Source organism: Kurthia massiliensis, assembly GCF_000285555.1.
Taxonomy (GTDB): domain Bacteria; phylum Bacillota; class Bacilli; order Bacillales_A; family Planococcaceae; genus Kurthia; species Kurthia massiliensis.
This window is the reverse complement of sequence record NZ_HE610997.1, coordinates 109,440-161,554: the sequence shown is the minus strand read 5'-3', so window position 1 is coordinate 161,554 and position 52,115 is coordinate 109,440. Positions and strand designations below refer to the sequence as shown.

The 52,115-nt window shown below is 38.4% G+C and carries 49 protein-coding genes, 1 riboswitch and 1 other annotated feature (1 of these 51 only partly in view); of the genes, 31 read left to right on the top strand and 18 right to left on the bottom strand.

Features of this window, described 5'->3' with window-relative positions; translation table 11 throughout:
• Positions 1–87: 87 nt before the first annotated feature.
• Both KMHG_RS05125 and plsY read right to left on the bottom strand, forming a co-directional pair.
• Positions 88–378 carry a HesB/YadR/YfhF family protein gene (locus KMHG_RS05125; RefSeq protein WP_010287592.1) on the bottom strand — a complete coding sequence of 97 codons (291 nt, stop codon included), beginning with the start codon at positions 376–378 and terminating at the stop codon, positions 88–90.
• A gap of 18 nt (positions 379–396) precedes the next feature.
• Positions 397–999 carry a glycerol-3-phosphate 1-O-acyltransferase PlsY gene (plsY, locus tag KMHG_RS05120; protein ID WP_010287590.1) on the bottom strand — a complete coding sequence of 201 codons (603 nt, stop codon included), beginning with the start codon at positions 997–999 and terminating at the stop codon, positions 397–399.
• A gap of 243 nt (positions 1,000–1,242) precedes the next feature.
• Here plsY and parE point away from each other — a divergent pair, with 243 nt between their 5' ends.
• Both parE and parC read left to right on the top strand, forming a co-directional pair.
• Positions 1,243–3,213: a DNA topoisomerase IV subunit B gene (gene parE / locus KMHG_RS05115; RefSeq protein ID WP_010287587.1), complete on the top strand. Its 1,971-nt coding sequence runs from the start codon at positions 1,243–1,245 to the stop codon at positions 3,211–3,213.
• The gene (gene parC / locus KMHG_RS05110) at positions 3,213–5,636 is read left to right on the top strand and encodes a DNA topoisomerase IV subunit A (RefSeq protein WP_010287585.1); all 2,424 of its coding nucleotides are present in this window, start codon (positions 3,213–3,215) and stop codon (positions 5,634–5,636) included. Before parE ends, parC begins: the two co-directional genes overlap by 1 nt.
• Positions 5,637–5,716: 80 nt before the next feature.
• Here the strand turns inward: parC and KMHG_RS05105 are convergent, their stop codons facing one another.
• A complete protein-coding gene (locus KMHG_RS05105; RefSeq protein ID WP_010287582.1) occupies positions 5,717–6,517 on the bottom strand; it encodes an alpha/beta hydrolase in 801 nt (266 codons plus the stop codon).
• Between the two features lie 262 nt (positions 6,518–6,779).
• Between KMHG_RS05105 and KMHG_RS05100 the strand changes: the two genes are divergently transcribed.
• Positions 6,780–8,120, top strand: a complete 1,341-nt coding sequence (locus KMHG_RS05100; RefSeq protein ID WP_010287579.1) for a GntT/GntP/DsdX family permease — start codon at positions 6,780–6,782, stop codon at positions 8,118–8,120.
• 117 nt (positions 8,121–8,237) lie between these two features.
• Here the strand turns inward: KMHG_RS05100 and KMHG_RS05095 are convergent, their stop codons facing one another.
• Positions 8,238–9,083, bottom strand: coding sequence for a MurR/RpiR family transcriptional regulator (locus tag KMHG_RS05095; RefSeq protein ID WP_010287578.1), 846 nt, complete (start codon positions 9,081–9,083; stop codon positions 8,238–8,240).
• Positions 9,084–9,221: 138 nt separating this feature from the next.
• On the opposite strand from KMHG_RS05095, the gene gnd reads away from it, so the two are divergent.
• The 9 genes from gnd to KMHG_RS05050 all read left to right on the top strand — a co-directional run bounded on the left by gnd (position 9,222) and on the right by KMHG_RS05050 (position 18,982).
• Entirely contained in the window at positions 9,222–10,118 is an 897-nt protein-coding gene (gene gnd / locus KMHG_RS05090; protein ID WP_010287577.1) for a phosphogluconate dehydrogenase (NAD(+)-dependent, decarboxylating), read from the top strand.
• A gap of 277 nt (positions 10,119–10,395) precedes the next feature.
• The gene (locus KMHG_RS18320; RefSeq protein WP_010287576.1) at positions 10,396–11,184 is read left to right on the top strand and encodes a transglutaminase domain-containing protein; all 789 of its coding nucleotides are present in this window, start codon (positions 10,396–10,398) and stop codon (positions 11,182–11,184) included.
• Between the two features lie 82 nt (positions 11,185–11,266).
• Complete coding sequence (locus KMHG_RS05080) at positions 11,267–12,007, top strand: arylamine N-acetyltransferase family protein (RefSeq protein ID WP_010287575.1); 741 nt, start codon at positions 11,267–11,269, stop codon at positions 12,005–12,007.
• Positions 12,008–12,251: 244 nt separating this feature from the next.
• Entirely contained in the window at positions 12,252–16,460 is a 4,209-nt protein-coding gene (locus KMHG_RS17405; RefSeq protein WP_238984676.1) for a lamin tail domain-containing protein, read from the top strand.
• Entirely contained in the window at positions 16,388–16,882 is a 495-nt protein-coding gene (locus KMHG_RS05070) for a fibronectin type III domain-containing protein (protein WP_010287572.1), read from the top strand. Before KMHG_RS17405 ends, KMHG_RS05070 begins: the two co-directional genes overlap by 73 nt.
• A gap of 203 nt (positions 16,883–17,085) precedes the next feature.
• Positions 17,086–17,478: a response regulator gene (locus tag KMHG_RS18315; protein ID WP_010287570.1), complete on the top strand. Its 393-nt coding sequence runs from the start codon at positions 17,086–17,088 to the stop codon at positions 17,476–17,478.
• A gap of 63 nt (positions 17,479–17,541) precedes the next feature.
• The gene (locus tag KMHG_RS05060) at positions 17,542–18,294 is read left to right on the top strand and encodes a tyrosine-protein phosphatase (RefSeq protein ID WP_010287568.1); all 753 of its coding nucleotides are present in this window, start codon (positions 17,542–17,544) and stop codon (positions 18,292–18,294) included.
• Between the two features lie 59 nt (positions 18,295–18,353).
• Complete coding sequence (locus KMHG_RS05055; protein ID WP_010287566.1) at positions 18,354–18,611, top strand: hypothetical protein; 258 nt, start codon at positions 18,354–18,356, stop codon at positions 18,609–18,611.
• A 146-nt stretch (positions 18,612–18,757) separates the two neighbouring features.
• Positions 18,758–18,982, top strand: coding sequence for a hypothetical protein (locus KMHG_RS05050; protein ID WP_010287565.1), 225 nt, complete (start codon positions 18,758–18,760; stop codon positions 18,980–18,982).
• Positions 18,983–18,994: 12 nt separating this feature from the next.
• Here KMHG_RS05050 and KMHG_RS05045 read toward each other — a convergent pair whose 3' ends face one another.
• Positions 18,995–21,058, bottom strand: coding sequence for a sigma-54-dependent Fis family transcriptional regulator (locus tag KMHG_RS05045; RefSeq protein WP_010287564.1), 2,064 nt, complete (start codon positions 21,056–21,058; stop codon positions 18,995–18,997).
• 152 nt (positions 21,059–21,210) lie between these two features.
• On the opposite strand from KMHG_RS05045, the gene KMHG_RS05040 reads away from it, so the two are divergent.
• The 11 genes from KMHG_RS05040 to KMHG_RS04990 all read left to right on the top strand — a co-directional run bounded on the left by KMHG_RS05040 (position 21,211) and on the right by KMHG_RS04990 (position 31,038).
• Positions 21,211–22,377, top strand: a complete 1,167-nt coding sequence (locus tag KMHG_RS05040; RefSeq protein ID WP_010287563.1) for an acyl-CoA dehydrogenase family protein — start codon at positions 21,211–21,213, stop codon at positions 22,375–22,377.
• Between the two features lie 7 nt (positions 22,378–22,384).
• Complete coding sequence (locus tag KMHG_RS05035; RefSeq protein ID WP_010287562.1) at positions 22,385–23,419, top strand: CaiB/BaiF CoA transferase family protein; 1,035 nt, start codon at positions 22,385–22,387, stop codon at positions 23,417–23,419.
• Positions 23,419–24,189 (top strand): SDR family NAD(P)-dependent oxidoreductase, encoded by a 771-nt coding sequence (locus KMHG_RS05030; RefSeq protein WP_010287560.1) that lies wholly within the window; start codon positions 23,419–23,421, stop codon positions 24,187–24,189. Before KMHG_RS05035 ends, KMHG_RS05030 begins: the two co-directional genes overlap by 1 nt.
• 85 nt (positions 24,190–24,274) lie before the next feature.
• Positions 24,275–25,021 (top strand): threonine/serine exporter family protein, encoded by a 747-nt coding sequence (locus tag KMHG_RS05025; RefSeq protein WP_010287559.1) that lies wholly within the window; start codon positions 24,275–24,277, stop codon positions 25,019–25,021.
• Between the two features lie 12 nt (positions 25,022–25,033).
• Complete coding sequence (locus tag KMHG_RS05020; RefSeq protein ID WP_010287558.1) at positions 25,034–25,492, top strand: threonine/serine exporter family protein; 459 nt, start codon at positions 25,034–25,036, stop codon at positions 25,490–25,492.
• Between the two features lie 136 nt (positions 25,493–25,628).
• Positions 25,629–25,796 carry a hypothetical protein gene (locus KMHG_RS05015; RefSeq protein WP_010287555.1) on the top strand — a complete coding sequence of 56 codons (168 nt, stop codon included), beginning with the start codon at positions 25,629–25,631 and terminating at the stop codon, positions 25,794–25,796.
• Between the two features lie 186 nt (positions 25,797–25,982).
• Entirely contained in the window at positions 25,983–27,461 is a 1,479-nt protein-coding gene (locus KMHG_RS05010; RefSeq protein ID WP_010287553.1) for a S8 family peptidase, read from the top strand.
• 11 nt (positions 27,462–27,472) lie between these two features.
• On the top strand, positions 27,473–28,237 hold the full coding sequence (locus KMHG_RS05005) for a hypothetical protein (protein WP_010287551.1): 765 nt from the start codon (positions 27,473–27,475) through the stop codon (positions 28,235–28,237).
• 41 nt (positions 28,238–28,278) lie between these two features.
• Positions 28,279–28,486: a binding site (T-box leader), on the top strand.
• Between the two features lie 72 nt (positions 28,487–28,558).
• Positions 28,559–29,956, top strand: coding sequence for an anthranilate synthase component I (trpE, locus tag KMHG_RS05000; protein ID WP_010287550.1), 1,398 nt, complete (start codon positions 28,559–28,561; stop codon positions 29,954–29,956).
• Positions 29,953–30,537 (top strand): anthranilate synthase component II, encoded by a 585-nt coding sequence (locus KMHG_RS04995; RefSeq protein WP_010287549.1) that lies wholly within the window; start codon positions 29,953–29,955, stop codon positions 30,535–30,537. The genes trpE and KMHG_RS04995 overlap by 4 nt, the downstream gene beginning before the upstream one ends.
• 75 nt (positions 30,538–30,612) lie before the next feature.
• Positions 30,613–31,038: a GatB/YqeY domain-containing protein gene (locus tag KMHG_RS04990; protein WP_010287547.1), complete on the top strand. Its 426-nt coding sequence runs from the start codon at positions 30,613–30,615 to the stop codon at positions 31,036–31,038.
• A 159-nt stretch (positions 31,039–31,197) separates the two neighbouring features.
• Here KMHG_RS04990 and KMHG_RS04985 read toward each other — a convergent pair whose 3' ends face one another.
• The 5 genes from KMHG_RS04985 to KMHG_RS04965 form a co-directional block, all read right to left on the bottom strand.
• The gene (locus KMHG_RS04985) at positions 31,198–32,382 is read right to left on the bottom strand and encodes a hypothetical protein (protein ID WP_010287546.1); all 1,185 of its coding nucleotides are present in this window, start codon (positions 32,380–32,382) and stop codon (positions 31,198–31,200) included.
• Positions 32,383–32,482: 100 nt separating this feature from the next.
• Entirely contained in the window at positions 32,483–33,277 is a 795-nt protein-coding gene (locus KMHG_RS04980; RefSeq protein WP_010287545.1) for an ABC transporter ATP-binding protein, read from the bottom strand.
• Position 33,278: 1 nt separating this feature from the next.
• On the bottom strand, positions 33,279–34,307 hold the full coding sequence (locus KMHG_RS04975) for a FecCD family ABC transporter permease (RefSeq protein WP_010287544.1): 1,029 nt from the start codon (positions 34,305–34,307) through the stop codon (positions 33,279–33,281).
• A complete protein-coding gene (locus KMHG_RS04970) occupies positions 34,304–35,335 on the bottom strand; it encodes a FecCD family ABC transporter permease (protein WP_010287536.1) in 1,032 nt (343 codons plus the stop codon). Before KMHG_RS04970 ends, KMHG_RS04975 begins: the two co-directional genes overlap by 4 nt.
• Positions 35,335–36,387, bottom strand: coding sequence for an iron-siderophore ABC transporter substrate-binding protein (locus KMHG_RS04965; RefSeq protein ID WP_010287534.1), 1,053 nt, complete (start codon positions 36,385–36,387; stop codon positions 35,335–35,337). Before KMHG_RS04965 ends, KMHG_RS04970 begins: the two co-directional genes overlap by 1 nt.
• A gap of 209 nt (positions 36,388–36,596) precedes the next feature.
• Here KMHG_RS04965 and KMHG_RS04960 point away from each other — a divergent pair, with 209 nt between their 5' ends.
• The gene (locus KMHG_RS04960) at positions 36,597–37,040 is read left to right on the top strand and encodes a GNAT family N-acetyltransferase (RefSeq protein WP_010287531.1); all 444 of its coding nucleotides are present in this window, start codon (positions 36,597–36,599) and stop codon (positions 37,038–37,040) included.
• 36 nt (positions 37,041–37,076) lie between these two features.
• On the opposite strand, the gene KMHG_RS04955 is transcribed toward KMHG_RS04960, so the two are convergent.
• Entirely contained in the window at positions 37,077–38,546 is a 1,470-nt protein-coding gene (locus tag KMHG_RS04955; protein WP_010287529.1) for a hypothetical protein, read from the bottom strand.
• A 317-nt stretch (positions 38,547–38,863) separates the two neighbouring features.
• Between KMHG_RS04955 and KMHG_RS04945 the strand changes: the two genes are divergently transcribed.
• Entirely contained in the window at positions 38,864–39,229 is a 366-nt protein-coding gene (locus KMHG_RS04945) for a hypothetical protein (protein WP_010287528.1), read from the top strand.
• Between the two features lie 212 nt (positions 39,230–39,441).
• On the top strand, positions 39,442–40,176 hold the full coding sequence (locus KMHG_RS04940) for an MBL fold metallo-hydrolase (protein WP_010287526.1): 735 nt from the start codon (positions 39,442–39,444) through the stop codon (positions 40,174–40,176).
• Positions 40,177–40,293: 117 nt separating this feature from the next.
• Here the strand turns inward: KMHG_RS04940 and KMHG_RS04935 are convergent, their stop codons facing one another.
• Positions 40,294–40,965, bottom strand: coding sequence for a response regulator (locus KMHG_RS04935; protein ID WP_010287524.1), 672 nt, complete (start codon positions 40,963–40,965; stop codon positions 40,294–40,296).
• Between the two features lie 4 nt (positions 40,966–40,969).
• The gene (locus KMHG_RS04930; protein ID WP_010287515.1) at positions 40,970–42,574 is read right to left on the bottom strand and encodes an ATP-binding protein; all 1,605 of its coding nucleotides are present in this window, start codon (positions 42,572–42,574) and stop codon (positions 40,970–40,972) included.
• A gap of 83 nt (positions 42,575–42,657) precedes the next feature.
• On the opposite strand from KMHG_RS04930, the gene KMHG_RS04925 reads away from it, so the two are divergent.
• Positions 42,658–43,698, top strand: a complete 1,041-nt coding sequence (locus KMHG_RS04925; RefSeq protein ID WP_010287514.1) for a DctP family TRAP transporter solute-binding subunit — start codon at positions 42,658–42,660, stop codon at positions 43,696–43,698.
• On the opposite strand, the gene KMHG_RS04920 is transcribed toward KMHG_RS04925, so the two are convergent.
• The 3 genes from KMHG_RS04920 to KMHG_RS04910 all read right to left on the bottom strand — a co-directional run bounded on the left by KMHG_RS04920 (position 43,643) and on the right by KMHG_RS04910 (position 46,276).
• Positions 43,643–44,305, bottom strand: a complete 663-nt coding sequence (locus tag KMHG_RS04920; protein ID WP_010287512.1) for a hypothetical protein — start codon at positions 44,303–44,305, stop codon at positions 43,643–43,645. The two genes, KMHG_RS04925 and KMHG_RS04920, sit on opposite strands and share 56 nt — an antisense overlap.
• Positions 44,306–44,447: 142 nt before the next feature.
• Complete coding sequence (gene phaC / locus KMHG_RS04915; RefSeq protein WP_010287509.1) at positions 44,448–45,557, bottom strand: class III poly(R)-hydroxyalkanoic acid synthase subunit PhaC; 1,110 nt, start codon at positions 45,555–45,557, stop codon at positions 44,448–44,450.
• A gap of 212 nt (positions 45,558–45,769) precedes the next feature.
• Positions 45,770–46,276: a PhaR gene (locus KMHG_RS04910; protein WP_010287504.1), complete on the bottom strand. Its 507-nt coding sequence runs from the start codon at positions 46,274–46,276 to the stop codon at positions 45,770–45,772.
• A gap of 169 nt (positions 46,277–46,445) precedes the next feature.
• Here KMHG_RS04910 and phaQ point away from each other — a divergent pair, with 169 nt between their 5' ends.
• From phaQ to KMHG_RS04895, 3 genes are all read left to right on the top strand, one after another.
• Positions 46,446–46,841 carry a poly-beta-hydroxybutyrate-responsive repressor gene (phaQ, locus tag KMHG_RS04905; protein WP_010287502.1) on the top strand — a complete coding sequence of 132 codons (396 nt, stop codon included), beginning with the start codon at positions 46,446–46,448 and terminating at the stop codon, positions 46,839–46,841.
• Positions 46,842–46,904: 63 nt separating this feature from the next.
• Positions 46,905–47,426: a polyhydroxyalkanoic acid inclusion protein PhaP gene (gene phaP / locus KMHG_RS04900; protein ID WP_010287501.1), complete on the top strand. Its 522-nt coding sequence runs from the start codon at positions 46,905–46,907 to the stop codon at positions 47,424–47,426.
• A gap of 151 nt (positions 47,427–47,577) precedes the next feature.
• Complete coding sequence (locus tag KMHG_RS04895) at positions 47,578–48,870, top strand: dicarboxylate/amino acid:cation symporter (protein ID WP_010287500.1); 1,293 nt, start codon at positions 47,578–47,580, stop codon at positions 48,868–48,870.
• Positions 48,871–49,123: 253 nt separating this feature from the next.
• Positions 49,124–49,226: riboswitch (SAM riboswitch) on the bottom strand.
• Between the two features lie 57 nt (positions 49,227–49,283).
• Here KMHG_RS04895 and KMHG_RS04890 read toward each other — a convergent pair.
• Complete coding sequence (locus KMHG_RS04890; protein WP_010287494.1) at positions 49,284–50,243, bottom strand: NAD(P)H-dependent flavin oxidoreductase; 960 nt, start codon at positions 50,241–50,243, stop codon at positions 49,284–49,286.
• Between the two features lie 390 nt (positions 50,244–50,633).
• Between KMHG_RS04890 and KMHG_RS04885 the strand changes: the two genes are divergently transcribed.
• Positions 50,634–51,668 carry a PTS sugar transporter subunit IIC gene (locus tag KMHG_RS04885; RefSeq protein ID WP_010287493.1) on the top strand — a complete coding sequence of 345 codons (1,035 nt, stop codon included), beginning with the start codon at positions 50,634–50,636 and terminating at the stop codon, positions 51,666–51,668.
• A gap of 43 nt (positions 51,669–51,711) precedes the next feature.
• Here KMHG_RS04885 and KMHG_RS04880 read toward each other — a convergent pair whose 3' ends face one another.
• Positions 51,712–52,115, bottom strand: the 3' portion of a protein-coding gene (locus tag KMHG_RS04880; RefSeq protein ID WP_010287492.1) for a hypothetical protein. The gene runs 25 nt beyond the window's last position; 404 of the gene's 429 nt are visible here — the last part of the coding sequence; its start codon lies beyond the right edge, outside the window; the stop codon is at positions 51,712–51,714.

Sequence of the window (52,115 nt, the reverse complement as noted above, 5' to 3'; positions counted from 1 at the left end):
CCGCGCAAAAGCGCGATTCCGGTTTTTCTTATGCTCATTTGAGATCGTGTTTTTACACTTATGTCCCAGCCTCTTTTTGCTATTTACTTATTGAACGTACTCGTACGTCAATTCTTCTGTGTCGCTATTGACATCGACATGTAAATCGTGTCCGTTGAAAAACCATAAATCATCTTGTTCGATAAAGAAATGTAAGCCATCTTGTTCTAATGTTACTGCTGCTTCAATCGGTTCATCGACAGACATGCCGATTGAATAACTTTCATGAAACGGGTTAGAACCGCCGTATCGTGCAAAAAAACGAACAGCTTGATTTGATGAGACATCCATTTCTTCTTTAAACCATTTAATTGCTTCAGTTGAGATCACTAATTTCATGTACAATGCACTCCTTTGTTATAGCCATGATACTTTAGGCTCTGTACCATCTTTAATGCGCTTAATATTCGCACGGTGACGATAAAAAATAAAGAAAACAAATGCGGCAATAATTAATAATAATAACCAGTCACCTGTTGCGAAGAAGTAGATCAGTACGTAGATTAATGCGACTAGTGCCGCAGCCATAGAAGATAAGCTAACCATTTTACATAGTTTTAAGCATATCAGGAAAGCAACAATAATGATAACGAAAAGTGGCCATTGATAGCCTAATACGACACCTGCTGAAGTTGCGACTGCTTTCCCACCACGAAATTTCGCGAAAATTGGGAACATATGACCAACGACCGCGACCATACCTGCGACAAGTGGATGTACCCCGCTACCAGCAAAAATGGCAAACGTCGGTAATAATGTTGCGAGTGTCCCTTTTAAAATATCAATCACAAGTGTGACAATACCAGCTTTCTTGCCGAGCACACGGAATGAATTTGTTGAGCCGAGGTTACCACTACCGTAGTCACGGATATCCTTGTTGAAAAATGCTTTCCCAATCCATAAACCTGGGGGAATTGAACCGAGTAAATAAGCAACTATAAGGACAAATATTAAGTTCATGAAAGAGCTCCCTTACAATTTAGTAGTAGGTACTAATAACATATGATTATTATTTTAACATATTGCACTAGCCCTACACAATTGAACAATTGTCTCTTATAATTCTATTCTTATTTTGCTTTCAATTCAATATTTGTAGTACAATAATGCCTGAGTCAATTCGTGACGCAAGCAGTTGACAGTGATATAATGAGTGTTACACTTAGGAAATACGAACGGGTGTTTGCGCTAGGGGGAATTTTTTTGACAACAAAACAAACAACGACATCTTATAATGAAGATGCAATTCAAGTATTAGAAGGATTAGAGGCAGTTCGTAAACGTCCTGGTATGTATATCGGTTCAACAGACGGACGCGGCCTTCATCACCTTGTTTATGAAATCGTCGATAATGCAGTCGATGAAGCATTAGCAGGGTATGGTGATCATATCATCGTAAAAATTCACGAAGATCAATCTATCACTGTAATTGACCATGGTCGAGGTTTACCAACCGGTATGCATAAAACAGGCAAACCAACACCCGAAGTAATTTTCACTGTGCTTCATGCCGGTGGTAAATTCGGCCAAGGTGGTTATAAAACGAGTGGTGGTTTACACGGTGTAGGTTCATCTGTTGTAAACGCACTTTCTATATTATTAGAGTTAGAAATTCAGCGTGACGGCGAGAAATATTATATGCGCTTTGAAGATGGTGGTAAGCCAGCAACGAGCTTAGAGCTTGTCGGTAAAACGAAGCAAACTGGGACATCTGTTCACTTTAAGCCAGATCCATCGATTTTCTCAACGACGAAATTTAACTTTGATATTTTAGCAGAACGTCTGCGTGAGTCTGCTTTCCTGTTAAAAGGATTGAAAATTGAGCTTATTGAAGAAGCGACTGAAAAACACGAAGTATATCACTACGAAAATGGGATCGAAGCGTTCGTATCCTACTTAAATGAAGATAAAGATGTATTACACCCCGTTCAATATATTGAAGGTATTCAAGATGAAATCGAAGTGGAATTTGCGTTTCAATTTAACGATGGCTATTCAGAAACGATTCTGTCATTCGTCAACAACGTACGTACACGCGATGGTGGTACGCATGAGACCGGTGCAAAAACAGCGATGACACGTGTCTTTAATGATTATGCGCGCAAAATTGGTTTACTAAAAGAAAAAGATAAAAATTTAGATGGCTCGGATATTCGTGAAGGTTTAGCGGCCATCATTTCAGTGCGTATTCCGGAGCAATTGCTACAGTTTGAAGGGCAAACGAAAGGGAAGTTAGGTACGAGTGAAGCTCGTGGTGCCGTTGATGGTGTCATTCAGCAAAAACTGATGTACATTTTAGAAGAAAATGCAGACCTTTCAGCTTCTCTTGTGCGTAAAGCAATCCGTGCGCAACAAGTGCGTGAAGCGGCACGTAAAGCGCGTGAGGATGCACGTAATGGCAAGAAAAATAAAAAACAGTCAAACTTATTATCAGGTAAGTTAACGCCAGCACAATCGAAAAATGCGGCGAAAAATGAGCTTTATTTAGTCGAAGGGGACTCTGCGGGGGGTTCTGCAAAACAAGGACGTGACCGTACGTTCCAAGCGATTTTGCCGCTGCGTGGTAAGGTTGTAAATACAGAAAAAGCGAAGCTACAAGACATCTTGAAAAATGAAGAAATTGCGACGATTATTCACGCGGTAGGTGCGGGTATCGGTGCAGATTTCAAAGTTGAAGATTCGGCATACGATAAAGTCATTATTATGACCGATGCCGATACCGATGGTGCACACATTCAAGTGTTATTATTAACATTCTTCTTCCGCTATATGCGTCCGTTAATTGAAGCGGGTAAAGTATATATCGCATTGCCACCACTTTACAAAGTGTCAAAAGGTTCAGGTCGTAAAGAAGTAATCGAATATGCATGGACCGATGAAGATTTAGATGCAGCGATTAAAAAAGTTGGTAAAGGCTACATTTTACAACGCTATAAAGGTTTAGGTGAAATGAACGCTGACCAATTATGGGATACAACAATGAATCCTGAAACACGTACGTTAATTCGCGTAACAATCAATGATTTAGAGCGCGCAGAACGCGGTGTAGCGACATTAATGGGCGATAAAGTAGAGCCACGTCGTAAATGGATTGAAGCGAATGTCGACTTTAGCATGGAGGAAGACAGCAACATTTTAGAAAATGAGTTTATTGCAGAAGGAGAGATTGACTAATGGCTGAGAGCTATCAAAATCTTCCTTTAGAAGATGTCATTGGTGACCGTTTTGGTCGTTACAGTAAATATATTATTCAAGATCGTGCATTACCAGATGCACGTGACGGTTTAAAACCGGTACAACGCCGTATTTTATATGCGATGTTTAATGAAGGAAATACAGCTGAGAAGCCATTCCGTAAATCCGCGAAAACAGTCGGTAACGTAATTGGTAACTACCACCCACATGGTGATACGAGTGTGTATGAAGCAATGGTTCGTATGAGTCAAGATTGGAAATCAAGCATGCCATTAATCGAAATGCACGGTAACAACGGTTCGCTCGATGGTGACCCACCAGCAGCAATGCGTTATACAGAAGCGCGTTTATCTAAAATTTCTGCGGAGTTATTGCGTGATCTTCAAAAAGAAACGGTTGAATTTATTCCGAACTTTGATGATCAAGATTTAGAACCGACTGTATTACCAGCACGTTTCCCGAACTTACTCGTAAATGGTGCAACAGGTATTTCAGCAGGTTATGCGACAGATATTCCACCACATGCATTACATGAAGTAATCGATGCGGCATTACTATACTTGAAAAAACCAACGGCGACAGTTGATGAATTGATGGAAGTATTGCCAGGGCCGGACTTCCCGACAGGTGGTATCATTCAAGGTGCAGACGGTATTAAAAAAGCATACGAAACAGGTCGCGGTAAAATTATCGTGCGTTCTAAAACAGAGATTGAAAAATTAAAAGGCTCTAAAGAACAAATCGTGATTACTGAAATTCCTTTCGATGTGAATAAAGCGCATCTTGTGAAAAAAATGGACGATTTACGTGTTGATAAGCGCTTAGATGGTATTGCAGAAGTACGCGATGAATCTGACCGTCAAGGCTTGCGTATCGTTGTTGAAATGAAAAAAGATATGCCGGCAGCGCCATTATTACCATTTTTATTTAAAAACACAGATTTACAAGTGACGTACAACTTCAATATGATTGCGATTCATAACCGTCGTCCAACGATGATGACATTACCGTTATTATTAGAATCATACGTAGAACATCAAAAAGAAGTCATTACACGTCGTTCTCAATTTGATTTAAGAAAAGCAAAAGCACGTCTACATATCGTCGAAGGCTTAATGAAAGCATTGTCGATTTTAGACAAAGTCATTGCTGCGATTCGTGCATCAAAAGATAAAAAAGATGCGAAACATAATTTAGTGACACAATTTGCATTCTCTGAAGAACAAGCAGAGGCAATCGTTTCATTACAACTGTATCGTTTAACGAATACAGACATTACTGATCTTCAAGAAGAACAAAAAGAATTAAATGAGTTCGTTGCGGAGTTAGAAGCTATTTTAGCAGATCCAAAAAAATTAGTGGCGGTATTACGTAAAGAGCTAAATGCAATTAAAAAAGCGTTTAAAACGGAACGTAAATCAGTCATTGAAGCAGAAGTTCAAGAAATTAAAGTCGATATGGACGTATTAATTCCGAGCGAAGAAGTCGTCGTATCTGTTACGAAAGACGGCTATATTAAACGTACGAGTCCACGTTCATATAAATCGTCAAACGGTAAAGACTTAGCGATGAAAGAATCCGATCATTTATTCTATAAAGCCTTTATTAATACACAACAACACGTCATGTTGTTTACGAACAAAGGACATTACATTTTACAACTCGTTCATGAACTGCCGGATATTCGCTGGAAAGATCTCGGACAGCACATTTCGAGTATCGTACCACTTGACCCAGACGAGCAATTAATCGCTGTTGAAGGTATTACGGACTTTAACGCAGATCGTTATGTCGTAACTGTCACGAAAAATGGTCAAATTAAACGTACAGCATTACAAGAATATTTAATTACACGTTTTAATAAATCGTATAAAGCGATGAATGTAAAAAAAGGCGATGAGCTTGTATTTGCGCAAGTTGTCGATGCAAAAGATAAAGATATTATTTTAGTAACACGCGATGGCTACGGTTTACGATTCCCAATGGAAGAAGTGGCACCGACGAGCACGCGTACTGCAGGTATTAAAGCTGCAAACTTAAAAGATGATGATTATATCGTATCGGTCGTTGTTGCTGATACAAACGATGAAGGCGACGTATTGATCGTAACGCACCGCGGTGCAGTAAAACGTATGCATATTCATGATTTTGAACTAACAGGTCGTGCAAAACGCGGCTTAACCATTTTACGCGAATTGAAAACAAAACCACATAAAATTCGCGACGTACGACGTGTATTAAGTACCGATACCGTCGTAATTGAAACAGAAAAAGGTGTACCAGAAACATTACTCGTGTCTAAATATCGTCATGCAGAACGTTATTCAAATGGTCAGTTTGTCATTGATTGCGATGCAGATGGAGACATTACGTATATAGAAGTCGTCCCACAAGAGTCATAAAATGAAAAAGGCATTACCGTAAAAGGTAGTGTCTTTTTTGTATAGAAAAAAGGCTGAAATATTATTTCAGCCTTTCCTACTTAACGACGTTTTTTCTTTTTACGATCTTTTTGATCGATTTCTTGCACGTAACGGTCTGGATCGATTCCTTTAACGAAATAAATAGATTGTTCGATAATGCGCGGACCATCATAGTCGATTAACGCATAATGATAGCTATCTTTTAATGTAATGAGATGCTTTTCTTTAGAAGAAGCGATCGTAATTAAGCGGTCTACCGTATTTGGTGGTAATACGTGATCGTCCTCTGAATGCATGACGAGAAGCGGTGCTTGAATACGATTTGCTTGTTCGGCGACATCTTTTGTGAAATCAATGATTTCGCGTGCAAGCGCAATCGGATAACGATCATAGCGATGAACTGTTATGCGAGGATTTTTAATATCTGCAGTTCCGATAGGGCCTTCTGTTTCGTTTGTAGCAATTAAGCGATCCACACTTTTTAACAGTTTGGCTGGAAGTTGATACGCTGCATTTAATAACAACAAACCGTCAATATGATATTGTTGCGCCAAATGTTGGGCAATCGTACCACCAAAATCGAAGCCGCAAATGACTTGATAGTCCGTATGTGCTTGTAACCACTCTAGTGCCGCTGTAGCACTGTGTACAATTTGTTCTAATGTCGTAGCGGATAAATCATCTGCTGTCGTACCATGACCGGCTAAGACAGGCATTTTAACAGTATAACCGTGTTCTTGAAAAGCTTCTGCCCATGGTGCGACCGTATCTGTCGTACAGCCAAAGCCATGTAACACTAAAATACCTACATGATTGCCGATATGTTCAATCGGCGTTGAATATTGTGCTAAAGACGTCATTTTCCTCACTCCTTCTTCTATTAGTTCTATCATATCGCTTTTTCAGAATTGAGTAAAATTTGTTACATTTATGTTTTTTTGCATAGATGCCCTTCGAAAGGGAATGACATAAAATAAAGAATGTGCATTTTTAATAGAAAAAAGATGATTAATGATAAATTTTTTTTATTTGATATTATTGAAAAAAGAAAATTTTTTTCGTATAATAACGTTAATGAAAATGCTTACATTTTTAAAATTGAATATCAAGGGGATGAAGTAATTGGACGCTTATTTATTAGCCATTACATTTTTAGCAATCGTCATCGTCATTGTCGGTGTGTCAGTCTTTAAATGGCATGCGTTTATTAGCTTACTTATTGCAAGTTTATTTTTAGCGATTTTCTCTGGTATGTCCTTCGATAAAATTGTAACTGCTTACGAAACAGGTGTAGGTGGTTCTTTAGGACATTTAGTCGGTATTATCGCATTAGGTACCATTTTAGGGAAGATGCTTGCAGAATCAGGCGGCGGTTTACAAATCGCGAACTTCTTTATTAAAATTTTTGGTGAGAAATTATTGCCATGGGCGATGTTCTTATCAGGTTTTATTATCGGTATTCCTGTATTCTTCGAAGTAGGTCTTTTAATTGTTTTACCATTAATTATTTCAATCGCAAAAGCTTCTAAGAAAAACTTATTACTCATTGCATTGCCTGCAATCGCTGGTTTATCAATTGTTCACGGTTTAGTACCACCACACCCAGGCGCGGTCGCTGCAATTGGTATTTATGAAGCAGACATGGGTAAAGTATTACTATATGCATTAATTATTGCAATCCCAACTGGTATTATTGGTGGTCCGCTATTTGCAAGTTTCATTAGCAAACGCGTGAAACCAGAAGGCGAACCAAAAACAATCGTTGTTGAAGAAAAAGATCCTTCACAATTACCTTCTACAGGTATTTCATTCTTAATCGTATTATTACCAGTTATTTTAATGGTATTCGGTACGATGGCAGAATATTTAACGAACCTAATGGATCTTAGCAAAGGTACAGAGCACGTATTTGCATTTATCGGTAGCCCATTAATCGCGTTACTTATTTCTACATTTGTGGCTTATTACTTCCTAGGTATTCGCTTAGGTACGACGAAAAAACAAATTAAAGAATTTACAGAAGAAAGTATTCTTCCAGTAGGTTCAATCGTACTAATTATCGGTGCGGGTGCAGGTTTTAAACAAATTTTAATCGAGTCTGGTGTAGCGGAAACAATCGGTACATTAGCTGAAAACTTCAACTTATCACCACTTGTATTAGCATTTGTTATTTCAGGTCTTATCCGTATCGCAACAGGTTCTGCAACAGTCGCTTTAACAACTGCTGCTGGGATCGTTGCACCAATTATCGAAACAATGACAGGCGTTAACAAAGAGTTACTTGTAATCGTGACAGGTGCGGGTTCATTAATGTTCTCACACGTCAATGATGCAGGTTTCTGGATGGTAAAAGAATACTTAGGTCTATCTATTAAAGAAACATTTAAAACATGGACAGTCCTTGAAACAATTCTTGCATTCGTCGCGTTCATTCTAGCTTTAATTGTCAACGCATTTGTTTAAGTATATTAAATGGAATCGCACGAGCGGTTCCATTTTTATTTGAACGAAAAAAAGAGGCTACGTCAAAACGTAACACTCTTTTTTGCAATATGAATAAACCGCTTACATTTTGAAATGTTAAATTCGGGTATTAAGTATAGCGTGACGCACTTTTTTCATAGCTTCTGTTGATGTATCTTTACGGATGACCATTATGTTGACGTAAAGAGCATCGATCAAGCTTAATTGCGCAATACGGCTTGAGAGCGCTTCAGAACGGTATTCTGTTTCTTCAGAGCTCGTCACAAGCGATACTTCAGCTAATTGCGCTAAATTGGATTTTGGGAAGCCAGTGATTGCAATAAATTTCGCACCACTTTCTTGTACGACGCGTGCGATGTTCAACGTATCTCGGTTTTTACCAGAATGTGAAACGATAAGGGCTACATCGGTCGGTTTCATTTGACTCGCGGCCATTAATTGGAAGTGTGAATCGATAAATGAGTAACATTTAATACCTGTACGCACAAATTTATGATAAGCATCCATCGCAATGACCATCGAGCCACCAGTACCGAAGAAATAAACTTCCGTCGCATTTTCAAGCATATCGACAGCATGTGCTAACGCATCAGCATTTAAAATGTTTTGCGTATTTTCAAGTGTTTGAATATTAGATTTAAAGATTTTAGATGTAATCGTTTCCTCTGAGTCACCTTCTTGAATTTCTTCATGAATTTGTTGGAAAGGTGTCATCACTTCTTGTGCAAGGGCAATTTTCATTGCTTGATAGCCTTTGAAGCCGAGACGTTTACAAAAGCGAAAAACCGTTGCATCGGCAACATTTAGTTGCTCTGCGACACCATTGATTGTGTTTTGAATGATGTGCTCAGGATTTTCTAATACGAAATCAGCAATCTTTTTTTCCTTGTCACTAAGACGAGGATACATCGATTGAATTTTGCGTAATGTATTTTGCGTCATACGAAAACTCCTTTATATGAAAGTACATTTATTATAGCATATTCAATATTAGAAAAAAATTTTCTTGTTAATAGTTTGAAAGTGAAAAAAAATTCGGTATAATAGAAGAAAATAACGAACAATAAAGGAGCATGCCTTATGAATATCGGTTTAGTCGGCCTTGGTAAAATGGGCTTTAACTTAGCAGAAAACTTAATGGATCACCAACACACTGTCACAGCATTTGATGTTAATGAAGAAGCAGGTCAAAAATTTAATGAAATCGGTGGTACGTATGTACAATCTTTAGAAGCATTAGTGCAATCTTTAGAAGCACCACGCGTAATTTGGTTAATGGTACCAGCAGGTAAAATTACAATCCAAACAATCGAAACATTAAAAGGTTTATTATCAGCAGATGATATTTTAATCGACGGTGGTAACTCACACTACAAAGAAGCGATTGAATTTGCGGAGGAGTTAAAACAACAAGGCGTTCACTTCATGGATGTTGGTACATCAGGCGGTACATCAGGCGCTCGTAACGGTGCTTGCATGATGATCGGTGGTAATAAAGATGCATTCGCTCGCATTGAGCCATTCATTAAAGATATTTGTGTAGAAGGCGGTTACTTATATACTGGCGAAGCGGGTTCAGGCCACTTTTTAAAAATGATTCATAACGGTATTGAATACGGTATGATGGCTGCAATCGCAGAAGGTTTTGAAGTACTAGAGAAATCTAACTATGATTATGATTACGAAAAAGTAGCACACGTATTTAACAACGGTTCAGTTATCCGTTCATGGCTAATGGAATTAACAGAAAACGCATTTTCTAAAGATCCTAAACTAGATACAATTAAAGGTGTTATGCATTCTTCTGGTGAAGGTAAATGGACAGTGGAAACAGCCCTTGAACTAGGTACAGCTGTTCCTGTTACAGCGTTATCATTAATGATGCGTTACCGTTCTCAAGAAGACGATACATTCACTGGTAAAGTCGTTGCAGCACTTCGTAACGAATTCGGTGGACACGCTGTAGAGCGTAAATAATAAAAACATAACATGAAAACCACTCGATTTTTCGAGTGGTTTTTTGTTATTTATATCTCTTTCATGTGAACGAATCGTCAATTAAATGTATATACTACACCTTTAATGTAATTAAAAGGAATTAAATTCATTTGATGCATACATAAAAATCTGCGGTTATGTACATAAAATGTATTAAAATATCAAAAAAATACGGATTTATGTCGAATGTGTAAAAAAAATGTCGAATCACCGATAAAATGTAATCAACTAACGGTGAAAGAGGGCATCTGGAAACATGAAACGGTTTATGATCATCATGGCGAGTTGTTTAAGTTTATTAGTAGCAGGGACTGTTCAAAATGAACCTGCGCTCGCGAAAACATCATCAACAATGCAAGAAGTGGCAAAAGATGTTGAAAATCATTTACTTCAATTAGATAAAACATTTACAGTAAATTACACAGGGAATGGCAAAAAATTTGCAAAAGAAATTACAAAAGTAATTCCGACTGCTATTGATGAAAAAGCAGAAATTGATTCCATTGTGAAAACATATACAGTGACGTACTATACGAGCCATAATGGTGGCCAAGCAACATTCCATTTGAGTTACTATACAACGAAGGCAAAACAACAGAAGGCGCTTAAGAAGATTAAAGCAGTAGCAAAAGATATTAAAAAACGACATCCAAACAGTCAATACCAGCAAGTGAAAGCCGTACACAATTACGTTATTCAACAAACAACATATGATCATACAGAAGCAGATCGTTATTCGATTTATGGAGTTGTAAAAGATGGGCGTGCAGTGTGCCAAGGTTATGCGATGACAGCGTATTATTTACTGAAAGAACTTCATATAGATGTGCAATATGTGACAGGTGTTGCAGGTGGTGAAAATCACGCATGGAATAAAGTAAAACTAGGTGGATACTGGTACAATATGGATGCGACATGGGATGACACCGCATCTAAAAAAATAAATTATCGCTATTTTTTAATAAGCGATAAAGTACTAGCTTTGAATCACCAATGGGATAAGTCTTCATTCCCATATTCTCCTAAAAAATACACATCTAATTAACTAAAAAAGCTAGCGTAAATGCTAGCTTTTTTTATTTAGTAAGGTATACTTAAACGTATAATCATTAAAAGTGGGTGAAGTTATGTTAACAGAACAATTTTTAGCACGTATTCATTTAGAAGGAACAAAAATTGATATGAAAAGGCTACCACTTCTTTTAAGACATGTAGCACAATATATTCCTTTTGAAAATTTAGATGTCATGACCGGTACGTCCAAACCACTATCTACGGCGTACATGACAGAAAAAATTTTAGTAAATGGACGAGGTGGTCTCTGTTACGAAATCAATCCATTGTTGGCTGAAGTTTTGCGTGAGAACGATCTAAATGTTAAATTGATTTCTGCAACAATTTACGATACGCTACAACAACAATTTTCAAAAACAGGTTATACACATACGTTAATTTTATTAGAGGATCATGAGGAGCGTTACCTTATAGATGCTGGCTTCGGCAATAATGTACCACTTATGCCTATACCGCTAAATGGAGATGTTGTTTCATCAACGAATGGGGAATACAAAGTCATCGGTGATGAATTATTTATGAAACGTCGCTATCGAGATGAACAGTTTATATTAGCATATCGATTTAAATTGGAACCAATTTCTTGGAAGCAGCTGCAAATATCTCAACATATTATTGAGCAAAGCGAGGCATCTGTATTTAATAAACGCCCTTTATTAACAAAATGTACAGAAGAAGGAACCATTACACTATCGCAACATGAGCTAACTATTATGAAAAATGGTCTTAAAACGACGGAAACATTGACCCCGGAACAAGCGATGAAAGCTAAAAAACAATATTTCTATCAATAATAGAAGCTACGAGGCAAAACACCTAGATGAATAATTAGGTGTTTTGCCTTTTTAGTACTTAAAATAATTTATACTATAACTCGCCAGTCTATATAAAACATAAAAAAACGAAATAATATTACAATACATTTACAAAATGATTAAAATTAATTAAAAATTGGTAAAATTACGAAGTATTTTGTTAAAAATTACTTTATAATAGAAAAGATTCATATAGAAATTAGGAGGTTTATTTGTGAAAAAAATGGTAAAAAATATGCTTGCTGCTTCTGCACTACTCGCAACTGCTACTGTAGTCGCAACGGAAGGGCATGCAACAACAGAAACAGAAACCATTCCTTATAACGTTTTAAATTTAACAGCTTTAAAAACACAGAGTGTATCTTTAAGTAATACATCTTCATTTATACATACACAACCGGAAAGTAATGGACCGCTATTACCGTTAACAATCTCTACAACATTCAAATCATCGAATGTTTCAAATGTGATTTTAAATTATCACACTGAACTAGATACCGATTATAAACAAATTCCAATGAAAAATAATAACGGGACTTATAGCGTTGAATTATCTCCTGAGTTACGTCAAGGACAGAACATTACATATTATATGACTGCTGTTATCAATGGAGACTCAGAAAGTTCAGATGAATATACAATCTTCGAAAACCAACCTGATTATAATCCACAAAAAGTACCGCCATTGCTCATTACAGAAATTGTCGCACGTTCTACAAAAATTAATAATGCAGAAGCATATGAATATGTAGAAGTGTATAACAACTCTACGAATACAATTAACTTAAAAAATTATAATATCCAATATCGTTATCCTTCAAAAGGGGCAAAAGGTGATTTAATTTGGCCTGTACAAAATAAAGGTGATCTAAACTTAGAGCCTGGAAAAACGATGGTATTTTGGATTACAAATGATGAAAACCGTCATTTAACGATTCAAGATTTTAATGCAAATTATGGTAGTCAGCTAACGGAAGGGCAAAATATCGTACGTATTGAAGGCGGTAAATTAGCAAATTCTGATTATCGTGGTATTGCAATCGCAACAAATACTCGTATTGATGTCGCAACTGCTTTTTATAACCAAGATGAAAATAAATTGGATGTCGGTTTAAATCAAGGAATTGTCTATGCGTATCCAATTAACGGCAAAAAGAAAATGCGTATTATTTCGTCAAAAGAAATGAAAGGGACACCAGGTGAGATAGAGGGCTATCAAGTACCGACACAAAAAGTCACACCAACTCAATCTTATTATCCGCCAACGATTATAGATAACACAGAAGCAGAAAGTTTTTCAACAGAAGAAGATGCGCATTTAGCATTTCACATTACGGCAGATGTCGACTTAAAGACAGCGACATTTTATTACAAACGTAACGGCGATAGCGAGTATCAAGCGATGAATATGACGAAGGGGACAGATGGTTACTATCATGCTATTATCCCGCGTGCAGATTTAATCGGTCATACGTTATTTAAATATTATGTAGAAGCTTCAGATGGTGAACAAGTATCTAAAACAGGTATTACACCACTTGAAATTACAGGTTACGAAAAAATTTCTGGACTACAATTAAATGTAGATAACGGTACGTTGATTACAGGTAAAACAAATCTTAAAGCGATTCATCCAAAATCACCGACCGCTTCTACGATGACAATTGATGGCGTCGATGTAACCAATCAAATGACGTATGAATTACCTAAAGAATCATATTTTACATTTGAAGCGAATCAAACAGCGAACTATTATAAAAATGCGGTGACGATTAACGATACTATTTTACGTACTTTTGATGATCGTTATGATGACTTTACAGCTCTAACAGTGCCTGTGGATGCATCTCATTTCCAAAAAGGCGAACCACGTAAATTCCAAATTCGCGCAGGTTCAAAAGAATCTTCATTTGATACATCAGGTGCAAATTTAAATGATATTTTAGTACGTAATATGCGTCTCGTATTACATGATGGTACAACGTTATATCCAACTAATTATACAGATCCTCAAAAACCAATTGACATTGGGGATGCATCTGGTTCACCACGATATATTGAGCCATCATTTGATATTCCAGAACAGGCATTTAGTGCGAAATCGTACACATTAGATACGACAACACTTTCAGACGGTGAACATACAATCGTTGTAAAAAATGGTAAGACGAAAAAAACAGTGAAAGTAATTGTAGATAATAGTGCACCAGAAATTAATAGCTCTATTATTAACAATCAAACATATAAAGGTAACTTCACGATTGATGCAGAAGTCATCGATGCGAATGCAGGAGATGCACCGAGCGCTACATTAGATGGCGAACCAATCGAATTGCCATATGATACGTCAAGTGCACAACTATCTGCTGGAACACATACAATCGTGTATCAAGTAGCCGATCGCCTTGGGAATACAACGAAGAAAAAGATTAAGTTTAAAACAAAAGAAGAAATGCCTTACGATCCAGAATTAATCGCACCAACTAAAAATGGTGTAACAGATACAACGGCACCTTTATTAAAAGTAAAAGTTTCTGACCCAACACATGATAACCTACACGTATCATTTAATAAAGGTTATACGTACACACCTGCAGATTCAGAAGTAACAACAGTCGAAAATAATGCAGACCAAGAACCACCAGAACAGTTATCACCAATTGGCGAAGTGACAGTGCGTGATACTGCAGCTATTGAAAAAGTAGACGGCACGTATTTGACAACGACAAGTAAGGAAAAATATCCATATCATCGCTTCCAATTGAACGTTGATAGCTCTGTAACAGCAGATGACGATATTGAAATTAACTGGGAAGGGAAATCTCTTCTTGGTCGTAAAGTAACAATGTACGTATGGAATTATGATACTTCTAAATGGGAAGCGAAAATTTGGAAAATCGCGGATAGTACGAAAAACTTTAAATTAAGCACATTAATTAAAGGTGAGCAATATATCCGACACCACCAAGTACAAGTGATGGTACAAGATGAAATTGCTGAAACGTCACAATTCGATTATTCATTTATTTGGATGGGTGATACGCAATACTACTCTAAAAGTTATCCACACATTTATAATCGCATGACATCATGGGTGGCTAATCAAAAAGCAGCATTAAATATTAAATATGTATTCCATTCAGGTGATTTAGTCGATACGTATGATAATACGAAACAATGGAAAGTAGCAGACACTGCAATGCGCACATTAGATACAGCAGGCGTTGCGTACGGTGTACTTGCTGGAAACCATGACGTTACAAGTACGACGCATAAAGATGCGGATTACACATACTACAATCAATATTTCAGCGACAAACGTTTTGCAGATAAATCGTATCGTGGTGGCTCATACAAAAATAATCGCGGTAGTTACGATTTAGTGAGTGAAAAAGGCACAAGTTACATTATGATGAATATGGGCTGGGAAATTGGTGACGAAGAAGTTGCTTGGATGAACAGCATTCTGAAAAAATATCCAGAACGTAAAGCGATTTTGAACTTCCATGAATATTTAGGCACAGACGGTCAACGTACAGATACAGGTAACTACTTATTTGAAAAAGTCGTAAAACCGAACAAAAATGTCATTGCTGTATTATCGGGTCACTTATCAGATGCTGAAACAAAAGTTGATGCGATTGACGATGATAAAGACGGTAAAACAGACCGTAAAGTGTACCAAATGTTAATGGACTATCAAAGTGGTGCTGAAGGTGGACAAGGGTTCTTACGTATTTTAAAAGTAAATCCAGTCAACAATAAAATTAAAGTAGAAACATATTCACCATATTTAGATAAATACAATTACTACGATCCACAAGATTATCCTGAAAAAGACCAATTTGAAATGGATGTTCAAGTAGCGCCAGAAGAAAAAATGGTCGCAACAGATGCAATCCACTTTAATGTTTACACGAACCAAAAAATTGGTGAATTACATGACGTTACAGATGGGGATACTGTTCAAACGAGATGGTCAGGATTAGAAACAAATCATAAATACAATTGGTATGTGAAATTATCAGATGCTTTCGGTGGGGAAAAACGTTCACCTGTATGGCAATTTACATCAGGTAAAACGGTCGATACATCAAATCATGCGAAAACAATTACGATTAAAGATAAAGATCAAAATGTGCTAGCAACGCAAAAAGCAGAAAGCGGCTATGAAATTCCTGTCCCTTCAAAAGAAAATGCGATTTTCGAAGGTTTATATACAGATGCAACGTTTAAAACAGCCGTTAAGCGTAGCGATGTCTTTACAAAAGAAACAACACTTTATGCGAAATTTGCTACTGCACCAACTGTAGTAAGTATCGCTTCAACATCGTACACATATAACTCTGCAACATTAAATTGGACACCATTAGCGGAAGCGAATGGCTACGAAGTGTATCGCTCAACGAAAAAAATAGTGGTTATGAGTTAATTGGTACGACAGATAAAGCAACGTATAAAGATAAAAAACTAACGACAGGTACGAAATATTATTATAAAGTAAGAGGGATTTACACAGTAGGTGACGTTACACTACGTGGAGAAGCGTCAGAAGCAACATTCGTAAAACCTGTTACTGCAACAACTGTATTATCAGCTTTAATGAAAAAATCAACGACTGTTTCAGGTAGTTTTAAAAAGGTAAGTGGCGCTGAAGCGTATGTTGTGTATCGTTCTAGTAATGGTGGTATGTATAAAAAAATTGCGACGCTCGATGCGAAAACAGTCAAATTCACCGACAAAACGACAAAAAAAGGAAATAGTTACACATATAAAGTACGCAGCTATCGTACAGTAAACGACAAAAAAATATATAGTAGCTATTCAAATACACGTACGATTAAATTAAAATAGTTCGTGATAATTGTAAAAATAGGGACATCACATCGTGTGGTGTCTTTATTTTTCGTTCATTTATAGGTAAAAATAACTTAAAATTAGTTAGATGTTAATCTTAAAATCATATTTATAATAATTAGATGATTTTTTATGGGGAAACCTCAGATTTTTTATGCTATTATTGATTAATGCTAAAAGTTACGTAGGAGGAATTTAACATGCGCATCGTCATTTGCGATGATAACTACTCAACGATCAATTTCGTACATAATTCATTAGAACGTCTCGTTAAGAGGGAAGAATGGGAAGTTGAGTTTTTATTAACAACAAGAAAATATACATCTGTACAACAATTCATAAGACAACGTCATGCGGAAGCATATTACATAAGTTTAGATTTAAAAGATTACGATGGATTAGCGCTTGCAGCAGAGATACGTGCTGCTGATCCAAAAGCCGCAATTATTTTATTATCTAACACACCAGCGAAATTAGCAGCAGCTGATGACCGTGTCTTACAAAGTTATCAAATGCTCCTTCAAGAACAAACAGCTCACTTTGAAAAACGTCTCACAGAAGGATTTACGGCATTATACGCAAAAAAAGGCTAACAATTTATTAGCCTTTTTTTGCATTTTAACGGCCAATATGCGATAAAGAAATAGGGTGATATATTGGAACAGTTATCAAATTTCAGAGATATGGGTGGCGTCTTTACAAAAGATCATAGACGCGTGAAAGAAGGATTATTATTCCGCTACGGCGCGCTGGCAGATGCTACAGAAAATGATTTACGTGCATTAGAAGCCTTGAAACTTCAAACAGTTATTGATTACCGAGATGATATTGAAGCGGAAAAACAACCGTCTCCAGCATTAAATCAAGTTGAAATGATTCGTATTGCTGCACGTAAAGATAGTGGCGGAGACGCGATGAAGTCGATGTCGATGGAGCAGTTGTTTGGCAATAAAGAATTGCTCACAAAAATTTCTCCACAATTATTTGCGCAATTTTATGCGGAATTGCCGTTCGATAATGAAGTGTACCGCGTATTAATACGAAAGGTAGCAACGAAACAAGTACCTTTATTACATCATTGCTCAGCTGGGAAAGATCGTACTGGTGTCGGGGCAGCACTCATTTATTTATTGTTAGGCGTAGATGAAGAAACCATCATGAAAGAATATTTACTCACAAATGCTTACATTGAAGCGCATCCGCCACGATGGTATCAATTTGCGGTGCAACATTTAGGAGACCATCCTGTATTAAAAACATTAGCAGGGTGCGACCCATTGTTTTTAACAAGTGTTTTTGACGCAATCAAAAAAAGATACGGCACATATGATGCATACTTTTTAAAGGAGCATCAATTAGATATGAAAGAAATTTCTGAGATTCGACACTTTTACACCGTTTCTGTTTGATTTGCGCACGTATAATAAGGTTAGGAGTATTTCTAATCTTAATGTAGAGGGAGATCCATATGAAACAACTTATTTTCAGTATAATTACGCTCATTTTATGGGGCGTCACAACTTGGTTATGGATTCCGGTAATGACCGAGTTTTTAGGACCACTCAATCTATTTGTACATATTGTTGGAGCGCTTATGTACGGTGCGTTACTTGGTTTATTTGCATTGCTTGTTTTGTTTCAACAACAACGTTTTGCTGTATGGAAAGTAATGACATGGATTATCGTAATAGCTACGATTGTAATGCTCGCAATATCATTTCGTTAAAGTATATAGCGAAGGTTATGTAGAACGATACATAACCTTTTTTTGATTAGATAAAACAATATAATTAACTAAATTTTCTAAAAATTAAGTTTATTTACTGAAAAATTGTGGAATTTGAACAGTAATGATAAAGGAGGAGATACGTTATGATTATCATGGTAATGGTTTTCGGTATTGTCATTCTTACTACTTTCCCCATCTTATTTATTTGGCTTTATCAACGACAACGAGTAAAAGATTTAGAACGTGCTATGTATTATTTAAGCCATACAGGAATTCAATATCATAAAGACATTCCAACAATCGTTTCTTCTCAGCCGTCTATACAACAAGGGTTTCAAAGATTAAGTCTAAAAAAAGCGACCGATTAACAGGTCGCTTTTTTAATGAATGTCATATTCTTTCATTTTGTTGTACAGCCAAGTGCGACTGTATCCGAGTTCTTTACATGTTTTAGAACGGTTTCCGCCATTTCTCTCAAGTGCATCAACGATTAATTGTCGCTCATGTTGCGCTAATTCTTCAGCTAATACAGTCGTTTTAAGAGATTTTGTTGCTTCTTGCTGTATAAAGATGTCTCCGAGTGCCGGAAGTATTTCACGCGTAATCCAGCCGTCTGTTGCCAAGTTGGCCGCTCGTTCTAAAATATTATGCAGTTCTCGGACGTTTCCTGGCCATTGATACTGCATGAGCGCCGATAACGCATTTTGCATCATACCTTCAATATGGAAACCATCTTCCCGTAACTTTTGAATAATCGCCTCACAAATGTCTGGAATGTCCATCAGTCGCTCCCGTAATGGTGGTATTTGGATTTGCATAATATTTAAACGGTAATACAAATCTTGGCGGAATGTCCCATCTCGAATCATTTGCTCTAAATCTCGATTCGTTGCCGCAATGATTTTCGTATTTAATAAAATCTTTTTCGTACTACCGACAGGAGAAAACTCTTTCTCTTGTAATACACGTAAAAGCTTCGCCTGTAAATCTAGCGACATATCGCCGATTTCATCTAAAAACAATGTCCCATTTTGTGCGATTTCAAATTTTCCTTTTTTTCCGCCACGCTTAGCGCCTGTAAACGCACCATCTTCATATCCGAAAAACTCGGATTCCATTAACTCTTTCGGAATGGCAGCACAGTTTACTTCGACAAAATGACCTGTTTGCGCGCTCGCGACATGAATGCCATGCGCAAACAATTCTTTCCCAGTGCCACTCTCTCCACGTAATAACACCGTAGACCGACTTTTCGCCGCCAGTTGTGCTTCAAAAATCGCTTTCTGAATTTCTGGCGATTGTCCCGCAATACTGGCAAATGAATATTTTGTTCCTTTGATCGACTGAATTTCATCCTCGTATTGCGATACGCGTTTTTCTAACTCGGATACACGTTTAAGCGCTCCTTGCAATTGCTTTAATCCACGATACGTAATTTTGCAAATAATGCCGAGCGTCTCATTATGTGCAACGAGTGGTATCACGGTTACTAAACATTGCATGTTGGCAATCATTGCTGGCGTATTTACATAATGAATGCCTTTATCAAGTACACCAACGAAATCGACATCGGGCAATAATTGGTCGATCGGCTCTTCTAATAACTCCTGTTGTTCCTTGTGGAATAATTCACAACAACCATTGTTGACCATCGTAATCGAACCGGATTCATCGGTGAGCAATAACGCATCATAAGCGAGTGACATCGTCGACTGTAATTTCGCTTGCCATTCTTTTGAAATATGTAATTCATTCGTTAACGTTTCGATATTTGTCCAGTCTTCTACTAAGATGACACTGCCGATTAATTGATGCTGGCGCTTTAGAGGGAAACATTGTACGAGCAATGTACGCGATGGTAAAACAAGCTTTTGTCGCGTCGGCCCAGCATCTTCGAAAAGCACTGGATCCGTTACCGCAAAAATCATATCGCGCTCCGCTTCTGTTAATTGTTTATACAGCTCAATCGCATTCGGATTTTGCGACAAAATATTTTTTGCTGTATCGAGTGTTGCGAGCGCGAACGGTAAATGTTCAATGACGAGTTGCCATTGATTTTCTAAACGCTCATATAAGTGATCATACGCTGTTAAAATTTGCGATGTCGATAGTAAACCGACTGGAACGAGTGCATCGTTAACAATTGGCGCATGTCCGAGCTGATTCGTCATTAAAATACTTTTCGCTTCTTCAATCGTCGCATCATCTTCTAAATAAATCACTTGTTTTAATATGAGGGGCTCAATGGCATCAGACAATTTCATTTCATGTGCGATACCACGCAACAATCTGTTCTTTGTCACAATGCCAATCAATTCTGCTTGGTCATTAATGACAGGTAAAATTTGTGAAGGCGTTTTTAAAAATTGATGCAATGCTTCTTGTACCGTATCAGTGACAACTAAACTTTTAAACTGTGTCACCATAAAATCCTGAATATACATGTTGTACACCACCTTTTACAATATTGTACAGAAAAGTGAACAACTTTACAAAAATGTGCTCGAAAGTGAACAATTTTTGTGCGAAAATACCGTAAAATTCATTGGCACAGTTCTTGCATCTAGTAATGTATAGCGAAGAAGGAGTGATTGATATGGTAACGAAAAGAAGACAAGAAGATGACGAATTATTATTATTCCGTAAATCAATTCAAGGCTTTGCGGATAAATATATTGCCCCTTATTACGAAGAATGGGAAGAAGCGGGAACGATTCCACGTGAATTATGGCGTAAACTTGGCGAAGAAGGGCTACTTTGCATCGACGTTCCAGAAGAATATGGCGGTATGGGCGTGCCATATCGATACGCTTCACTCGTTGTCGAGGAACTAACACGATTAGGCTTTACGACAATTGCGATTAACATTACGGTACATGCCAACATCGTCGCGCATTATGTATTAGGCTCAGGGACAGAAGAACAAAAACAATATTATTTACCAAAATTAGCTTCTGGTGAAATGGTCGGTGCGATTGCAATGACAGAGCCAGGTGCAGGTAGTGACTTACAAGGAATGAAAACGACTGCAGTGTATGACGAGGCGACAGATACATATCGCTTAAGCGGTTCTAAAACATTTATTACGAATGGCCAATTAGGTGACTTTATCGTTGTCGCAGCGATTACAGACGCCACAGTAGCCCCAGCGAAAGGGACATCGTTATTCATTTTAGATGATCCAGAAACGCCAGGCTTTGCGCGTGGTAAAAACTTAAAGAAAATCGGCTTGCATTCTTGTGATACGTCCGAGTTGTTTTTCGATGACGTGATTTTACCCGCTTCTCATATTTTAGGAGAGAAAAATAAAGGGTTTATTACGCTCATGCAAGAACTACCACGTGAACGCCTGACATTAGCAGTTTGTGCACAAGGCGCGATGGAAGGTGCGCTTGAATGGACGATTCAATACATTCAAGAACGCGAAGCATTCAAAAAGAAAATTAGTGACTTCCAAAATACGCGTTTTAAAATTGCGGAAATGAAAACGAAAGTGCGTCTGCATCGCGCGTTTATAGATGAGTGTATGACATTGATTGAACAAGATGCGCTAGATACCGCAACAGCAAGTATGGCGAAACTCACATGTTCTGAAGCGCAGGGAGAAGTTGTCGACGGTTGTTTACAACTATTCGGTGGTTATGGCTATATGACAGAGTATCCGATTTCACGTGCATTTGTAGATGCGCGTGTACAACGCATTTACGGCGGAACGTCTGAAATTATGAAACAAATTATCGCTAACGACATTTTAGGAAAGTAGGGTGCTTATGGGACCGTTAACTGGATTAAAAATACTCGATTTTTCAACGTTACTCCCTGGACCGTTTGCGACGATGATATTAGCAGACCTCGGAGCAGAAGTGTTGCACGTAGAAGCCCCTGGCAAGCGAGATGTTGTGAAAGATTTAAAACCACAGCTTGAAAGTGGGCAATCGGCGAGTTATGAACAACTCAATCGTGGCAAAAAAACGATTGAAATTGATTTGAAATCGCCGGAAGGAAAAAAACAAGTACACGCATTGCTTGAAGAATACGATATCGTCGTTGAGCAATTTCGCCCAGGTGTCATGGATCGACTCGGTTTTGGATATGCGTCATTAAAAGAACAGTACCCATCACTCATTTATTGTGCGATTACAGGTTACGGCCAAACCGGTCCCTTGGCAAATCATGCAGGACATGACATTAACTATTTAGCACTCTCTGGCATTGCAAATGGGCTGCGCAGAAAAGGGGAACGACCTGTTGCGAGTAGTATGCAAATTGCGGACCTCGGTGGCGGCGCACTCCACGGTGTCATCGCCATTTTAACGGCCTATATTGAACGTTTACGTACCGGTACAGGGCGTTATTTAGATATTAGTATGTTTGATGCCGCTTTATCGTTACACCCGTTATTCGGACCGATGCAACTCGCGTTAGGCGAAGACATTGAACCGGAGGCAGAAGAATTAAATGGTGGTAGTTTCTACGATTACTACGAAACTGCAGACGGTCGGTACGTCGCAGTCGGTTCATTAGAATTAAAATTTCAAAAGCGTTTATGTGAATTGCTCGCGATTCCGAATTGGTTTGAGCTATCGATTGAAGCACAAAAAGAAGCATTGATCGAAGCGATTCGTACCAAAACCTTTGCGCAGTGGCAAGTCATTTTAGCAGATGAAAGTGAATTATGTATGACGCCTGTTCTCACATTTTTAGAGGCGGCGAAACAGCCTCATGCGCAAGCAAGAGGACTTATCAATGACACACAAATTCAATCACCATTACATTTTACAGAGAAAAAGGGAGAGATGATTTAATGCGTATTCAAGATAAAGTAGCCATCGTGACAGGAGCAGCATCAGGACTTGGTTTTGCGACAGCCCAAATGCTTGTCGATAACGGAGCTAAGGTAAATATTTTTGATGTGAATGAGGAACGCGGACAGGAAGCGGTACAAGCACTTGGGCATAATGCAACGTTTCATCAAGTAGATGTGACAAGTGAAGAAGATGTACAACAAGCGATTCAAAACATTATCGACACACAAAATCATTTAGACATTGTCGTGAACTGCGCAGGCATTGGACCGCCGGCGAAAGTATTCGGTCGTAAAGGTGTGATGCCGCTTGATTTCTTTAAAAAAATCATCGACATTAATTTGGTCGGTACGTTTAATGTATTGCGCCTTGCGGTAGAACAAATGGCGAAAAATGATGTGTCGGACGACAATGCAGATCGCGGCGTCATTATTAATACAGCGTCTATTGCTGCATTTGATGGACAAATGGGACAAGCTGCATATAGCGCGAGTAAAGGAGCAATTGCAAGTATGGCACTTCCAATCGCCCGCGACTTAGCGAGCGTTAACATTCGTATCAATACGATTGCGCCAGGTTTATTCGAAACACCGTTGATGCAAGGAATGCCAGAAAATGCGCTACAGTCGCTACGCCAAATTCCAGAGTATCCGAAACGTCTCGGTGACCCTTCTGAATACGCTTTCACAGCGAAGTATATGATTGAAAGTGACTATTTAAATGCTGAACTCATTCGTTTAGATGCGGCAACGCGTATGCCAGCAAAATAATGGGTTACCAAATAAGCAAATAACTACTATAATGTTAAGGAGCCAAATTGATGGCTCCTTACTTTTATTTACGGGGAGGGACAGCATGGAAACTTCATCTGTTTTGGCAGCGGATTGTTTTTTACTCGCAGGACGTTTGCTTATGCAAAGTGGCGCTGAAACGTATCGTGCAGAAGATACGATGTTACGTATGGCACGCTCACAAGGTTATCAAGACGCCCAAAGTTTCGTGACGCCGACCGGGATTATTTTTTCTGCAGGTCATGAAAGTCCGACACGTATCGCGCAAATACCGCGACGTGCGACAGATTTATCGAAAATCGCGGCGATTAATGCGATTTCACGCGCCCTCACAGCAAATCAACTTACGTTAGAAGAAGCATATGAGCAATTAAAGGCGCTCGAAAATAAAAATTTATTCCCATCAGAGCTCGCACAAGTCATTTTTGCGGCCATTGCGAGTGGCTGTTTTGTTATTTTATTTATGGGTTCCGTATGGGACATGCCTGCAGCAGCTGTTGCGGGTGGTGTTGGTCACTGGGTATGTTTACGTATGAATGCCATTACGAAAGTGAAATTTTTTGCGGAATTTACAGCATCTATTGCTGTCGGGATTTTGACGATTCTCGCGCTCCACTTCGGTTTAGGGGTTGAAGAAGATAAAATTATTATCGGGGCTGTCATGCCACTCGTACCAGGTGTACCAATTGCGAATGCGGTACGTGATATGATGGCTGGACATTTCGTATCTGGTGTCACAAAAGGAGCGGAGGCTTCACTCACTGCACTCGCAATCGGTTCAGGTATTGCATTCGTGCTTATTTTATTTTAAGGAGGCCGACAAATGGATTACATATTACAACTCGTTTGTGCATTCGTTGCCACATATGGGATTGCAATTATTTTTAACGCACCGAAATCAACTTTAAAACATTGCGGCCTCGTCGGTATGATTGGCTGGCTCATTTATTACGCGATGATCAAACAACAAGTCGACAGTGTAACAGCTTCATTTTGTGGCTCGTTCATCATTTCCATCGTCGCCCATTATCAATCGTTCAAACATAAAACACCGATGTTAATTTTTGTGGTAGGTGGCATTATCCCACTCGTACCAGGGGGACTTGCTTATGAAGCAATGCGCCACGTCGTTGCTAACGAATACAATGAATCGCTTCAATTTTTCTTAAAAACCGGTATTATTACAGGTGCTATCGTCATGGGACTTGTCATTGCAGAAGTACTCGTGCAAATGTATCGTAAAATGATCAGACGCTTCAAAAAAGTGAAAACGTTCAACTAATCGCTAACCGCCAGCCATTTGCTCGGCGGTCTTTTTTATTTTAGAAAGAATTTTCAGAAAAATGTTGACGGCTGTTTTAATCTGTTATATATTATTGTCATAAATAAAAATTGTTATATAACAAGAGAGGATGTTTATGATGGAAATGTATCGCGAAGGTTATCGTATTTATTGTGAGGCTTGCCAACAACATGGGTTGGAGTCGATGAACTTTTATTTGTTCGTAAAGAATTTAACGGAGGAGCAATTAAATGCCTATAACGTGCATAAGAAAGAGGGAGAACGTCTCGGAAACGCCAGTTAAACAATACTTATATCAATCGTCTGATCGCTATTTTATGAATGAAATGCGATGAGGCGATTTTATTTTTATGCCGTAAAAGCATGGCTTTTCCATATGTCTTCAAGAAAACGATACAATCTGCATCCTAACAGATTCTTTTTTTTACATTATTTCGTATAATAGACATAATGAACAAGGAGGGATTTTATGCGTCATCCACTTAATTGTATAGCAATTTGTTCTTTATTAGCAATCCCTTCAATGGGTATGAACGCGCAAGCAAAGGCATTATATAGCGATGAACAACCAACGAACCAATTGAAAAAACTACATATCCCACTCGCATGGGAAAAAGGGTATTCAGGCAAGGGGGTTCGCATCGCTGTAATTGATACAGGCGTGAATAAAAACAGTCAATTATTATCAAACGTAAAAATACGCAAAACCTTTACAGCAGATAACCCGAAAACAAAAATAAATGAAGGTGATGTACTAGATCGTTTTGAAGAAGGTCACGGTACAGGTGTCGCAGCCATTATCGGTGCCAAACCGTTAAAACAATCTGATGACTATTCAATCATTAGCGTCGCGCCAAAAGTAACTTTACTTTCTTATAAATATAAAGATGGTACAGAAGAAGGCGACGTCAAAGAGCTCATCGAAGCGATTGATGCAGCGATTGATGACGGTGTAGATATTATCAACATCTCATCTGGTTTAAAAAGTGACATCCCTGCATTACATAAAGCAATCAAACGAGCGGTTGCACAAAACATTGTCGTCGTTGCGTCTGCGGGTAACAATAAGCAAAAAACAGTAACATATCCCGCTCGTTATTCAGAAGTGATTGCGGTAACGTCTGTGTCATCTAAAAATAAACGAAGTAGCTTTGCTAATTACGGAAAAGGCATTGATTTTGTCGCGCCTGGTGAAAATATTCCGACGATTTCTGTAAAAGGCGATTTATATGAGGCGAGTGGTACGTCATTTGCAACACCATTTATTACTGGAATGGTAGCGTTATTAAAAGAACAATATCCATATGCTTCTCCTGCACATTTGAAGAAAAAACTAAGTCTTTACGCGAAAGATTTAGGCGTTGAAGGATATGACACATCGTACGGGTACGGTATGCCTATCTACAGGTATTCTAAACCGACAACTTCATTACCACCTAGTACCTATGAAGTCGTGGACGTCACAGATCATGAAGCTTTGTTAAAGTTTCCGAAAACAACAGCGGATACGTGGGACACAATCATTGTGTCATTACATGGAGAAGAGATTGGGCGTACACAAGAAGATTCATTCAAATTGCGTGACTTATCGTCTGATATTGTACAACTGATAGAACTACGCGCAGTTAATCAACATGGTGACAGCGCATCTCCTGTAGAATTTACTTTTGTAACTGAAAAAGATACATCGCCACCAAAAAAAGCTTCTAATATTCAAATGCGCTTCGCAACGAATGAAAAAGCACGTATTACTTGGCAAGTACCTGACACACCAGACTACGCGTATGCTAAAATTTATTTAAATGGCCAATATGTAGGTAAATCTACAACGAAAAGCTTTACGACGAAACCGTTAAACCGTAAAAAGACATACAAAGTTAGTATCGTCTTATACGATAAAAGTGGATTGACGTCTAAAGCGACTTCTACATTACTAGCAACGAATTAGGGGTGAATGACATGAAACAAAAAACATTCCAACAAGCAGTCGGTTTTAGTGTAAAAGATACGATTGCCCTTTATTTTCTATACGAAACACAACACGCGCCAAAATATCCTCGTGAAGTGTATTTCAGCTTTTTAGAAACATTTCCCGGACGTGAAGTCGGTTATGAATACGTAGCACGTGTCGCAAAAGGGTTAGAGGCAGAAGGGGCACTATCTTCTCATTTAGAAGGTCGAAAAGTATGCTATTCAATTACAGAAATCGGTGTCAATCGTTTAAAACGTTACCGGGAACTGTACTATGATCGTTTTTACGAAATCGTCCTCGTGTTAGATCGTTTTTATTATGATTTAACGAAAAATGGTGAAAAGCCGCCAAAACCAGATCATTTATTACCAGAGGAATTCAGAAGTTATTTTTCAAAACTGATTTCAATCAAAGACATCGTTCGTTATATGATTTTCCAATTGTCTCAAACACGTAGTACGTTTTCGATGGTTGATGTAGAAAAACAACTATTAGCACGATACGGTTGGGCACCATCGAACGGTTATTTATATAACGTTTCTTGGGAACTTGAAGAAGAAGACTATATTATCGGACGTTGGCCAGATGAACGTCGTACAAAGCGGGAACTACGCGGTACGGATCGTGGCAATGAGTTTTTTGAGGTAATTGCACAGTCTCTGGCACATCAAATTACGACAAATCGTCGTTATGTACATTACATGTTGAAGTTTTGCCGACAACCGGAAAATAAAAGTGGCGATATAGATTGAAAAATCTGACAATGTTCGTTATAATGACAACAATCATAAAAACGAACACGTAGATGAGGGAGAGTACAATTAGCCCTGTATGATGAGCGACTTAGGGATAGTGAGAGCCTAAGCATACAACTAATTCGAATGGGCCTCGGAGTGATTTCTTGAATGACAGTAGGGAAATCCGGCAGTACACCGTTACGTACGAGGGACAGCGTAGTAGCTGTAATCGAGGTGGTACCGCGGATTGATTTCGTCCTCCATAGAGTTTTCTCTATGGGGGATTTTTTGATTCCTACGCAATGAGCAGAGTAAGAGTAGAGAGGATTGACACACATGACAGTAGAGCAGAGCATGCAAACATTTATTCAAAAAGACATTCCGGGAGATATGGTGACACCAATTTCACTGTATCATTCCTTATATGGCAAGAAAAAGATTTTATTTGAATCAAGCGCTAAACACGAAGAAAGTGGCCGTTATTCATTCGTCGCAGCAAATCCGATAAAAGAATTAATTTCAGAAACAAATCGCGTCACGATCGTAGAAGCAGATGGCACACATACCGAAACGTCAGAACCTGCTTTTGACGTCATTCGTCGTTTAATGCCTGGGAAGCCAGCAAACTATCCGTTTTCATTTTACGGCGGGGCAATCGGTTATGTCGGCTATGAAACAGCCTTTTATCACGAGCAAATTGGGGAAGTACTAGCCGATGAATTAGATATGCCGGATATGCATTTACTATTTTTTGACCGCTTCATCGTTTTTGATCATTTACTACAAAAGTTATCTGTCGTTGCAATCGATTTATTCGACGAAGGCAAAACGACGACAGAACTTGAAAATATCGTCGATAGTATGATTCATCAAATTGAACACCCGACGTTAATCCCAGCTGCGGATATTGATGAATTACAATTTACATCAAGTACGTCAGAAGACGCATTTTGTGATATTGTCCGCCAAGGCCAAGAGCACATTAAACGCGGCGACATTTTCCAAATTGTCTTATCACAACGTTTCTCAGCGCCATTTAACGGCAATCCGATGAGTTTGTATCGTAAGTTACGTTTAAGTAATCCATCACCTTATATGTATTATTTAGACTTTGACGGCTATACGATTTTAGGGACATCACCAGAAAGTCTCGTAAAAGTGGACAATCGTATCGTCACGACAAATCCGATTGCAGGGACACGTAAACGTGGGAAAACAACTGCGGAAGATATCGCTTTAGAAAAAGAACTACTCGCAGACGAAAAAGAACTTGCTGAACACCGCATGCTCGTCGACCTCGGCCGTAATGATATCGGTCGTTTATCAAAAGTCGGAACGGTCAGCGTTGATAAATATATGCAAATTGAGCGTTATAAATATGTCATGCATATCGTTTCAGAAGTAACCGGAGAACTACGCGATGATGTACACCCGATTGACGTGCTCCAAACGACGTTACCAGCAGGTACAGTGTCAGGTGCACCAAAAATTCGTGCGATGCAGTTAATTAATGAGTTGGAAACCGTAAAACGCGGGGTATACGCGGGGGCAGTCGGTTACTTATCCGTAACAGGTGACTTAGATATGGCGCTTGCGATTCGTACGATGGTCGTTTCAAAAGGGAAAGCGCATGTCCAAGCAGGCGCAGGTGTTGTTTATAACTCCGTACCGATCAATGAGTACGAAGAAACGATCAACAAAGCGAAAGCATTATTGGAGGTGCGTGAAGCATGATTTTATTAATTGATAACTACGATTCATTCACATATAACTTATACCAACAAGTCGCAGCGCTCGGAAAAGACGTTCAAGTCGTTCGGAACGATGCGGTCACGATTGACGATATTCGTACGATGCAGCCAGAAGCCATTATTTTATCACCAGGACCAGGGACGCCTGATGAAGCAGGGATTACGTTAGAGGTCATTCGTGCGCTTCATACAGAAATCCCGCTTCTAGGTATTTGCTTAGGTCATCAATCAATTGGGCAAGCATTTGGCGCGTCTGTCGTACGTGCAGAACGCATTATGCACGGGAAGTTTTCAACATTAGCGATTTGTTCACGCGACAATTTATTTGCGCAAGCTTCTGAAACACCACAAGTAATGCGTTATCATTCACTTGTTATTGACCCTGCAACATTGCCAGATACATTAGAAGTATTGGCCGTTGCGTCAGATGACGAAGAAATTATGGCGATTAAACATCGTGACTATCCAGTGTACGGCATGCAATATCACCCAGAGTCGATTGGTACATCAGAAGGTACGACTATGATTCAAGCATTTTTCAATCAATTAGCGGTGCACGTATAACGAAAAGAGGTTGCTCATGCGGAGCGGCCTCTTTTTTTGTAAATGGGGTATAAAGATGGAAAGGAGTGATATGAGATGATAAAAGATGCCGTATTTACACAACTAAAACAAGCGATGCGGGATAAAGATACGTTGAAAAAAGGTGTGCTACAACTCGTAAAGTCAGCAATTGATAGCGAAGCGAAAGAAAAGGGTGCTGATTTAACAGAACAAGAAGAAATCACGATCGTGCAGCGAGAAGTCAAACAAACAGAACAAGCGCTAGAAGGTGCACAGCAAGCGGGACGAGAAGATTTAATTGAAAATGAAAAAAGAAAACTTGAGCTATTAAAAGCATTTTTACCGACGCAATTATCTGAAGACGAAGTAATCAGTCTTCTAAAAGAAGCGGGTATTACGGAAGGCATGAACATGGGTGAGGCGATGAAAATTGCCAAACCACTTCTACTCGGTAAAACAGATGGGAAGACGATGTCAAAAGTTGTGAAATCATTAATTTAACAAGTTTCTACATTTGTATGAACAAAAGTATACACATGTATAAATAGCATGATGATTATGTTTCCACATTCTTTTATACATGTTTCCACACGATTATACACAAATGTAGAAATATGCATAATAAAAAGCTGATGCAAATATTTTCGCATCAGCTTTTTATTATGCAGGGAATAACTCGCTTAAGTAATAACCGCAATATTGTTGAATAATGTTGGCATTTACTTCTGGTGATACGAGCGCAAGACGTGTCAGTAACGCATCATTATCGTTTAACATCATCGTTAAATCCATTAGTAAGCTATTCGTGAATGAATATAATTTGTAATCGCGCTCTAAAGCAGTAATACGTTCAGTTTCACTACCTTGATACATTTGTTTTAACATCGGAATGATTTGATTGTATGATGTCATACTATCTTTTTCCGCCTGTGTTAACTTCGCATCTAAATCTTCTGTCGTATACGCTTCTTTCGTGCGAATAAGCTCTTTTAAAATTTCGAGCAGCATACCTTGTTTCGCTGTTAGTGATGCTAGCTTTTGTAGCAATGAATGTTCATAAACGGCTTCTTTACCTGTCATTTGCATTTTTTCACCTGTTAGCATCGCATTGTACTCTTTTTGAACGCTGTCTGGATCGACGAATTGTAATAACTGGCTAAATAGTGTGCCATATAATTTATTTACTTTTTCAAGGTCATTATCAACAGGTTCTTGAGGCGCTTCTTGTTTTTCTGTAGGTTCTGTACCGAAGTATAGGCGACCAACGTCTAAGTTACCAATTTCATCGAAACGTAACCAAGCTTGCGCAAGTTCGTTTCCGATTGGAATGTAGAACGATTCTTCTAATTCAGTATATTGCGCATCTGTTAAGCCATTCTCTTTTAATAAAGCATTATAGCCTTCTGTATCTTGCATTAAATTCGCGCGGTATAGCGCTTTAAATAATTGAAGTTGAGGCTCTTCTTTCACCGCATTTTCATCGTTATCCGCAACGGTGTGTGCTAAGTTACGCAATGTGTTTGTATCGTAAAATAACAGGAAAGCACCTTTTACGGGTAATTGTGCTTTTAAATCATCTGGGATACGTTCATACATCGGCAATGTTTGCTCTGTTAAGCCGTAATGTTCTACTTTCGCAATTTCAATATGTAGTGCTGATAAGTATGCCGCAATCGACAAGTTTTTATTGTCCATTAAATAAGCAACTTCCCCAAGCAGGCGGTAAATATTGCTGTTTGCAGGTTCTTCTTTAATGGCTGCTGTACACATGTTGATTGCTTGATTTAAACGTGCTTGACGCATTAAATCGCGTGCACCATCTAATAGTTTTTCAACGTTTGACATGTTCTCAAAACCTTTCAATTATGTAGTCTGTCTTATTATACCGATAAAATACAAAAATGCATAAATAAAAACTGAGTAACCGTAGTCACCCAGCTTTTATTTATGCATGATGTCTACCAATCGGAATGATGAGTGGAGTATGTGAGACCGGGTCATCAATGACTTGGCAATCGAGTGCGAAAATCTCTTTAATTAAATCACTCGTTAAAATATCACTCGGTGCACCTTCAGCGATTAAATTCCCTTTTTTCACTGCGAATAAGTAATCGGCATAACGTGCTGATAAGTTAATATCGTGCAGCACCATGACAATTGTCGTTCCGTATTTACGGTTTAAGTCCGTTAGTAAATCTAAAATTTCGACTTGGTACGTAATGTCTAAGTATGTTGTCGGTTCATCTAAAAATAAAATGTCGGTTTGCTGCGCAAGGGCCATCGCAATCCAGACACGTTGACGTTGACCACCTGAAAGTTCATCAATGTTGCGATCGGCAAATTCCGTAATGTTCATCATTTCAAGGGCATCTGATACCGCTTGATAATCTTCTTTTGACCAACCTTTGAATAGCGTTTGATGCGGGAAACGACCGCGCCCAACCAGATCTGCTACTGTAATACCTTCTGGAACGACAGGAGACTGTGGTAGTAAGCCTAATGTTTTTGCCAGTTGCTTTGGCGGCATATGGTGGATTGACTTGCCATCAAGTAGTACCTCACCATTTGTCGGTTTAATGAGGCGAGACATCGTTTTTAGTAGCGTTGATTTCCCACAACCGTTCGCACCGATAATAATGCTAGTCTTGTTGCTCGGAATCGATAAGCTAACGTCTTCTAAAATCGTTTTATTGTCGTAGCCCGACTGAATGTTTTTCGTTTGAAACGTATGTGTCGTCACGTTAAATATCTCCTTTTCGGTTAATGCGAATGAGTAGGTAAATTAAGTACGGAGCGCCGACAATGCCGGTAATAACACCGACTGGATAGCGCGTTTCAAAGGCGAATTGTCCGATTAAATCTGCACCTAATACAAGAATAGCACCAACGAGTCCAGCGGGGACAATGTTTGAGAAATTGGCGCCACCTAAACGTTGCGCAATCGGACCTGCTAAAAATGCGACGAAGGCAATTGGTCCCGTCGTTGCAGTTGCAATCGCAATCATAATTACTGCGCTAACCATTAGCACGATACGTGTTTTATTCGTATTCACGCCAAGTGCAGTGGCCGCTTGTTCACCAAGTTCTAGCATTTCCAATGTTTTTGAGAAATACAAGATGAATGGCATTGTGACAATGACAGTAATGATCAACGGAATAATCAATTCCATATCTGCATTATTTAAACTACCTGTTAACCAACGCATCGCTGTTGGTAAATCATTCGTTTTACCGATTAATAATAAATAGTTAATCGCTGCGGTTAGCATCGCTTGAATACCGATCCCGATTAAAATGAGACGACCGATTGAAAAAGATGCACCTTTTGCGAATGCATAAATAATCAATACTGTCACAAGTCCACCGATTACCGAAGCGATTGCAACGACTGTATTACTCGCATGTAATACGATAATACAAAATACTGCCGCTGCGCTAGAACCTGATGTAATACCGATAACATTCGGGTTTGCGAGCGGGTTTCGTAGCATCGTTTGGAAAATGTAACCGCCTGCGCCGAATGCAAAACCAGCGAATAATCCCGCAAGCATACGCGGAAGACGAATTTCATTAACGGCAAATGATGCACCTGGAATCGTTTCACCCATGAGTACGGCGATAATATCTTGTACAGGATAAATCGTATTCCCGAGCATCATCATCGCGACGCAAAGTGCAATCGTTAGGAGCGCAAGTATCGCTGTCGTCATCATAAATTTCCGACGACGTTTGTTTCGTGATTTTATGAGATGATTCATCGTATTTGTCATATCGCACGCATCTTCGCTTTCATTGTAATGATAATTAAAATTGGTGCACCGATAAAGGCTGTTAAAATACCGACTTCTAATTCACCAGGACTACCTAGGAAACGACCGCAAACGTCAGAAATCATTAAAATAATGGCACCGGCGATTGCAGAGAAGGGGATAATGAAGCGGATATCTGGTCCGAGCATTAAACGGATTAAATGCGTTGCTAATAAACCGATAAAGCCGATTGGACCTGCAAGTGCAGTTGCGGCGCCACATAGTAATACGCCACCGAGTGCGGCAATTACGCGAATAAACGTCGTATTTACACCGAGACCTTTCGCTACTTCATCACCTAAAGCAAGTGCATTTAGTGCAGGGGCCGCAAAGAGCGCAATAATAACGCCTACGACTAAAAATGGAATGAAAATTTCAATTGATGTCCATTTTGCAGAACCGACACTCCCAACTTGCCAAAAACGAAATTGGTCCATAACGTTCGAACGAGGAATCATAATCGCCGTCACGAGCGAAGATAAAATCGCACTCGTTGCCGCTCCCGCCAAAACAAGTTTCAATGGTGTTGCACCACTCGCACCGAGCGATCCGATACCGAATACAAATATAGCCGTTAACATCGCACCGATAATCGCAAGCCAAATATATTCTTCAGCAGAGCTAATCCCTAAAAAGGCAATGCCACAAACGACAAATAAAGAAGCACCTGTGTTGACCCCTAAAATACTTGGGTCTGCAATCGGGTTACGTGTAACCGCCTGCATTAACGAACCGGCAATACCGAGTGCGGCACCGCACATTAATCCGAAGATTGTACGCGCGATACGCTGTCTAACGACACTTGCTTCATGCGATTGAACTGACGGGTGAAAGAGCCCATCCATTAACCCTTGCCAGCCAATCGTTCTTGAACCAAATGCGAGTGACATACCAATACTAATTACGAATAAAATAAGCAAAAGCACTGATACCAATGCAAAATGCTTTGGTAAAAGTGCTCGCTTATTGTCTACTTGTGGTAGCGTCATTATTTTACGTTTTTCGCAACTTCTGCGATTTTAGATGTGTAATCATCAATTGTGTATTCAATTGATAGTGGGCTTGGTGTACCTGCAGCTGCAAGTGGTGTGTTATCTTCGATGACAACAACGTTACCTGCTTTAATCGCAGGTACTTTACCTAAGATTGGATCTTTTTGTAATGCTTTTAATGTTTTATCGTCGCCATATACAACGAATAATTCAGTGTCATTTAATGCATCGGCATTTTCAGCACTTAATTCTAAGTAGAAGCTTGAGTCATCTTTAAGTTGGTCTTTAATACCTTGTGGATATTCCATACCAAGTTCTTCTAACATTTCACCACGTGGATCAGCTGGTGTGTAGATGTAGAATTTAGAAAGGTCTGTCGTGTTAAACATACCGAATGCAGCTTTTTTACCTTTAAGTTCAGGATATTTTGCAGCTGTATCAGCGATTGTTTTTTCAGTTTTTTCAATTAACGCTTGACCTTCTTTTTCCATGCCCATTGCCATAGAATCATATTTGATTTGGTCGCGCCATGAAGTTACCCATGGTTGATCTTGGTAAGCGACAACAGGAGCGATTTCTCTTAATTTGTCATACTCTTCTTGAGTAAGACCAGAGTAAGCAGCTAAAATGACGTCTGGTTGAGAGTCAGCAATTGCTTCAAAGTCTAAACCGTCTGTATCTTGATAAACGTTTGGATTTTTTTCACCAAGTTCATCTAATTTTTCTTGTGTCCAAGGAAGGATACCTGTTTTGATATCTTTAATACCGTAGTTCGCTGCAGAAAAACCTACAGGGACAACACCTAATGCAAGTGCAACATCATGGTTTGCCCATGCGATTGTCGCAACACGTTCAGGTTTTTTCTCGATTGTTGTCGTACCTAAAGCGTGTTTAATTTCGATTGGGTATTGTGTATCAGAAGCTGATTCTGATGTAGATGTATCTTTGTTATCTGAAGCGTCATCTTTATCGTTGTTACCACATGCACCTAATACAAGTACGAGTAAAGCGACAAACATTAACGTCATCAATGATTTCATCGTTTTCATAATTTATACCTCTCTCTATATGTAATTTTATGATAATGAGAATCTTTATCACTTAGTGAATATATCATTTTTCACAGTATTGTCAATATCTTTCCACTATTTTTCTTATTATTTGCACAAAATTGTTGTATAAGACTTGGATTTAATCAAATATACATCATCATGCTTTTATAGTAGAATGATGAAAATGAAAGAGAAAAGGTGATTATATGTGGCATTTAAAACCATTTGATGCATTAACGACAAAAGAACTGTATGCAATTTTATATGAACGTACAAACGTATTCGTCGTAGAACAAAATTGTCCTTATTTAGAGGTGGACGGGAAAGATGAAGCTTCTTATCACTTGTTTAAGGAAGAAGATGGTGTCATTGTTGCGTATTTAAGAATTTTACCTCCAGGTGTTTCGTATGAACAAGCGTCACTCGGTCGCGTGCTCGTAAAACAAACGCATCGTGGACAAGGAATTGCGCAGCAACTTGTGCAAAAGGGAATTGATTTTGTCCATGCATCATTAGGTGAGAAGACGATTAAAATTCAAGCACAAGCGTATTTATGTGATTTTTACGGTTCTTTCGGTTTTGAAGCTATTTCAGATGTCTATTTAGAAGATGATATTCCACATATAGATATGTTGTTAGAAAAAGCATAGTACGTAAAAAACACCTTCGAAAAGGAAGGTGTTTTTTTAAATTTGCCATTTTAATTCGCGTCGATAGTAAATGCTAATGTCACCGTCTTCAGATACTTTAATCGCAAGGCCGTATGTAGACGCATTAAGGGCAGCCAAGGAGCGGGCACCACCTCTAAATGATTTTGTATCGTTTTGTTGTGTATACATTTTCGTCCCTAAACCATTAATGAGTCGATGCACATGTACGTCTAATAAATTTTGCGTCACGATCATTTCACCGAAACTCATTAAGTTCATGTTCGAATCAATAATAATCGCGCCATCTACATCTGCAATTAACTTCACTAATTGGCTATCGAGCTGCGGGTCACTCAACTTAAATGTTTCATGTCCGTTTAATAAAATCTTTTTATACGTATCCGCAACATCGCCTTGTGTATTTTTCACATCATGTCTCGTTAAGAAATGAAATAATTGGGCATCACTATACGGTAAGTTTTTACACTCATTACTATACATATTTGCAGTTAAAAAGATGAAAAGGGCCCCTGTATTGCTCATTGATAAGTCTTTAATGACGCTTTTTGCGAAATGGGCCGCATAGATTGCATCATTCGGGGTGTTTGCATACATCACTTGTAGCAACATCGAAATAACGCTATAGTCTTTTACTTTCCATTGTCCATTGTCATACACGACAATTAAGTCTTTTTGGACGACCCAATAAATTTTACGATTTTCTAAATATACAAAGGAATGTTTTTCACTATCGTTAGCCGTTAATAAAATATCTTTTACAGCACGATGCCTTTTACGAGCAAATCCTAAAATGTCATATTGTTCGTTGACGACATAACTAATAGAGAGTGAATCGACAAGACGGTTTGCTTTTGAATAGTTATTAATATCATTCAATGTTAATTCATCTTTTTCAAGCGGGATATAATCAATGCCTAGATCATCTAAAAATTCGCGACAATTACGCGCGTCGTCTTTAAAAATTAAAAAACTAACTGTCGTACTACGTGATTCGTATGTTTGTGTTGTTAAATAGTTTAAATGTGTTAAAAAGTTTTTTAGCAATAAAATATTTTTGTACGTCTTATCACTCGTTATGTATCGTTTGACGTCAAAGTCCATTTCATCATTTGTTCCAGCAGGTCTCATATTTTCAGCGCTAATATTCGTACGGAATTTAGATATGCGATATGCATGGTAATGCGGCTCGTGTAGCAGCGTTAAGTAAATAAAATAATCAGTAATCTTCTCAATCACATACGTACGGTCTATCGCGTTATGAGCACGTTTATAGTCGTCGTAAAAATTGTTCATTAAATCTAATATCATGACGAGCGATACAGGGGTTTCAGGTGAAATACTTTCGTCGATTTCAATGCGTTTGAAAGGACAAGGCGAGTGAAGATCGCTAATAATATGCATTTTTTGAATCCCCAGCATATTTTGCACTGTATGAATCATATCGTTTTTAAATTGCGCGCTCATTTGCTGTTCATTTATTGGCAAATTTAATCAGCTCCTTAATTCATGTTTACGTCACTTTATATATACAGTATATAGAAATTCGTTTATTTTTACGAAGAAGATTATTAAATTACATTTTATGGTAAAATATGCGTATTTCATGAATGATAGAAGAGGGGGAGTAGACAATGAAATCACCATATCTTTATGCTGTATGTAGCAATGTGATTTTGTACGTCTTGTTAATTTCTATTTATACGTATGATGATCTATATAGTGATGTTAAAACAGTGTAGTTAGACAATGTAAAAGTGAGTTTTCCATACTTAATTTTACTAGGACCTTTATGGAAATATTTATTGCTAGTATTTGGCATCTTTATGTATGTAAACGATAAAAGCTTATTATTATCAGCGATTGCGACAATAATAGGGGCTGTCATACTATTCGTATTACACATAAAGTTTAGACGGAAAATCAATCGAATATTAGCATGCCAGTCATCATTTAGTGGCGGTGGATCAAGTGCAGGAAGCGGATTAAATGAGATGTACAATTACACAAACACTCATGTAGATGATGAAAAAGAAGATGATGCATTTCGATTAGATCCAGACGTATATTATGATAAATACGGAGAAATGCAAAAAGATGATCTTAGCGATTGTTGTGCGCATTGTATGGCGCCTTTACACAAATGTGAATGTGGACATGGAAGGAAATAGTATCATCAAGATAAGAATTGATGAAGAAGCGGGAGATCATCAATTCTTGTTTTTTTGTGATGTATAAACGAAGGAAATAATGGGTTGATAAAACGATTTATTTTTAGTTTACATAATATATATTAGTGGAAGTTATAAAATAGAAGTGAAATTGCTCATTTTTTGGGTATTTATTACATACACACATTAATTCATATACTGGAGCTGATGACATGAACATTTTACCACTCGGTGTTGGTGGCGCGTTTACAAACCGATTCTTCCACAACAACTTCTTATTTGATTTTGATGGTATGCCGTTATTAATAGACTGTGGCACATCGCTACGTTTCTCATTATATGAGGCTGGTATGGGCTATGAGCATATCGAGAATGTATTTATTACCCATTGCCATTTTGACCACGTTGGAGGCCTCTCAGAGCTAGTAACACGCCGCTCCGCATCAGACCTTCCAACAACCATCTATATGATGCAAGAATTGTATGACGACGTGTTATCAGTATTAGCACCTGGGCTTGATGCACAAACGATTGAACAATTTTGCCAATTTAAGCTTTTGCATACGCAGCAACCGCATATATTGAACGGCTACAAACTGGAGTTGCTATCTACGACGAACTTACACATAACTGGCATGTTAAGTACCGGACTCCGTATTACACAACCTGATGGTACACAGCTTCTTTATACGTCCGATATTAAAAAACTTACAGAAAGTCCTTTCCGCTCCGCTGTGACGCGCCAAACGAAGTTAATCTTACAAGATATGAGTTTTACACCAAACCCTGTCCATAGCACATTTGACGAAGTGCTCGCCTACTACCCTAAAGAAGTACAACGCTATATCGTCGCTATGCATTATGACGATAATATCGAAGATTATCGAGAAAAAATCGAAAATTCACCGATTCACCTTGCGCGACAACACCATTGGATTCATATATAAAGCATTTTTTCGGCGAATCTTAGAAATGTTATTTATTTGACATTGCCTAAGTAAAACCTCGGTAATTTTTAGACATCACATCAAAAAAATAACAAAAAAGAGCATAGGAATTCATGCTCACAGTAATTTATATTGGTTAACAGGTCGTCCGACACCGCCATATTGAATCTCAATCGCCACTTTGTTCTGTTTTTCTAAAAAATCTAAATATCGTCGTGCTGTTACACGCGCTAGACCAACACCATGCGCAACCTCTTCAGCAGAAATCGCAATGTTTTGTGTACCGATATACGCAACAATTTTATCGAGTGTCGCTTTATTAAGCCCTTTCGGTAAATCTTTTATATGTTCATGATGCGCAGCACTATGTAAAATACGATCGAGTTCCTCTTGCGTCACCGCTTCTTTCGACTGCGTTTGCTGTTTATATGCAGCATATCGCAGTAAAGACTCTTCAATACGCTCAAACGTAAAAGGTTTCATGACATAATCAAAAACCCCTAATTGCACGATACGCTCAATCGTTTTCGTATCGTTCGCTGCTGTGACGGTAATGACATCAACTGGAATCGATCGTTCTCGCAATTGACGTAAACTTTCAATCCCATCTTGCTTTGGCATAAAAATGTCCATAAATACAAGGTCTGGTTGTAACGTTGCAGCTTTCTCTACCCCTTCAATGCCGTCTGAAGCCGTATCAATAACTTGAAAACCTGATACTTTTTCAATGAACTGCCGATTCACTTGACGCACCATCGGATCATCTTCTACTAATAACACTCGTAACATCTGTTCACCCTTCCATATCAAACGTGATAACAATACTTGTACCCGCATTCGGCGTACTCATCACGTCGATTGTACCATTTGCTTTTTGTATAATATCATGGATTAAATAAAGCCCAATCCCATGATTTTTCGATTTTTTCGTCGTAAAACCGTTATCAAAAATACGTGCTAATTGTGCCTCCGTCATTCCAATACCATTATCTTCGACTAAAATCGTTAGTAATTGCTCATCTTGATCAATGCTAATGAGCAAATGCTTTTCTTCATGGTCACATAGCTGCAACGCATCAAAACTGTTTTCAATTAAATTGCCGAGCACGACGACAAAATCATGAAAATCGAGAGATGGTGGTAAGTAATCTAATTTACTTTGGTCATCAATCTCTACGGTAATCCCTAATTCTTTACCGTGATTCACCTTACTAAGCAGCAACCCAGCTAAATTTTTATTTTGAATGCGCGTATGTAAAAAATGATGTATATCGTCTTGCGCTTGCTTGACCCCTTGTATATAGTGTAACGCTTCGTCATAATTACCGAGTTGAATAAGCCCTGCAACGGTATGTATTTTATTTTTATGCTCATGATTTTGAATGCGCAATGCTTGTACGAATTCTTTCACACCTGTAAGTTCTTCCGCAAGCTTTTTCACTTCTGTCCGATCTTGGAAAATGGCGATAGCCCCTACTGTCTCCCCCGCTACTTCAATCGGTACACGATTCGATAAAATCGTATGTTGATTAATTAATAGCTCTTTATTGTAAATCGGCTGATTAAAATCAATAATTTCTGGTAATCGAGAATCTGGTAACACGTCATAAATGTTCCGGCCTATTAACAATTCATCTTCTACGCCGAGAATTTGCTTTGCCTTTACATTAAACACTGTAATCGTAAAGTGATTATCAATGGCGATCACACCTTCATGCATCGCATTGAACGCTTCTGTACGTTCAATATATAGTTTCGCAATTTCATGTGGTTCATAGTCTAACAATTCGCGTTTCATACTACGACTAAGTAAAAATGCACCCCAGCCACCGAACAATAAAGACAATAAAATAGCAATCGCAATTTCTTTTTTTAACGACGTAACAATGTACCAAAATGTCGGCAATTCATAACCGACAAGCACAACGCCAATTTGCGTATGAGAAGCGTTCATCACTGGTACGAATGCACGCGCCATATTACCAACGTCCCCTTTTGCTACTGTCGTATAATAATGCTCTGTGAACGCATCATTTAAATCATTCGACTGTGAGCGAACACCGATCAGCGCATGATGTGGGTGTGTTAAACGAACCCGATCCATCGTTAAAACGACAATATAATCTGCTTTATTAGTTGTTTGTACATTTTGAATCGTTTCATCAAGCATATTTGCCTTTTGTTCATTACTAGTCGTTGTATCTGATAACGTTTCGGCTACTTCTGATAGCTTTGCGACCGTTTGTGCGACGAGCATCGCTTGCTCTGAAATTCGTTTTTCCTCAGATTGTAAAACATGACTCATAATAAAAAGCCCTGCGAGTAAAAACGAAAATACGATAATAAAGAACGTTAAAGCCGTAATTTTTCCATTCATCGTTAATTTAAAATTTGTCATACAGCCCCTCCCCTTTGTAAACGTTTCTATTTTAGCACGATTCTTATGGTAAAATAACCTCATCAATCAATTCGGAGGAACGTATGCGTACTTATTTATTATCAGCCATACTGTTAATTATCGTAGCACTTGGCTCTTTTACGCTACCACGATTGACAGCACAAACAACTTATACAGATGCAGAACAACAAGGTCTAAATGAACGTGTAACGATTCACTTTAGCCATGTCGTCGCTGAAAACACGCCGAAAGGACTCGCAGCACTTCGATTCAAAAAGCTCGTAGAACAAAAATCAGGTGGGCAAATTCAAGTCGCACTCTATCCAAACGGTATGCTATACAACGATAAAGATGAAATGGCAGCGTTAAAACGAAACGACGTGCAAATGATTGCGCCGAGCTATTCAAAAATTTCGAGTGAACTGCCGATTTGGTCGGTGTTAGATTTACCGTTTCTATTCGAAAACGAAGCGGATGTAAAGCGGATAATGGCGGGGCCAGTCGGAAAAACTTTATTAGATGCAGCGGAAAAACGGAATATTCACGGACTCGGATTTTGGCAAAATGGTTTCAAGCAAATGATTGCAAAAGATAAACCGATTAAAACGTTAGCGGATTTTCAAGGGAAACGCATGCGTACAATGAATAGTATGATGTTGAAGCGGCAGGCACAGCTACTCGGAGCGGAAGCAACGGCAACTTCGTTTGATGAAGTGAACTTATTGCTAGACCATCAAACAATCGACATTCAAGAAAATACGCTATCTAACATTTATTCGAAAAGTTTTTATAAACAAGAACCGTATATTACACTATCGCGCCATGGGATTTTAGGATATGGCATCTTGATGAATGAATCATTTTGGCAATCACTCTCTCCTAATCAGCAACAAATTATTGAAGAAGCGATGATTGAAACGACGCGCTATAACGATCAGCTTGCGAAAGAAATGAATGATGAAGATTATGAACATATGAAAGCGTACGGGACGATTTTTTACACCCTTCCAGATCGAGAAGTAAAGAAATGGCAGCAAAAATTACAGCCACTATACGATAACTTTCGCGTTAGTGAATATCAAAACATATTAGAAGATATCGAAAAGATGTTAAAACAATCGTAAAAGGCCCCCACGTAATGACATACGTGCAAGGGCCTTTTTTAGATTCGTTATTTTTTGTGTAATTCGTGACACTATATACAGTCGTTTGTTTCCCATTGTAAGGAGCTGTCATTAACACGATACCATGCGATTTCGCAATATACGTATAACTGTTATCAACATTATTTTTCAGTTGAATCACGTTGTAATACGTTTTCTTCCCTACCTTTTTCTTCATATTTGTAGCAAGCACTTTATAGCTGTACTTGTAAGAAGACAAACCGTCATACCCTGTTTTGTAGTAGGTCTTTCCAGTTGAAAGTGGGAAATAATAAGGCGTAACGACCGGTACATCGCCATTCACATAAAATTCGAATGATTTTTTCGTAATGTTATACGTGTAAATTGTGCTTTTGTTCGTACAGCGCGCATTATACGTGCCACTATTTTTACAAGTGAGCGTAAAATTGCGATTCGGATAACCGTAAGCATCATAGACAGTGTACTTATAATTGTGAGACGGTTTATATGCGGTAGCAGATGAAATCGTCGCAGCAGAGGCGAAGGAGCTTGGTAGCAGTACCCCAAAAGCAGCAATCGTCGCAATTAGTTTTTTCTTGAACATCATCATTAATCCTCCTAGTTGTTAGACTCGTCACACATATCATAAGTAACATTTGTAACCTCCAATTACCCGCTTCACTTCTTTCACAAACAACGCAAAAATCCCCTTGAAAGCTATATAGATTTCAAGGGGATTTTCATTGATTTTATTTAGAGTTTTGTTTTAACCATTCGCTAATGTAAGGGTAAATTTCTTTTTTCGCATAGCGACCTGTACATACAGATACGTGACCTGTTGGTACTTCGTGTAATGTGTTTACTTTACTAGAAACCGCTTTGTTTAACGCACGGATTTGATCTGGTTGTACGATATTATCACGAGTTGCGCAAATATTCAGTAAGTTTGCTTTGATTTTTGATAAATCAACTTGCTGACCGCGTACTTCCAGCTCCCCTTTTACTAATTTATTTTCTTGATAGAAGTCACGAATCCATTGACGATAAGATTCACCAGGGAATGGTACACCATCGTTCAACCATTTTTGCATTAACTTCCAAGTTAACACCGCATTGTCGTTATCGATACGGCTCGCTAAGTTCACATACGTACCCATTGAGTTAGAAATTGGGCTTAGTAAACGGTTCCCGTAATCGATCATTTCAAATGGTACATTACCTAACGTATCGACGATTTTATCTAATTGGAACGTATCTTTGTTTAACCAGTTAGAATAAAGACCTGCATCTTCAAAATCTGTCGGTGATGTCATTAATACAAGGTTACGAATCGGTAAAATGTCGTTGTATAGTGACGTAAAGATCGTTGTCATCGTACCACCCATGCAGTAACCGTACATCGTAATTTCTTTTGCACCAGCATGTTTTAACACTTTTTTCACAGCGCGAGGAATGTAGTCAACGATATAATCGTCTAGTTTCATATGACGATCTTCATAGCCTGCTGTACCCCAGTCGATTAAGTATACATCGTGGCCTTCGTTTGTTAAGTATTCGATTAAGCTATTGCCTGGGTATAAATCTAAAATATAGGCGCGGTTAATTAATGCATAGACGAATAAAATTGGCACTTTATTCGTTTTCTTTTTGCTCGGTGCATAATGATATAGTTTCGCCTTATTTTTTGTCCAAATGACTTCTTTCGGTGTTTGACCAACTTGTGGTTCCGCGTCTGTCGTTACGACTTCTGTAAAACGTTTTAGTTTTTCCAAATCCTGTGGCAATACTGCTTCCTCAGGTAATTTCATTGCTTCAAGCCATTGCTCGAAAAGTGGTGCAGTAGATACTCCATTACTCACAACAAAACCTCCAATAGTAAAATAATTTTTTCAATTAAAGCTTCTTTGGTTGATTACAAAAGCGTCTCAATCATTGATGTGATAAAAGCATGTCTATCAGATGAGCCTTTTCGGAATGAACGATAAAGTTGTTCGAAAAGGTGCATTGAAACGATACGCTTTTTCATGGATGTCTTTGTCTTTGGATTAAGCTTGTTAAAACGTTCCGATCATTACTTCTTCGGTTGTGTTTTTGGTGTCGCTTTTGCTGTAGAAGCAGCCGTTTGCACTTTAATATCCGCAGCTGGTACTGTGACAGGTGCAGGTTTTGCAGTTGCCTCTACTTGTTTCGTTAACAATTCAATGACTGTATCTAATTTTTTATCTAATTTAGATACAGACGTTTTTAATTGTTTAATTTCTTTTGAATTCGTTTCATGCGCTGTGTCGATGTCATCTAATTGGTCTTCTAAATCGATAATTTTAGACTCCACATTGATCACTAATGAAGCGATACTCGCAATTTCATCACGTGTTGGCACGTTTACTTGCTTTAAGTAAGACTCTGTCATGCCATTCACTAATCCTTGATATTGTAAGTATTGCTTTTGAATTTGACCTAGTCCCTCTGCAAAGGCTGGTTGTTCAAGCGTCGATTGAATCGAATCGCGGAATGCGCTCTCAGTGCGATCGTATAGATCTTTCCAAATACTAAACGCATCAAATGTTTGATTCGTCACGAAAATTCCTCCTCTATCAATAAAATCATTTCACAATTCCAACTTTACCATATTCTTCAATTATTTCAATTATTTTTACAAGTTGGGTGTAAATATCAGAAAACACTTGACACATTTTGCACATAGGTGTAAATTACACTTATAAGTAATTTGAAGATAGGTGATGGATATGAACGCCAAAAAGCCACATATTGGTGCACCGAAAAATTTTCTTGTACCGGTAATTTTACTGCATTTGCGTGATATTAATGCATATGGCTACGAGCTCATGGAAAAGCTCACATCTTTCGGCATCGATTCCGTTGACCGAGGGAACTTTTATCGTATTTTAAGACAACTAGAAAAAGATGCGTTAGTCACGTCTGAATGGAATACTGATGAAAATGGGCCAGCCAAACGCATTTACGCAATTACAGAAGAAGGTCTAAAATATTTAGACTTGTGGGCTGGCTCATTCGATGAATTCCAACAGCTACTAACGAACTTCTTCAAATTGTATAATCCATTTCTTTTCGGCATGCCAACGCCAAAGAAACCGGATGAAGCGGACAACAACGACGATTAGCAGCCAAGACTCCCCGCTCATGCTTTACAAAAAAACATGACCACTACTAGGGAGGAATTTATAATGGCAAACGAACTATTAACGAAAAGCGTAGATCTTATTTGGGATAACTGGTTAAACACTGTGAAAGCAATCAATACAGTACAAGAAGACACTGAAAAACGCGCAGTAGAAGCAATTGCTTCACAAAAGTCTACATTAGATCAAGCGTTAAACTCTTACACAGTAATTGAAGAAAAATCAAACCAAGCAATCAAAGAATGGCAAAAACAAGTCACAACTTCATTTGAAGCTGTGACAACACCAGCACAAAATGCACAATTCTCTGCATGGTTCGATACGTTAAAACAAGTTACTGAACAAGCACAAGAACTTTCTTGGCGTCCAAACCACGCTGTTGTAGAATATATCCGCAACGCGCAAAACGAATGGGAAAAAGCGATTAACACAACGCTTCACCAACAAAAAGAAGAGCGTGAAAAAGCACTTGCAAACATTGAAGACCTAACATCTAAATTAAAAGAAAACCACAAAACACTTTTAGAGTCAGTTCCTTCAATTCCAACAGTACCTTTCGTACGCTAATTGCCGAAGAGTCCGTTATGGGCTCTTTTTTTATGTTCAAAAAAAGACCAAAAAGACCAAAATAAACATTATGACCAGAATATTCTCAACATTCTTAATGTATCGTACATTATCTATATAAAAGTTTTATACAAACAAAGGGGTTTTGAGGATGAAATTCAACTTACGTAACTTAACTGTTCAAGTTGTCATCGCCATTATTTTAGGGATTATCGTGGGGGCGGTCTTCCCTAGCTTTGGCGCACAGCTAAAAATTTTAGCAGATATCTTCGTCAAATTAATTAAAATGTTAATCGCACCAATTATCTTCCTGACAGTCGTAACAGGTATTGGTGGCATGGGCAATATGAAAAAAGTCGGCTCGATCGGCTTAAAAGCGCTCATTTATTTTGAAGTCATGTCCACAATCGCACTTGCAATTGGCTTTATCGTCGTGCATATTACGAAACCAGGATACGGTGTTGATTTATCAAAATTAGATAAAGGCGCTGATATTAGTCAATATACAGAAGCTGCAGAAAGCGCTGATAATACACTAACGGGCTTCATTATGAACATCTTACCGGAAAACTTCTTCGGTGCGATTGCGAACGGTGAACTACTACCCGTTCTCGTATGTGCCGTCTTCTTCGGTTTAGCCGCTGCTTCTATCGGTGAGCCTGTGGAACAAGTAATTCACCTTTGCGAACAAGCTTCTCAAATTTTCTTTAAAATCGTTGGTATGGTCATGAAGTTCTCTCCATTCGCTGCATTTGGTGCAATGGCTTATACAATCGGAAACTTTGGTATGAAATCATTATTAAACTTAGGTCAATTAATGTTGAGTGTATACGTAACGATGGCGCTATTTATCTTTATTGTATTAGGACTTGTATTAAAACTATATGCGAAAGTAAATATATTTAAATTCCTTGGATATATTAAAAATGAATTACTCATCGTACTTGGTACATCTTCTTCTGAATCAGCACTACCATTAATTATGAAAAAGTTAGAACGTTTCGGTTGTTCGAAACAAGTCGTTGGTCTTGTCGTACCGACTGGTTATTCATTTAACTTAGACGGCACCGCCATTTACTTATCAATGGCTGCAATGTTTATCGCGCAAGTATATAACGTCGACTTATCAATTTGGCAACAAATTTATTTACTATTAATTTTAATGGTGACATCAAAAGGGGCTGCCGGTGTTACAGGAGCAGGCTTTATTACATTAGCTGCGACACTTGCAGCATTCCCAATGATTCCAGTAGCGGGTATTGCCCTATTAATTGGTGTGGATCGCTTTATGTCAGAAGCACGCGCCATTACAAATATTATTGGGAACTCAGTGGCAACAATCGTTGTAGCCAAATGGGAAAATGAATTTGATCCAAAACAACATGATTTACTAGTAGAAGAGTTAAAAGAAGAAAAAGCACTTCGTCACAGTACAGAACATTAACACAAAAGAATCGCTTCGGCGGTTCTTTTTTATTGCTAAATATAAAACACCCGCTTCAGAAATGACTGGAGCGGGTGTTTTTACGCGAATGGGCTATTAGCAGAAATGACTGCATATTGTTAGGTTGTGGCATATGAGCCGATATGAAACGAATGAGTTTCCTTTCAATAAACGATATCGCTTCAAATGAGAAGGTTAAACAAAAAACCTCTTCTCGATAAGAAGAGGTTGGTATCAAATGGGATCCGTTCTCTTCTCATCTTTTAGCAAATGATGCTACAGGAATTAGCACAGTACTGCACGAGTCTGTTGCTGCGTTTTCATCGGGCCAGTCCCTCCAACGCTCTTGATAAGAATTTGGTTTAGTTGTTGATATTTATATTACAGTATTCCACTAGGAATTTCAAGTATTTTTAGAAAGAAATTTCAGAAAACTTTTGCATAACGGTTTTATACTCTTTTTCAATTCTTTCAAATAGTTCTGCCACAGACGGGACATCGTTAATTAAACCGACGACTTGACCTGCGTAACCCATGCCATTTGGTTTTCCATCGATCGCAAGACGTCTATTTGCACGACCGCTAATATGCTCTTTTAACGCTTCATACGTTGGATTTTGTTGTTCAATCGTTAAAATTTCTTCTGCAAATGCATTATGAATGACACGAGCCGGTCCGCCGATAGAGCGTTTGACAACGACAGTATTTTGTTCATCGCTTTCTAATAATAACTTCTTATAATAAGCTGAAGCATCTATACATTCTTTCGTCGCAATAAAGCGTGTTCCCATTTCAATTCCTTCTGCACCGAGCGCAAGCCCTGCAGCAAGTCCACGCCCGTCTCCAATACCACCAGAGGCAATAACCGGAATAGATACAGAATCCACTACACGAGGCGTCAACACCATTGTGCCGAGATCATCACGTCCTAAATGACCGCCACCTTCTTGTCCAACAACAATTACCGCATCTGCCCCTAATTCTTCTGCTTTTTGTGCTTGGCGTACCCCAGCAACGAGCACAATTTTTTTAATCGGTGTATGTTTTAACATATTTAATACAGTCGCTGGATTACCACCTGTGATCGATACGACAGATACATTTTCTTCAATTGCGACTTGGACAAACGATTCATACCCGCTTCCATGTAGCCCCATTGCGATATTGACCCCAAATGGTTTGTCTGTTAAATTACGTGTGCGCTGAATTTCACGACGTAGTGCTTCTGCATCTGGTAAACTGAGCGCCGTTACTTGTCCTAATCCCCCAGCATTTGATACAGCTGCTGCTAAGTCTGCGTACGCTAAATAAGCAAGCCCCCCTTGAATAATCGGTTTCTCAATGCCAAATAGTTCTGTAATGCGTGTTTTCATGTAATCTCCCCCTGTCATTTTTGCAATCGTGAATATCACGTTACGTGTATCATACAATGTTTTATACATTTTATGGAAACAAAATGTTAATTTTACATCAATAAAGTGTGCTGTTTGTAAAATATCGCTAGATTCTATTGATTTAATTGGGCTTTATTTGAAATAAAGGGGTTTTCAAAATGCAATATATCGCATTTTTCTCCAAAAAATACTCGTTATTTTGACGAATATTATCTAAAAGAGAACGCTTACAATCTGTTTTATGTAAAATAAGCTGAATTTTTAGAAAATTCAATATTGACGCGCAATTAAAATCTTTCTATACTGAAGTCACTTAATAAAACAAACTACTTACTTCAAACGAATTGTAAGTCGAAGGGAAATGATTATATGAAAGATTTTTTTAGTAAGCTTCTTACAGGCATGAGCCTTGGGATCGTTGTATGCTTAATCCCCAACGCCCTTGTCGGAGAGATTCTAAAATTAATTATCGCACATTATCCGAACGTTCCAATCTTACCAACGATTTTAAATATATCAGTACTCGCAATGAGTTGTTTACCACTTGTCATCGGCGTAATGGTCGGGATCCAATTTAAATTATCACCGATTCAAATGTGTTCAATCGGTTTAGCAACAATGGTTGGCTCTGGTGTTGTTACTTTCACAGATAAAGGCATGACAATGGCTGGTATCGGCGTTGTTATCAACATCGGTATCACAGCAGCACTTGCAACAGCATTCGTTCAATTTTTAGGCAACAAATTAAAAGACTGGACATTACTTGCAATGCCAGCACTATCAATGTTTATCCCAGGTCTTGTCGGTATGACAATCCTACCTTATGTAAAAACAGGCGCTGACTACGTTGGCGTAGGGATCGAGTATGTAACAGAACTACAACCAATCTTAATGGGTGCACTACTAGCAATGATTTTCTCAATCTTAATTCTTTCACCAATTTCAACAATCGGTGTTGCAACAGTCATCATGCTTTCTGGTATCGGTGCAGGCGCAGCAAACCTTGGTGTATGTGCATCAGGTGTTGGTATGGCTATCGCTTCTTACCGCGCAAACAACTTAGGTACAGCACTTGCGCACATTGCATCAGCTAAAATTCAAATGCGTAACTTCTTTATGAAACCTAAAATTGCCTTCCCAGCCATCATTACGGCGGGTATTCTCGGCGCACTTGCTGGCGTATTTAAAATCGTCGGCGACCCATATTCAGCAGGCTTCGGTCTTGCAGGTTTCGTTGGACCACTTAAATATCTTTCACTTGAAGGATGGACAAGCTACAACGTCATCGTTACAACAGTATTATTTATCGTACTACCAATCGTTCTAAACTTAACATTCCTGAAAATTTTCGAGAAAAAATTCAATTGGATCAAAGCAAACGATTACAAAGTAGATTACGAATAATACAAAAAAGCTAGCGCGAAATGCGCTAGCTTTTTTGTGGTTATTAGTATTTAAATGTTTCTCGTATATTTTCAATACGTTGTTGTAATAACTGATGCGTTTCTTCAGCAGCTCCGTCTAATTGCTTTGTCACTTCATCGATTGTTTCTAGCTGTTTCACAATTGTTTTAGCAATGTTTGATGAGTTTTCATAGTATTTATATCCTACATCGTCGTATTTAGCATTGCCGTAATCATCATATATATGCTCTTGTTTATTTCGGTCATCTAAATCGGCAAACACTGCTTCGACTTTTTCTTTTAATAACTTAGCAATTACTTCATTAGATTGCTGTCCAATTTGCGCTTTTAAATCTGCTGCTTCTTGTACTTTATCTTCGTATGCTTTTGTTGTTAAATAATATTGATGAATGCCATTTTCGTAGTAGCGTTTGTTATTTACACCTG

Bases quoted from the DNA above. Each gene is read 5' to 3' on its own strand.
- KMHG_RS05125 (WP_010287592.1), bottom strand. From the start codon at position 378: ATGAAATTAGTGATCTCAACTGAAGCAATTAAATGGTTTAAAGAAGAA.
- plsY (WP_010287590.1), bottom strand. From the start codon at position 999: ATGAACTTAATATTTGTCCTTATAGTTGCTTATTTACTCGGTTCAATT.
- parC (WP_010287585.1), top strand. From the start codon at position 3,213: ATGGCTGAGAGCTATCAAAATCTTCCTTTAGAAGATGTCATTGGTGAC.
- KMHG_RS05105 (WP_010287582.1), bottom strand. From the start codon at position 6,517: ATGACGTCTTTAGCACAATATTCAACGCCGATTGAACATATCGGCAAT.
- KMHG_RS05095 (WP_010287578.1), bottom strand. From the start codon at position 9,083: ATGACGCAAAATACATTACGCAAAATTCAATCGATGTATCCTCGTCTT.
- gnd (WP_010287577.1), top strand. From the start codon at position 9,222: ATGAATATCGGTTTAGTCGGCCTTGGTAAAATGGGCTTTAACTTAGCA.
- KMHG_RS18320 (WP_010287576.1), top strand. From the start codon at position 10,396: ATGAAACGGTTTATGATCATCATGGCGAGTTGTTTAAGTTTATTAGTA.
- KMHG_RS05080 (WP_010287575.1), top strand. From the start codon at position 11,267: ATGTTAACAGAACAATTTTTAGCACGTATTCATTTAGAAGGAACAAAA.
- KMHG_RS17405 (WP_238984676.1), top strand. From the start codon at position 12,252: ATGGTAAAAAATATGCTTGCTGCTTCTGCACTACTCGCAACTGCTACT.
- KMHG_RS18315 (WP_010287570.1), top strand. From the start codon at position 17,086: ATGCGCATCGTCATTTGCGATGATAACTACTCAACGATCAATTTCGTA.
- KMHG_RS05055 (WP_010287566.1), top strand. From the start codon at position 18,354: ATGAAACAACTTATTTTCAGTATAATTACGCTCATTTTATGGGGCGTC.
- KMHG_RS05050 (WP_010287565.1), top strand. From the start codon at position 18,758: ATGATTATCATGGTAATGGTTTTCGGTATTGTCATTCTTACTACTTTC.
- KMHG_RS05045 (WP_010287564.1), bottom strand. From the start codon at position 21,058: ATGTATATTCAGGATTTTATGGTGACACAGTTTAAAAGTTTAGTTGTC.
- KMHG_RS05040 (WP_010287563.1), top strand. From the start codon at position 21,211: ATGGTAACGAAAAGAAGACAAGAAGATGACGAATTATTATTATTCCGT.
- KMHG_RS05035 (WP_010287562.1), top strand. From the start codon at position 22,385: ATGGGACCGTTAACTGGATTAAAAATACTCGATTTTTCAACGTTACTC.
- KMHG_RS05030 (WP_010287560.1), top strand. From the start codon at position 23,419: ATGCGTATTCAAGATAAAGTAGCCATCGTGACAGGAGCAGCATCAGGA.
- KMHG_RS05025 (WP_010287559.1), top strand. From the start codon at position 24,275: ATGGAAACTTCATCTGTTTTGGCAGCGGATTGTTTTTTACTCGCAGGA.
- KMHG_RS05020 (WP_010287558.1), top strand. From the start codon at position 25,034: ATGGATTACATATTACAACTCGTTTGTGCATTCGTTGCCACATATGGG.
- KMHG_RS05015 (WP_010287555.1), top strand. From the start codon at position 25,629: ATGATGGAAATGTATCGCGAAGGTTATCGTATTTATTGTGAGGCTTGC.
- KMHG_RS05010 (WP_010287553.1), top strand. From the start codon at position 25,983: ATGCGTCATCCACTTAATTGTATAGCAATTTGTTCTTTATTAGCAATC.
- KMHG_RS05005 (WP_010287551.1), top strand. From the start codon at position 27,473: ATGAAACAAAAAACATTCCAACAAGCAGTCGGTTTTAGTGTAAAAGAT.
- trpE (WP_010287550.1), top strand. From the start codon at position 28,559: ATGACAGTAGAGCAGAGCATGCAAACATTTATTCAAAAAGACATTCCG.
- KMHG_RS04995 (WP_010287549.1), top strand. From the start codon at position 29,953: ATGATTTTATTAATTGATAACTACGATTCATTCACATATAACTTATAC.
- KMHG_RS04990 (WP_010287547.1), top strand. From the start codon at position 30,613: ATGATAAAAGATGCCGTATTTACACAACTAAAACAAGCGATGCGGGAT.
- KMHG_RS04985 (WP_010287546.1), bottom strand. From the start codon at position 32,382: ATGTCAAACGTTGAAAAACTATTAGATGGTGCACGCGATTTAATGCGT.
- KMHG_RS04975 (WP_010287544.1), bottom strand. From the start codon at position 34,307: ATGACAAATACGATGAATCATCTCATAAAATCACGAAACAAACGTCGT.
- KMHG_RS04970 (WP_010287536.1), bottom strand. From the start codon at position 35,335: ATGACGCTACCACAAGTAGACAATAAGCGAGCACTTTTACCAAAGCAT.
- KMHG_RS04965 (WP_010287534.1), bottom strand. From the start codon at position 36,387: ATGAAAACGATGAAATCATTGATGACGTTAATGTTTGTCGCTTTACTC.
- KMHG_RS04960 (WP_010287531.1), top strand. From the start codon at position 36,597: ATGTGGCATTTAAAACCATTTGATGCATTAACGACAAAAGAACTGTAT.
- KMHG_RS04940 (WP_010287526.1), top strand. From the start codon at position 39,442: ATGAACATTTTACCACTCGGTGTTGGTGGCGCGTTTACAAACCGATTC.
- KMHG_RS04935 (WP_010287524.1), bottom strand. From the start codon at position 40,965: ATGTTACGAGTGTTATTAGTAGAAGATGATCCGATGGTGCGTCAAGTG.
- KMHG_RS04930 (WP_010287515.1), bottom strand. From the start codon at position 42,574: ATGACAAATTTTAAATTAACGATGAATGGAAAAATTACGGCTTTAACG.
- KMHG_RS04925 (WP_010287514.1), top strand. From the start codon at position 42,658: ATGCGTACTTATTTATTATCAGCCATACTGTTAATTATCGTAGCACTT.
- KMHG_RS04920 (WP_010287512.1), bottom strand. From the start codon at position 44,305: ATGATGTTCAAGAAAAAACTAATTGCGACGATTGCTGCTTTTGGGGTA.
- phaQ (WP_010287502.1), top strand. From the start codon at position 46,446: ATGAACGCCAAAAAGCCACATATTGGTGCACCGAAAAATTTTCTTGTA.
- phaP (WP_010287501.1), top strand. From the start codon at position 46,905: ATGGCAAACGAACTATTAACGAAAAGCGTAGATCTTATTTGGGATAAC.
- KMHG_RS04895 (WP_010287500.1), top strand. From the start codon at position 47,578: ATGAAATTCAACTTACGTAACTTAACTGTTCAAGTTGTCATCGCCATT.
- KMHG_RS04890 (WP_010287494.1), bottom strand. From the start codon at position 50,243: ATGAAAACACGCATTACAGAACTATTTGGCATTGAGAAACCGATTATT.
- KMHG_RS04885 (WP_010287493.1), top strand. From the start codon at position 50,634: ATGAAAGATTTTTTTAGTAAGCTTCTTACAGGCATGAGCCTTGGGATC.